Raw genomic sequence first — 56,372 nt, forward strand, 5'->3', positions numbered from 1 at the left:
CATTCGGCCGAACGTCAGATCGCGACGTCGGTACTCGTGATCAGCACCGGCGGCGCAGGCCTGCGTGCGGCGATCGAGCTGGCCGAGCGAGGTGTGGACGTGCTCGTGCTCGGCAAGCGACCGAAGGCGGACGCGCACACCACGCTCGCCGCGGGCGGCATCAACGCCGCACTGTCGACGATGGATGCCGAGGACAGCTGGCAACAGCACGCGGCGGACACGATCACGGAGAGCTATCTGCTGGCCCGCCCGGATATCGTGCAGGTCGTCACCGAGAATGCCGCTCGCGGAATCGAAGATCTGGAGCGGTGGGGAATGCCGTTCGCTCGCGAGTCCGACGGGCAGATCTCGCAGCGGTTCTTCGGTGCGCACACCTACCGGCGCACCGCGTTCGCAGGCGACGGATGACGAACATCGGCGTGCATCCCGATCCCGCCGGATTCCAGGATCTGCCGCACGCGTTCGATCTGAAATCGTCGGCGATCGCGGCCCGTGCCACGTTGGAGGTTGCCCTGGAACGACGCGAAACACGCGGCTGCCACAACCGCTCCGACTCTACGTCACCGATAACGAACTGGTCGTGATCGCTGTGGGTGGGCACTACGACGACTGACTTCGGTCGTCGTCCCGTGTGTTCGAAGTCATTTGGAGCAACACCTCCAATTCCTTTGCGAGGCCGCCTCATCGGCGTCGTTCGGACTGGCCGGTCGACTCTCTTCAGCCCCCGCGCCTCGGTGCCGCGGCGAGTTCCGAGGCTGTCGAGTTCACCCTGCCTTGCGAAGGCCGAAGGCGTTCGGTGGCAACGATGTTCACTCGGCGGGATGCGCGATGGTAGCTGCTCGGGGAGGTGGGCGCGACATGAATCGTGCATCGTGAGTCTTCCGCATTGTGGGCAACCTAATTACGCAACGCGAAATGACTAAAGTCCATTAACTACCGGTAGGTTTGAAATACCGGAGGGTATTCTTTTCGCGTATCCGGGGGAAATGCGTTGTGTGCTGAGAAATTTCCCGTCGATAGCTGTACACAGCTCCCGGGCCGTGTGTAGCGTCGGGACTCGCTAAAACCCTCACAGACAAGCGGTGGCACGGTGATCGGTATCGAGGGCTGCTTGAAACGCATCATGGACATTCCGGGTGCGCGCAGCGTGACAATGGTGGACGGGGCGAGTGGTCTTGCGATCGCGGCGGCCGGGCAGCACGATCTGGTCGATCAGCACGAAGATGCTGCGGCCACAACGGATGTGGTTCGTACAGTGCTCGGCTGCTCGGCGCTGGCGACCGGTTGGGACGGTGACGATCTCACCGAGATCATCGTGTCCGGGTCCCGTGGATTTCACTTGCTGAATCTGGTGGACGGTGACTTCGACGGCCGGCTTTTCGTGCACGTGCTGTGTGAAGTCGACACCGGCAATCTGGCGATGGCTCGATATCAGCTTCGGGCGATTCTCGCGGAATTCGCCGAGGACGGTTATGGGCGTTGACCTCGCCGTCGAACTGCGGCGGCTGGAAAAGGAAGGGAGTACGGGTGTCTTACGCGCCGGTGATGGCGCATTTCATCTCACCGGTGGCGTGATCGCCTCCGCCGATTGCCGCAGAACGACCGGGCTGGACCGGCTGGTGGTGGAGGCGGGCGTGGCGACAGCGGAGGATTGGCGGCGGGCGGGTGCCGGGGATCCCGGGCAGGTGCTGGCGCGGCCGCGACTGGAAACCCTTGCGCTGCTATCGGTTTACGATGCGGCCTACTTCTTGTTCGCGTCGTCCGCCGTCCCCGAATTCCGGCCTGCGCCACCGCACTGGCTCGCGCCGGTCTGCCACATCACGCCGCGCGCGCTGGTGCAGGAATGCGAGCGGCGCGGCGATCCGGAGTCCGGGCCGTGGCCGGCGGACCTGGTGGACCGCGTCCCGGTGGTGCCGGTGCGCCGCGTCCGGCGCCGCCACGTGGTGCTCACCGCGGGTCAGGCCGAGGTGCTCGCGGCGGCGGATACCCAGCGCAGCATCACGGGTATCGCCCGTGACCTCGGCCGCACCACGTACGGATGTCTGGAGGCGGTGCGGGAGTTGACCGCGGCGGGCTTGCTCGAGCCGCCCGGCCCGGCCGTCGTCGAGCCCGGCAGGCACGCCGCCCCGTGGGGCGCGGGATTCGCCCCCCACAGCGGACCGCGAGAGGTCGGGCCTCCCGCGCGCATCGAGTCGCGAAACGGCAAGCACTCCAAGCTGACCGGGCCGCGCGTCACCGAGCCCGCGATGTTCACCGAGCCGGGATCCGCCGACTCGGCCGAGGTGCAGGCCGCGGTGCTCGCCGCGCGCACCGACTCGAGGCTAGCGGAATCCGCTGCGCTCGCGGTGGCCGGACCTGCGGTAATCGCCGATCCCGATGCGCCACGCATGACGCCTGTAGCGCCAGGAGAGCCCACCGTCCCGCCCCTACGCCGTCGGGTGCGTACGGTCCCGCCGCCGTCGGCGGAACAGTGGGAGCCCGTGGACCGCGACGTGCTGGTTCGCCTGCGGGCGGCGTTGGAGGAGCTTGCGTGACCGCGCGAAAGAAATTGTTCGGCGAATGGATGGGAAGGTTGACCAAGGTGGCGATGTCCGGACCCGGACCGACCGCGGCGGTGCTGGCGGAACTGAAGATGCTGCGGGATCGGGTGCCACAGCTGACCGGCGCGCTGGTCGCGTCCGGCGACGGTCTATTGATCGCGCACGACCTGCCCGCACACATCGAACCCGACGGAATGGCAGCGCTGTCGGCTTCGCATCTCGCGCTGTCGTACCGGCTGTCCGCCACCGCCAACGGCGGCGGATTCCACGAGGTCGTGGTGCGCGGCACCGACGGGTACGTGGTGATCTACTCGGCGGGCTGGGCCTCGCTGACCGTACTGGCCGGATCCGAAGTGAACGTCGGCCGGCTCCATCTGGAGTCGCGCCCGGTGGCCCGCGCGATCGCCGACCATCTGGCGGCGATGGCGAACAAGCCCGGCAGGGACCGGGCAACGCACACCCATCGAAAGGAATGAAATGACGAATCTCGATCTGGCTCTGAAGGACATGATGGTGATCGACGGCGCGATCGGCGCCGCCGTCGTCGATTACAACAGCGGTATGGCCCTCGGAATGCTCGGCAGCTCCAAGGCTTTGGACCTCCAAATCGCCGCGGCGGGCAACACCGAGGTGGTGCGCGCCAAGCTTCGCACCATGGAACAACTCAACCTCAAAGAAGACATCGAGGACATCCTCATCACGCTGTCCGGCCAGTACCACATCATCCGGCCGATGACCGGCCGAAAATCCAAAGGCCTGTTCCTCTACCTCGCCTTGGACCGTGGCCGGGCGAACCTCGCGCTGGCCAGGCACCACCTCAAGGGTATCGAAGAGGAATTGGAGGTCTGATCGGCCGCCCAGGGCTCGCGCCGGCCTTGGGCGAGGTCGCGGTGCGGGGTGCAAGTGTCGTTTTCGCAGTTGTCAGCCGAGCATCAGGGGTGGCGGAGGTGTAACTGGCGACCGTACTTGCGCGGGCCCGGCGGGCGGCGAACGATTGACGGTGCGGCGGCGGCGTGTGTGGGCCGTGCGGTTTCACGCGCTCGGTGGACCACTACGCATAGACCCCGCGCCATTCGCGGAGTGATTGCTCCACGCGAGGAGGACCAGATGTTCATCCAGGTGATTCAAGGCAAAGTGTCCGACGCCGACCGGCTCAGTCGGTGCATGGATCGGTGGACAGCAGAACTGGAACCGGGGGCTGTCGGATACCTCGGCACAACGTACGGACTATGCGACGACGGCACATTCATCGCGCTTGCCCGTTTCGAATCCGAGGACGCGGCGCGACGAAACAGCGCGCGCCCGGAGCAGGGCGCCTGGTGGGCCGAGACCGAGCAGTGCTTCGACGGGCCGGTCACCTTCATGGACTGCCCGGAGGTGACGCAGTGGATGAGCGGCGGCTCTGACGAGGCAGGCTTCGTGCAGATCATGGAGGGCCATACAGCCGATGGGCGCCGGATGCGCGAACTGCACACGCAGACGGGTGATCGTCTGCACGAACTGCGCCCAGAGATTCTCGGTGGCACGTTGTCGACCTACGGCGCCGACGGGTACGTCGAGGCGGTGTATTTCAGGTCCGAAGCCGAGGCTCGCGAGCACGAGAAGATCGAGATTCCCGACGATCTTCGGCCGTTGCTCGAGGAGGAGCGCAGGCTCATGGGCGAGGTCACGTACTTCGACCTGCACGAGCCGATGCTGGTGTCGGCGCGGAAGTAGGACAGCTGCGCGACCGGCCATTGCCCAAGGAGCACTGGCTGGCCGCGGCGACCTTACTGATATGCGGACCTCAGCGTTGCTTCCTCGCCACCAGAACGGTGTCGTGAAGCTCGATCTGGTGACTGCCGTGGGTCATCGTGCGAGATCTCGTCTCCGCCACCGTGATTTCCCAGCGGTTGGGTTCCAGCGCTGCCGCCAGATCCTCCGCGGTGGCGTGCACGCCCGTCGCGTGGGCGGCGGAGTGCGCGTCCGACGGATGGTGGCCGACGATGAGAAGCGTGCCGCCGGGGGCGACGGCAGGAGCCAGCCGGCGAAGCAAGGTTTCGGCTCCCATGACGGGGTGGGCGTAATGCGAGCAAACGAGGTCGTAGCCGTTCTCCTCGGGCGTCCACTCCGTCAGATCCGCTGCCAGCCAATCGATTCGGCCGGAGATCTCGGGCCCGCGGAGGTCGGCCAGCTCGCGGGCGTGATCCAGGGCGGCGGTGGCGAAATCGACTGCCGTCACACGCCAGCCGTGTGCGGCGAGCCAAACGGCTTCCGCGCCTTCGCCGCAGCCCGCGTCCAGGGCGCGGCCCGGGGTCAGGTTCGCCGCCTCCACCGTGAGGTGTGGATTGGGTTGCGGGTGCGGGGTCGTCGAGTGGGCGCGATAGCGGGCTTCCCAGAAGGCGTGGTCGAGTTGTTCTGGCACGGTGATCCTAATCAGTTCTGGGAGTGAGCCATCGGGCAAACTCCTGGTGGTAGCCGACCGGCAGGTGAGCACTCTGTGTTCCTTCGTGGTTCAGAGGCCGTGGCGGCCGTCGCCTGCCGCCTCGCACAGGAGTGCTTCGATGTCGAGTGCGAACGGATACGCGGCGACCGCGTTTCGGGTGTCCTCGGCGACCAGATCGGCGTTGATGTGCCCGGCCGCGGTGGCGCCCGCGGCGGCGGCCGTGCCGACTTGGGCGGCCAAGTCGGTGACGTTCCCCGCCGCCCACACGCCGGGAACCTCGGTGCGGCCGGTCGGGTCGGCGGCGATGAACTCGCCCATGGGATGTTCGGAGCGGCGCAGCCCGAGCGTCGCGAGGAAATCCGCCCGCGCCACCATCCGCGACCCGACCGCGACGACCTCGCGGTCGATCACCGTTCCGTCGCTCAGGCGCACGCCGGTGATGCGATCCTCGGCGATCTCCAGTCCCGTTACCTCGCCCTCGACCAGCCTGACGCCGCGGGCCGCCAGCTGCACCGTCTCCTCCCGCGTGGGTGACGTGGTGTGGGCGAAGAAGGTGATGTCGGCGCTGAGCTGCCGGAACAGCAGCGCCTGGTGCACCGACATCGGACCCGTGGCGAGCACGCCGATGGCCCGATCGCGCACCTCCCAGCCGTGGCAGTAGGGGCAGTGCACCACGTCCCGGCCCCAGCGTTCGCGCAGGCCGGGAATGTCGGGCAGTTCGTCGACCAAGCCGGTGGTGACCAGCAGCCTGCGGGCGTGAACGGTCCGGCCGTCGGCCAGAGTCGCGACGAAACCGTCGCCGTCGCGGTCCGCGCCGCGCACTTCGCCGGACGCGAGCTGAACGCCATACGCGCGCACCTCGGCGCGGCCGCGTTCCAGCAATTCGGCGGGCGGCGTGCCGTCCCTGGCCAGCAGGCCGTGCACGCCCTCGGCCGGAGCGTTGCGCGGCGCGCCCGCGTCGACCACCAGCACCGAGCGGCGCGATCGGCCGAGCATCAGCGCGCCGCTCAACCCCGCGGCGCCGCCGCCGATCACCACCACGTCGTAGCTGTCTTTCCGCTGATCGGTCACCATGACCACCTCCTGGCGACGACTATGCGAGTACATCCGCGGAGACGGCAACATTCTTTGCCAATCTGGCAAGCTGGTCGCATGGACGACGATCTCGACCAAGCACTCGACGCGGTCGGTCCCCGACTGCGTGCCCTGCGGCGGCGGCGCGAAACCACGCTGGCCGATCTCTCGGCGACCACCGGGATATCCGTGAGCACCCTCTCCCGGCTGGAGTCCGGTGACCGCCGCCCGACGCTGGAACTCCTGCTGCCCCTCGCCAGGGCGCACGGCGTCACACTGGACGAACTCGTGGACGCACCACCCACCGGTGATCCGCGCGTCCACTTGCGGCCGCTCACCCGGCAAGGCATGACCATGGTTCCGCTGACCCGTCGCGCGGGCGGCATCCAGGCCTACAAGATCGTCCTCCAGCCCGCCGACCCCGGCGCGGAACCCCGCCTCCAGACCCACGAGGGCTACGAATGGCTCTACGTGCTGAACGGGCGCCTCCGCGCCATCATCGGCGAGCACGATCTGGTGCTGGTACCCGGCGAAGCGGCCGAATTCGACACCCACATACCCCACTGGTTCGGCGCCGCCGACCGCGAACCCGTCGAATTCCTCAGCCTCTTCGGCAAACAGGGCGAACGCGCCCACCTCCGCGCCCGCTCGAAATCGAAACGCGAGGGGTAACGCTCGGCCGTCGCTCAGTGCGCGGGCCGGCTCGGTCCATGCGACGAATCCACTTCGCCCGCTGCCACGTTGGAACCGGGCAGGGGTGAGTCGAACTCGGCCGGGACCAGTTCGGTTGCCAAGGCCGAATCGACAGCTGGTCGGGTGCCGTTGGCTGCGGCTCGGACGGATTCGGCCCGTGCGTCGACATCGGCTGCGGCAGCGTCGAAAATCGCGGCGGTATCCCTCGATTCGAGCACCGGGCTGCCGGATGCGACCGCTGACGGTGCGGAATCCGTCGCCAACGGAGCGGGATCTGCGGGCATCGGCCCCGAATCGTCCACCGCGAGACGCGTATTCATCCACGCGCCGACCAGCATCAACCCCGCTCCGATCCCTTGCAGTGGTGAGATGGATTCACCGAGGAGCACCCATGCGCACGTCAATCCGAAGGCCGGGACGAGGAACATGGCGGACGTCGCCGTGGTGGGGCCGACCTGGCCGACCGCGTGGTAATACAGCACGTAGGCGAGCGCGGTCGGCAGCGCGCCGAGATAGGCCTGGTTGAGCCAGAATTCGGGGCCGAGCTCCGACCAGCGGACGTCGGCGAGCGCGGGGACGGCGAGCAGTCCGAGGGCGGTGGCGCCCGCGGCGGTCGCGTAGACGGTGACGGTGGCTGCGGGCAACCGGCTCAGCAGCGGCGCGCCGAGCAGGGTGTAGGCCGACCAGCAGGCCGCGGCGCCGAGGAAGAGGAGGTCACCAAGCAGGCGGGTGTCGCCGGAGTCGGGAATGCCGAGGAAGAAGACCACACCGCCGACCGCGGCGAGCGTCAGCCCGAGCAGTCGCGCACCGGACAACCGCACGCGCCCGAGCAGGACGCTCACCGCGACCGTGCAGACCGGAGCGGCCATCGGCACGATCACGCTGCCGTCCGCGGCGGGCGCGAGGGAGAGCGCGAGGAAGAACAGCGCATTGTAGCCGAACACGCCGACCATGCCGAGACCGGCCACGCGCGGCGCTTCCGCGGCGGGCAGCCGGGGCGCGCGCAACACCACGAGCAAGACGAGGGCGCCGATGAGGAAGCGCAGGAAGCCCGCCACCTCGTGTGGGACATCGCCGACGGCCGCCTTGGACGAGGCGAACGCGCTGCCCCACAGGGCCATGACCAGGATCAACAGCAAACGGATACGCACGGTTCGATACTCCGCGCGGGCCGCCCCGAGGTATTGAACGCTGGTGCGGTGAGAATGGAGCCGTGAGCGAATGGGTCGAATATCGGCGGATGCCGGATCGCCCGGTGGAGGTGATGCGCGCCCATTTCGAGCGGCACGTCTATCACCCGCACGCGCACGAGACCTACTCGTTCGGGCTCACCGATTTCGGTGCGCAGAGTTTCGACTGCCGCGGCGCGGCCAGGGTCAGCTCAGCGGGCATGGTGATGGCGTTCAATCCGGACGAACCGCACGACGGGCACAGCGCGACCGAGGCGGGCTTCACCTACCGGATCGTGCACATCGGCACGGAGCTGATCACCGACCTGCTGTCCGACCGGGCGGGTCGTCCGGCGGGCCTGCCGCTCTTTGCCGAACCCGTGCTGCACGACCCGCTGCTGGCGGGCGCGCTCGGCAGGCTGTACGCGAGTCTCACCTCGCACGCCACCGAATTGGCAAGGGACGAGGCGCTATCCGCCACGGTCGCGGCGCTGGTGCAGCGCGGCGCGCGCACCCCGCGCGAGAGAACGGTGATCGGCGGCGGCAACAGCGCGATCGCGCGCCGCGTGCGCGATGTGCTGGACGAGCGCTATCTGGACACGCTGTCGATGGACGATCTCGTCACCTCGACGGGCGCCAGCCGCTTCGCGCTCTACCGGGCCTTTCGCGCGAATTACGGTCTGGCGCCGAGCGATTACCAGCGCATCCTGCGGCTGCGGGCGGCGCGACGGCTGATCGCGGCGGGCCGTCCGGTCGCCGAGGCGGCGGTGGCCGCGGGCTTCGCCGATCAGGCGCACCTGACCCGCTGGTTCCGTCGCTGCTACGGCATCACGCCTGGCGTGTACTCGCGCGCGGGCTGACCGGTCAGGCCGTGGCGCGCGCCCACCGCCGCTTCGCCCAGCGGCGCACGGTCGGGCTCACCAGCAGCGCGGGCAGCAGCAGGATCGAACCGAGCAGCATGCCGACCAGCAGCAGCCCCGCGAGTAGTTCGCCGATCGCCTGCACCGCGGCGGGCGTGGCGAACAGCACCGCGAACGCCGCGACCGCGATGGCGGGCGGATGGTGCCCCGCCTGGGCGAGGATCGCGGCCGCCGTGCCGAACGCGACGGCGAAGGCGAGGCCGACGACGCCGATCAGGTAGTTGTCCCAGGCGAACCAGCTCGGGCGGACCGTGCGGGGGCGCCGGGAATGCCGAAGTTCTCCCATCGTCGGGAGCTTAACGGCCACGCGGCGCCGTGCCGTGGATTCGGCGAAGTCGGTCCAGAAGTCAGCGTGCCGCGGGCGGTCGCGGCCACGGATTGTGCTCCATGTGTTCGATGGACTCGTTGAAGCGGGCGACCAGCACGCCGAGCTGATCGATGTCGTGCTCGGACCATTCGGCGACCACGGCCCCGATGCCGTCGTGGCTCTGGGCGCGGTCGGCGGCGAGCAGATCCATGCCCTTGGCGCTGGTGCGGATCTTGCGGGCGATGCCGCCGTCGGGGTCGGGAACCCGTTCCACCAAGCCTTGTTTCAGCATTGCGCCGACCTGCCGGTTGATGGTGGAGACGTCGAGTCGGAAGGCGTCGGCGAGTTCGCGCAGGCTGAGCGGGTGGTCGATTTCGAGCCTGGTGAGGATCAGGAAGGCCGAGCGGTCCAGCTGGAAGCCGGGGCGGCGCAGCACCGAGGCGGGGAAGTGCCGGGAGAGCAGCGTGAGCTCGAAGACGAGGCGCGTGAGCGCTGCGTGGTCGGCGGGTTCCCGGTCTGACATGGCACTCACTATGTCGCGCGGATCACTCTTCTACCAAATTGTGCAGCATACACACCATGTGTAGCGTACACATCCATGTCCTTAACTGCCGAGGCGTCCTCGATCGTCACGGGCGCCGAGACCCGGCGTCGCCCGACCTCCGCCCTGCTCATCGCGACGCTCGGCATGGTCGGCGTCGTGGTCTCGCTGATGCAGACGCTGGTCATCCCGATCATTCCCGCGCTGCCGACGCTGCTCAGCACCTCCGCGTCCAACGCGTCCTGGGTGATCACCGCGACCTTGCTGGCGGGCGCGGTGTTCACGCCGATCAGCGGCCGCCTCGGCGACATGTTCGGCAAGCGCCGTGTGCTGTTCGCGAACCTGCTCTCCCTCATCGCCGGTTCGGTGGTCTGCGCGAGCTTCTCCTCGCTGCTGCCGGAGATCATCGGTCGGTCGCTGCAAGGCGCCGCCGTCGGCGCGATTCCGTTGGGCATCAGCATCATGCGCGACGAACTGCCCGCCGAGCGGGTCGGCTCGGCCATGGCGATCATGAGCGCGACGCTCGGCGTCGGGGGCGCGGTGGGCCTGCCGGTGGCCGCGGCGATCGCGCAGAACGCGAACTGGCACGTACTGTTCTGGACCTCGGCGGCACTGGGCGTGCTGTGCGCGGCGCTGGTCTTCGTTTTCGTGCCGGAATCGCCGGTGCGCACCCCGGCTCGTTTCGATTTCGGTGGGGCCGTTGGACTGTCGATCGCCCTGTTGGCGCTGCTCGTGGCGATCACCAAGGGCGCGGACTGGGGTTGGTCCAGCGCCTCGATCCTCACGCTGTTCGCGGTCTCGCTGGTGGTCTTCCTCGGCTGGGGCTTCTTCGAATTGCGGCAGCGCGCACCACTGGTCGACCTGCGGGTCTCGGCGCGGCCGCGAGTGCTGTTCACCAACATGGCATCCATCGCCGTCGGCTTCGCGCTGTACGGGATGTCGCTGACCTTCCCGCAATTGCTGATGGCTCCGGAGGAGACCGGCTACGGCTTCGGGCTGTCCATGGTCAACGCCGGATTGGCCCTCGCGCCAACCGGTTTGGTGATGATGGCGCTCTCGCCCGTCTCGGCGCGGCTGTCGGCCGCGCGCGGGCCGAAGCTGACGCTGATGCTCGGATCGGCCGTGATCGCCGTCGGCTACCTGTGCGCAGTGCTGTTGATGAACAGCGTCTGGCAGATCATGCTCGCCGCCGTGATCGTCGCGGGCGGCGTCGGCCTGGCCTACGCGGCGATGCCCGCGCTGATCATGGGCGCCGTGCCGATCACGGAGACGGCCGCGGCCAACGGGCTCAACTCGCTCATGCGCTCGATCGGGACCTCCACCTCCTCGGCGGTGATGAGCGTGGTGCTCGCGCACATGACGATCTCGCTCGGCGCGCACCTGCTGCCTTCCCGCGACGGCTTCCACACCACGTTCTTCATCGCCATGGCGGCCGCGGTGGCGGGCATCGCGCTGACGGCCTGTATTCCGATGGGCAAGAAGGACTGACCCGTCAGGCCGGCGCGTCCCGGACCGACTCGGTATAGCGGCGGGCGAGTGTCCGCAGGTGCGCGACGAGTTCCGGCGGGCCGTCGACGCGGAAGTCCATCATCAGCATGCTCAGATAGATGGCGATGGTCTCCAGCGCATCCGCGCCGGTATGGAGAAGGCAGCTGTTCTCGTCGACCGGCTCGACCACCCCGACCGCGGGATTGATCCTCGCGAGCACGACCTCGGCCGGGGCGAACACCGTGACCTGGGCGTGCACCCGCCACCCGGTACTCGCGACATCGCGCATGACGAAGGCGACGAGGTCGTCGTCGGGCAGTGCGCGGGCGCCGAAACGGCGGCCGGTCGCGGCCGCCCGGCGCACCCCGGCGACGGGTATCGCGCGCCAGGTGTGGGTGTCGAGCACGTAGGCGACCAGGTACCAGCGGCGTTGCCAATTGATCAGCCGATACGGCTCGGCCTCGAGGGGGCCGTCGAATTCCGATGCGGCGGTGACGATGTCGAGCCGCACCGCCGCGCCGTCCCGGATCGCGCCCGCCAGGACGGTGAGCACCTCGGCGGGGACGGGTGCGTCGGGCTCGCGCGAGCCGGTGGTCGCCGGGCCGATCGCGGTGGCGCTGCGCAGCGCGGTCACCTTGCGCTGCAAGCGTTTCGGCAGGATCTGTTCGAGTTTGGCCAGCGCGCGGCCGACGTGCTCGGTGATGTCGGCGATGCCGGTCGCGCCGTCCTCGGCCAGCCCGACCGCCACGGCCACCGCCACGGCCTCGTCGTCGTCGAGCAGCAGCGGCGGCATGGTGGAGCCGCGTCCCAGCCGGTAGCCGCCGATCGCGCCGCGCTCGGCGTGCACGGGATAGCCCAGGTCGCGCAGCCTGCGAATGTCGTTGCGCAGCGTGCGATCCGTGACGCCGAGCCGGTCGGCCAGCTCCCGGCCGGAGTAGGCGCGGTCCTGGAGCAGCGCAAGCAGACGCAGAACACGGGTTGTGGTCTCGGTCACGATCGCCTCTCGAACTATTAGGAACGAAAGCAGCCTAATAGCCCCATAGGCTCGTAGTCAGTACCGAAGAGCACAACCGAAAGGCCCGCCATGCACACCGATATCGCTCTCACCACTGTCTGGCGCGAGACCCTCGCCGCCGCGCACCGCGCGCTCGCCGACGTCGTCGCCGGTATCCGCGACGACCAGTGGAGCCTGACCACGCCGTGCGCGGAATGGGATGTGACGCAGGTGATTCAGCACGCCGCGGGCGATCAGCTCGCCTTCGCCGAGCGCCTCGGCATCGGGAACGGCCCGGCGGCCAATCCCTTCGCCCCGTCGGGGACGATCGACGGCTCGCCCGTCGCCCTGGTGCGCGACGCGATCGAGCAGACCGCCGCCGCGTGGGCGACCGTCACCGACGAGACCCTCGAGGTGCCGACCCCGTTGCCGCACGGCGCACTCCCGACGCCGGTGGCGGCCGTGCTGTGCGCCTTGGACGCGGCGGTGCACGCGTGGGATCTCGCCATCGCCACCGGCCAGGACTCGCCGCTCGACGAGGAGCTGTCCCGTGCCCTGCTTGCCGCGGCGCGCACGACGAATCCCGCGCCGGGCGGTGGGCCGGTGATGGAGATCGTGGAACCGCTGCGTCAGTGGGGTGCTTACGCCGCGGTGGTCGACGGTGCTCCCGAGGACGACGCGGTCGCCGCACTGCTGCGTTATCTGGGGCGCGATCCGGGAACCGTTCGCGGCGGCCGTTCGTCCTAAGGATGAATGGTCGTACAGAATGATTGGGGGGACGGCGTGTCCGTACCGGAAAGAACCCGGGCGCGACTCGGTCTGCTGCTGGCGCTGGGGTCGGTCGTCGTGGCAGCCGTCGTCGCGGGCGCGCTCTGGTGGCGGACGAGCTCCGATCACCCCGCCGTGATCGGAGAGAGTCCCACCGTCTTCCCCGATATCGATCGGTCCGCCCTCGATCCGGCGCAGGCCAGGCTGGTCGAGGTACTGGAGCACGAGTTCGCAAATCCGGGTGGGGGACCGAAGTACGCCGAGGGGCTGGTCGAGCCATGGTGCGCCGATTTCGTGAGCTGGACGATGCGGGAGGCGGGGCGACCGCTGTCGAACCCGAACTCCGGGTCATGGCGGATTCCCGGCGTCTACACCCTCCAGGAGTACTACGAGGGATCCGACAGGTTCGCGCCCGCGGGCAGCGGGTATCGCCCGCGCACCGGTGACGTGCTGCTCTACGGCCCGGAAAGCCCATTCACCCAGCACACGAACATCGTGCTCACGGCGGCCGACGGCGAGGTGACCACGATCGGCGGCAACGAATTCGGCGAGGTGCGCATCCACCGGTTCCGGGTGGCCGACGCGGAGGACGTCGTCGGCTACGGTCGATTCTGAGAATCATTGCCGCTCAGACTGTCCCATTCGGCGCGTGCGATGCTCGGCGCGTCCGCCACCGAGCCTTAGTATGGAGACGGCAGCGCCCGGCAGCGCTGTCGCATAGGGCCCTGTCCTGCTACCCCCTCATCAGCAGGACAGGGTTCCCCGATCGTTCGGATATCCGGAAACTTTCGTCGCGTACCGTGTCGGTAGTCCGTTGAAAGGTGAGGGTTTCGGAATCTCTGATGCAGACGACCGAAGAAACGACGAACGACCCGTCCTGGATCGACTACGCCGACTTCGGCGAACGCTTCGTCACCCACGCGGTGACCGAGGAACGCATCGTGGCCGCGGTGGCCTCCATGGCCGGGCGGGGCGTGGCCATCGGGCCGTTCAACATCGGCCCTCCCGGACTCGCCGGATTCATCGCCGAGGGCAAGGTCGGCGACCCCACGGTGCTCCGTCACGATCCGCACGTTGTCTTCCAGGTGACGGTGCCGCTCACGCTCGCGGTGAAGGTGCGGCTCGGCGGAAGGAAACTGCGGTTGGAGGCGGTCGTCGAGATCGATCTGACGCTGCACGCCCGCACCGCCGACCCGCTGCTGATCGTCATCGACATCCCGCCCATCACCACCCGCGACGTGAGCTTCGTACTGCGCGCCCAGACCGTGGAATCGGCATGGGAATGGTTGCTCGATCCGATCGCGGGACTGGTGCAGCGGGAGGTCGCCAACCGGGTCAACGCCATGCTGGCCGAACCGCAGGCGAGGAGCGGGCGGGTCTTCGACGTCGAGGCCATGGTCGCGGGCACCCGGTCGCAGCACCGCAAGCAGGCGGAATTCGACTGGATCGATTACGGCGAGTTCGGCCACCGATTCTTCGACCGCGTCGTGACGCGGGATCGGGTCTTCGAGGTGGTCGACAAGATGGCCGGGCGCCCGATCGAGGTGGGGCCGCTGAAAACCGGGCCGAAGGACCGGGCCACTGTCACCGTGCAGGGTGCGATTCGGCAGCCGCGCTTGGCCGAGCGGGTCGCGGCGTCGGATGATCTCGTCGCGTTCGACCTGACGCTGCCCGTCGGCCTGGACATCACCGTGCAGGTCTTCAAGGCGAACAAGTACCGCGCCGACGTCGAGATCCCGCTGGTGCTGACCGCTCGGGCGGCCGATCCGCTGCTGATCGTCGTCGACGTGGCGCCGCCCGCGACCGAGGACATCCGGATGCATTTCAAGGCGCAGGGGGTGCGCGCGGCCACCCTCGGCGCGCTGGCCGGAATCAGGAAACAGGTGGTCGCGCAGGTGGAACGGGTGGTGCGCGAGCAACTAGGCGACACCGCTGGGCGAACCATCGACGTGGCGGCGCGGATCGACGGTCTGGCCTGACGCGTAACCCCTGTGGCGAGTGGGAATGCTGAGTCCGATGGGTCTAGCGGTTCACATGTGAAATATGATGAAATGAGTTCACGTTCGAGGCTCCCGGCGCGCGTGTGAACCTTGGGGAAGGTGCGCCGGGCACGCTGCCAGCCAATTGGGGGTTGCGCGAAGGAGTCCTGCGATGCGTTCTTTCGATCTGTCTCGACGCAAGTTGTTCGCCTACACCGCCGCGGCCGCCGCGCTCGGAGTGGCAAGCTCCGCCGGGCCCGCCTCCGCGACGGGCAACCTCGGCACGTTGATCGACTATTCCGGTGGCGTGCCCGCGGCCGAGGCCATTCTCGCGGCCGGGCACGTCGGCGTCATCCGCTACGTCTCCGATCGGCGGCCCGGCGCGGAATGGATGGTGGGCAAGCCGCTGCTCGCCCGCGAGGTCGAGGAACTCACCGCGGCCGGGCTGAAGATCGTGTCCTGCTACCAATTCGGCAAGGGGCCGACCGCCGACTGGCGCGGCGGACTGGAGGCGGGCAAGAGGCATGCCGAACGCGGGCTGGAACTGCACCTGGTCGCGGGCGGCCCCGAGGGCAGGCCCATCTACGCCTCCATCGACGACAACCCGACTCCGGTCGACTTCGCGACCATGATCGCGCCGTACCTGCTCGGCTGGGAAGCGGTGCTCGGCAAGGGGAACGTCGGCGTCTACGCCAACTCGCCGACCATCGACCTCGCACAGGTGGCGGGCTTGGGCTCCTGGTACTGGCAGCACAATTGGGGCACCCCGAAAGGTTTCGTCCACCCGTCCGCGCACCTGCACCAGTTCGAGATCGACAAGCGCGCCGTCGACGGAATCGGCGTCGACCTCAACGACATTCTGAAGCCCGAGTACGGGCAGTGGTGAGTGCGAGCCGAGGGCGCAGCGCCTAGCTCGCCGAGGCGGACGGCGTCGATCGATAGCCTCCGCGCATGGCTGGTACCTCGTTCGGTGGTTGGGCGGAGTCTCTCGGTAGACCCCGCGCATGGCCGGAGTGGAGGCGAAGCTTCTCCCATTGCGCGCAGGCGGACGGAGTGCGCTGATGCCCCGCACATGGCGGGCGGGAATGCGAAGGTACGCCTTGCTCACGCAGTCGGACGGCATCCATCGATAGCCTCTGCGTATGGGTGGTGTCTGGTTCGGGGGTGCGGACGGCGTCCATCGATAGCTGCCGCGCATGGCCGGAGCCTGGTTCAGGTCGTTGGGCGGAGTCCATGGATCGACCCTGCGTATGGCCGGAGCTCAGGGGAGGTACGCCGAGTTTCGCGTGGTCAGGCGGAGTCCGTCGATGCCCGGCGCAAGGCCAGAGCGAGTGCGCAGGGACGCCGAGTTCGCGCGGGCCGGGCGACGTCCGGCGACAGCCCCGCGCATGGATGGAACGAACGCGCAGATACGCCTAGGTCTGGCAGTGGCAGACGGGGGCGACGCGGAGGTCGGGTTCGTCGTCCGGGACGACGCGCAGGTTCGGACGGGTCTCCGGCGCCTCGTGATTGCCCATCCAGGACAGCAGCGACCAGCGTGACAGGCCGGAGAGGGCCGAGCCGATGCTGGCGAAAGAGCCGGAGGAGAGCGCCGAGCCGAACGATCCGACCGACCCGATCGAGAGCACCGAACCGACACTGCCGATCGAGAGAATCGAATAGGCCGATCCGATGGACAGGATCGAGCCCTCGGAACGGATGGACAGGATTGATCGGCGCGAGCGCCAGCTCCGGATCGAGCGGGGTCGTACCGTTCCTTCGGTAGTCGACATGCTTTCGGTCTACCACAACGGAGACAGGGCCGCGAAATATCGCCGCGATTGCGACGGTGTGTCGGTCCGGTCGCGGTCGGCCGAGTCGCGCCGACGTAGGCGGCTGGGACGCCGGGCGGGCGGCTCCCGCAGGGTGAGCCGGTCGAGTGGAGCGCTAGTTCGTCGGGGTCGACCGGGTGAAGTGCCGGGCAGGCCGCTCCGGCTGGGTGTGTCGGTCCGGTGGAGCTGGTGGGTCGATCGGGTCCAGCGGCTCCGGACATGCCGAAGCCCGGCGGTCGCGAGCGACCCGCCGGGCTTCGAAACATCAAGCGACGGTGAAGAATCCGAGCGTCGGCAGGAAGGAGCAGGTGCGCGGCTCGGCGTCGGGGGCCTTGGTGGTGAGCGAGCCGCCGACCACCGCGACGATCCGGCCGCGGCCGGTGTTCACGATGGCGGACAGGGTCGCGGGGCCGTCCGGGTTGATCTTCGCCTCGTCGGTCAGCGCCTGCACGCCGGACTGACGGGTGTCGAGGTTCAGCCACTGCACGGTCATCGGCGGGTTCTGCTCCGCCGTCGGCGCCTTGGTGCCGAGCGCGGTGAACACGAAACCGGTCTGACCGGCCTCGGGGCCGGGCGGGGGCAGCGTGGCCGGGCCCGCGACGGCGAGCGCCGTGCCGATCGAGTCGGCGGTCGCGCTGATGCAGCCCTTGCCGATGGTCGGGTACAGGAACTGCGCGATGACCGGGCCGTCCTGCGGTAGCTCGGGACCGCCGCCGCCGCTGCCGTCGAGGAACGTGATGATCCGCTCCAGGGTCGACTTGATCTGCGGCGGCAGATTCAGGGTGTTGAGCAGGATGCGCGCCTGGTCGAGGATCGCGGACTGCGGTCCGGCGACATCGGCAGGGCGGGCGATGGCGCCGACGATGGCGGGGGTGAGCGCGGCGATCGCGTCCACCGGAACGCCCTCGGGCACCATTGGAACGCTGTTCGAAACCGCGGTGTGGGCGGGCGCCGGTGCCGCTACTGCGACCGGCGCGGCGAGCGAAGCGCTCGCCGCCATGGCGAGTGCGGTCAATGCGATCCGCGATCCTCGGGTGCGAAGCACTGGTCTAGCCGTCCTTAACCTCGGGTACATCTGGTCAACGGGTAAAAATCCGTTGTTTCGGGGGTCACTCTAAGGACACGACCGCCAAGTTGTACAGCGGTGGTCGTTATCACGTTGTGCCGTGGACGATCAGTGTTACCAGACGGTAGTGCGGCGGGGTGTTGCCGATGTGAAAGGTGATGCAAACGTTATGGGTGTTGCGTAGCGCGCACGGGATAGATCGGCGCTCCGGTTAATCTAGTCGCAGCCTTCGGCATTTGCCGCCGACACACCGGACACCGGCGGGTCGCGGCCCGTGACCGCATCCCCGACCCGAAAGCCCGCGACTTGAACCGAGACAGCGCTCGGTCGGACCAGCGTCCGGCCGCAGCCCACCTGCGACTGGCGGTGTTGCTGCTCGGTCTTTCCGTTCTGGCCCGGCTGCTGTGGATGCTGGTGTCGCGCAATGGGATGAATCTGGTCGACCTGCACGTCTACGTGGACGGTTCGGCGGCGCTGCTCACCGATCGGCTCTACGACTTCACCTACGCGGAGAAGACGCCGGATTTCCCGCTCCCGTTCACCTATCCGCCGTTCGCCGCGCTGGTTTTCTTCCCAATGCATTTCCTGCCGTTCAAGGTGATCGCGGTCGGCTGGCTGCTGGCCACCGTCGCGGCGCTGTACGGCGTGGTCTGGATCGCGCTGGAATTGATCGTCGGCGAACAGCGGTTGCGCGAACCGGGTTGGCGCGCAGCGGCGATCGGCTGGACGACGGTCGGCGTGTGGCTGGAGCCGGTGCGCACGACGATCGACTACGGACAGGTCAACGTCTTCCTGGTGCTCGGCGCCATGCTCGCGGTGCGCAGTTCGCGGTGGTGGTTGTCGGGCGGGCTGGTCGGCGTCATCGCGGGCATCAAGCTGACGCCCGCGATCACCGGGCTCTACTTCGTCGCGCGGCGGCGCTGGGGGACCGCGCTGTGGTCCGCTGTGGTCTTCGGCGCGACCGTCGGCATCAGCTACCTGATCAACAACCACGAGGCGACCCGCTACTTCGGCACGCTGCTCGGCGACGCGGACCGGATCGGCCCGGTCGGCTCGGTGTGGAATCAGTCGCTGCGCGGAACGCTGAGCCGCATCCTCGGCTACGACGTGGAATCCGGACCGGTGTGGATCGCGGCGGTGCTCGCGGTCGCGGCGCTGGCCTTCTTCGCCTGGCGGGCGCTGGAACCGGACGACCGGATGGGCACGCTGCTCATGGTGCAGCTGTTCGGGTTGTTGATCTCGCCGATCTCGTGGTCGCACCACTGGGTCTGGTTGCTGCCGACGGTGCTCTGGCTGGTCTACGGCCCGCTGCGCGGCGCGCCGGGCGCGCGGATCCTGGCCGGGTACTGGCTGGTGACCATGTTGATCGGCGTGCCGTGGGTGCTGTCGTTCTTCCAGCCGACGATCTGGGAGATCTCCCGGCCGGGCGTGCTGTCCTGGCTGGGCGCGGTGGATGTGCTCGGTGTACTCGTCCTGTTCGCGTGGATCATCTGGTGCGGAGCGCGGCGCGAGCGGTCGGCAGACGAGGCGACGAGCAAGATGGTCGCGGACTCCGCGCGAGCAGGGTAGCTCCGCGTCGTCGCTCACCCGCTCGTGGCGAAGCCGGGCGACCGCGTCGGTCCAACGCGGCGACTCGAAGTGATCGGCGGCTACTCGGACTGCGACGCGAGCAGGTCGATCTCGCGGGCCATGCCGAAGTCCAATGCGGTCAGGCCGCCCACGGCATGGGTGGACAGGGCGAAGGTCACATTCCGCCAGCGAATATCGATATCGGGGTGATGGTTCGCGGCCTCGGCCGCGTCGGCGACCCGGCGCACCAGATCGATGCCCGCCGGAAACGAGGCGGCCTTGACGGTGCGGGTGATGTTGTCGCCGGATCGGCTCCAGTTCGGCAGCCCGGCCAGCGCGTCGGCGATCTCGGCTTCGGTTAGCAGTGGGATGCTCATATGCCGGTTGTACCCCGTTTGCCGAACGTGCACCGGAATCTGCGGAACTCAGGCTGCGCGAGCCTGTTTCAGCGCCTTTTTCAGATCCTTGCCGGAGAGGCCCGCGGCCTCGGCCTTCTTCATCCGCATGATGACGACGGGGCATTTGAAGCAGCGCGTCTTCTTTCGACAGCACTTCTTCTTGGGTTTCAGACTCGAAACCTTCTTCGCTTTTACCTTGCCCACGATGGTTAGCATACCCTTACTCGAGCGCCTGATACGTGGGGGTCGCTCGGTAGCCGGTAGTCTGTAGCTGGCCGCGATGCCCGGTGAGTTTTCATTCTCCACCTGTTTGCAGGGGTCGGCCGGTACCAACACCGAACAGCAGGAGGATTCTGGCGTGTCGTCTGCACGCGATTTTCGCAACGTGGCCATCGTGGCTCACGTCGACCACGGTAAGACGACACTGGTCGACGCCATGCTGCGCCAGTCCGGCGCCTTCGCCGAGCGGGCCGAGCCGGTCGACCGTGTGATGGACTCCGGTGACCTGGAGCGCGAGAAGGGCATCACCATTCTCGCCAAGAACACCGCGGTGCACCGGCACCACCAGGACGGTTCGGTCACCGTCATCAACGTCATCGACACCCCCGGCCACGCCGACTTCGGCGGTGAGGTCGAGCGCGGCCTCTCCATGGTCGACGGCGTCGTGCTGCTGGTGGACGCCTCCGAGGGCCCGCTGCCGCAGACCCGCTTCGTGCTGCGCAAGGCGCTGGCCGCGTCGCTGCCGGTGATCCTGGTCGTCAACAAGACCGACCGCCCCGACGCGCGCATCGAGGAGGTCGTCGAGGAGAGCCACGACCTGCTGCTGGACCTGGCCTCCGACCTGGACGACGCCGCGGCTGAGGCCGCCGAGCTGGCCCTCGACCTGCCGGTGCTCTACGCCTCCGGTCGTGAGGGCAAGGCCTCCAAGGAGCGACCCGAGAACGGCAGCGCGCCCGACGCGGAGAACCTCGACGCGCTGTTCGACGTGCTGATGGAGTGCATCCCGGCGCCGAAGGGCGATCCCGCCGCGCCGCTGCAGGCCCACGTCACCAACCTGGACGCCTCGGCCTTCCTCGGCCGCCTCGCGCTGGTGCGCGTGCACAACGGCGAGCTGCGCAAGGGCCAGAACGTCGCGTGGATGCACGCCGACGGCGTCAAGCACGTCAAGATCACCGAGCTGCTCCAGACCATCGGCGTCGAGCGGCAGCCCGGCGAGGTGGCCGTGGCGGGTGACATCGTCGCCATCGCGGGCATCCCGGAGATCATGATCGGCGACACCCTCGCCGACATCGACAACCCGGTCGCACTGCCCCGCATCACCGTCGACGAGCCTGCGATCTCGGTCACCATCGGCACCAACACCTCGCCGCTGGTCGGCCGGGTGCAGGGCCACAAGCTGACCGCCCGCATGGTGAAGTCGCGCCTGGACCAGGAACTGGTCGGCAACGTCTCGCTGCGGGTGCTCGACATCGGCCGCCCGGACGCCTGGGAGGTGCAGGGCCGCGGTGAGCTGGCGCTGGCCATCCTGGTCGAGCAGATGCGCCGCGAAGGCTTCGAGCTGACCGTCGGCAAGCCGCAGGTGGTCACCAAGCAGGTCGACGGCAAGGTGCACGAGCCCTACGAGGAGTTGACCATCGACTGCCCCGAGGAGTACCTCGGCGCGATCACCCAGCTGCTCGCCGCCCGCAAGGGCAAGATGGTGCAGATGAACAACCACGCCGCGGGCTGGGTGCGGATGGAGTTCATCGTCCCCTCGCGCGGCCTGATCGGCTTCCGCACCGACTTCCTCACCGAGACCCGCGGCACCGGCATCGCCAACGCCGTCGCGCACGGCTACGCGCCGTGGGCGGGCGAGATCCGGGCGCGCCACACCGGTTCGCTGGTCTCCGACCGCGCGGGCAGCGTGACGCCGTTCGCGATGATCCAACTCGCCGACCGCGGCCAGTTCTTCGTCGAGCCGGGCGCGGACACCTACGAGGGCCACGTGGTGGGCATCAACCCGCGCGCGGAGGATCTCGACATCAACGTCACCCGCGAGAAGAAGCTGACCAACATGCGCAGCTCCACCGCCGACGTGATCGAGACCCTGGCCAAGCCGCTGCAGCTGGACCTGGAGGGCGCGATGGAGTTCTGCGCCGCCGACGAGTGCGTCGAGGTCACCCCCGAGGTGGTCCGGGTGCGCAAGGTCGTCCTCGGCCAGAACGAGCGGGCCCGTGAGCTGTCCAGGCGGAAGGCGCGGGACCGGGCCGCGCTGTAGTGCGGAACCGGACCGGCGAGCGCGGAGCCTCGGCGCCGCCGTGCGAGAGCGCGGCGGCGCCGCGTAGGCGAACGGCGGCGTGGCGAAGTAGAGTGCCGAGCGTGAGCACGGGGGCAAGACGACGCGCGATGTCGCGCGCATTGATGGTTCTGATGGCGGCCTCCGTGACGGTGCTCGCCGGATGCACCGCGAACCCGCCCCCGCCCATCGAGAGCACCGACAGCCCGAAGACGACGCCGGCCAAGCCGGGCAAGAACACCGTCGTCGTCGGGATCGACGACATCGGCATCGGGTTCAACCCGCACCTGCGGTCCGATCAGTCGCCCGCCACCTCGGCGGTGAGCTCGATGGTGCTGCCGAGCCCGTTCCGTCCGGTGCCGAACCCGACGGTGCGCGGCGCCACCGACTGGGTGCCGGACACCGCGCTGGTGACCGCCGCCGAGGTCACCAGCCAGGAACCGTTCACCATCACCTACACGCTGCGCAACCAGGCCAACTGGTCCGACGGCGCGCCGATCGCCGCCGAGGACTTCCGTTTCCTGTGGCAGCAGATGCTGACTCAGCCCGGTGTCGCGGATTCGGCGGCCTACCGGCTGATCTCGGACGTCAACTCCTCCGGCGGCGGCAAGACGGTCACCGTCGTGCTGACCCAGCCGTACCCGGCCTGGCGCGAGCTGTTCGCGAATCTGCTTCCCTCGCACCTGATCAAGGATCAGCCCGGCGGTTTCGCCAACGGTCTCGCGGAGGGAATCCCGGTGTCCGGCGGCAACTTCGCGATCAAGTCGGTGGATCCCGGCCGCGACGAGATCCTGCTGGAACGCAACGACCGCTACTGGGGCACTCCGGCCGGTCCCGATCAGATTCTGTTGCGCCGCGGCGGAACTCCGGCGCAGCTGGCCGAATCGCTGCGCACCGGTGACGCGCAGATGGCGCTGGTGCACGGCGGTGTCGCGACCCAGGCGCAACTGGCCGCGATCCCCTCGGTGCGCACCGCGATCATGGCGCAGTCGCGCGAGCTCCAGTTCGTGTTGAACGGGCGCACCACCGAACTCGCCGATCATCGGGTCCGGCGCGGGGTGCTCGCGCTGCTCGATCCCGCGCTGCTGGCCACCGTCGGCGCGCAAACGGGCGGATGGGTCGAGCCGGTGCGCGCGCAGATCCTGACGCCCTCGGACCCCGGCTACGCGCCGACCGCGCCGCCGCGCCCCGCCCCGGAAGAAGCGTTCGCGCTGCTGGCCGAGGCTGGTTTCGCCCGCGCGCCCGAACCGCCGCCGGTGGTCTCGCCGACCTCGCCCGCGCCGCAGCCGCGGCCGGTCGCGAAGAACGGCAAGGCGCTCGCCCTTCGTATCGGCGCGGTCACCGGTGACGCGACCGCGCTCGCGGTGGCCAACACCGCCGCCGACCAATTGCGCAGCGCCGGAATCGATGCCAGCGTCCGCAGCGTCGCCGCCGACGCGCTGTACGGCAAGGAGCTGGTCGAGGGCGGCGTGGACGCCATCGTCGGCTGGGAGGTCGCGGGCGCGGATCCGGCCAACGTGCTGGCGTCCCGCTACAGCTGCCTGCCGCCCGAACCCAGCCCGGGCGACGGCGAGACGCAGACCGCGGTGGAGGCGGCCCGGCGCGCGCCGAGCAACCTGTCCGGCGTGTGCGATCCGGCGCTGCAGCCCGCGATCGACGCGGCGCTGCGCGGCATCGACGTCCCCAAGGCGCTCGCCGAGGCCGAGCCCGCGCTGTGGGGGCTTGCCACGGTGCTGCCGATCGTGCAGGACAACGTGGTCGCCGCCGCGGGCCCGCGAGTGGACGGCGTGTCGCTGAGCGGCGCCATCCAGGTGGGCATCTTCGGCGACGCCGCGATGTGGCGCAGGATTCCGTGACCGCCGCCGAAAGGCCGGGCGGCATCGTGCTGGTGCACGCGCACCCGGACGACGAATCCATCACCACCGGCGGCACGATCGCGCACTACCGTCGTCGGGGCGTCCCGGTCACCGTGGTGACCTGCACCCTCGGCGAGGAGGGCGAGGTGATCGGCGAGCAGTGGGCCCAGCTGACCGCGGACGGCGCCGATCAGCTCGGTGGCTACCGCATCGTCGAATTGACAAGGGCGCTGGCCGCTTTGGACGCCGCGCCGCCGCGCTTTCTGGGTGGGGCAGGGCGCTGGCGGGATTCCGGGATGGCGGGCACGCCGTCGGCCGAGCACCCGAGGGCGTTCGTGCGCTCCGGACCCGAGGCGGTGGAGGCGCTCGTCGAGATCCTGCTCGAGCTGCGGCCGCGGGTGGTGATCGGCTACGACCCGCGCGGCGGCTACGGCCACCCCGATCACATCAGGGCACACGAGGTCGCCACGGCCGCCGTGCACGAAGCGGCCGAGCGCGGCTGGGACGTGCCCAAGTTCTACTGGACCGTGACCGACGCCGACATGCTGCGGCTGCACACCGAGGCGCTGGCCCGGCGCACCGTCGAGGGCCTGCCGGGCGCGCTGCCGAAGGGCTGGCGGCTGCCCGCGGCGGGTGAGTTGGCGAGCGTGCCGAGTCAGACCGTCACCACCACCGTCGAGGTGTCCGACGCGCTGGCCGCCAAGCGGGCGGCGCTGCGGGCGCACGCCACCCAGGTGACGGTCGCGCCGTCCGGGCGGGAGTTCGCGCTCTCCAACGACATCGCCCAGCCGGTGCTGCCCGAGGAGCACTACGTGCTGGTCCGCGGCGCGCGGGGCCCGGTAGGGCCGGACGGGCGCGAACACGACTTGTTCGCCGGGATCGGCTGAATCGGACACGGTGCGCGATCCGCGGCCTCGGCCGCGGGGCATAGACTCCTGGACGTGTACAACTGGGATCTCCAGAACGCCATCTCGGCCTTCGTGGACAGCTTGCGGCCCGGCGCGCAGCAGCAACACGAGCTGTACATGTCGGTGCTGTACGCCTTCGTCGACATGCAGAGCCACCTGCTGACCCTCCTCGGCTACCCGCCGGTGCCGTGACGGCGCTCGACAAGCGCGCGGACGCGCCACAGACCGATGATCGAGGGTGGATCGCCGAACCCCTACGGCTGGCGCTGATGGCCGCGCTCGTCCTGAGCGGGTTGTTCACCCTGGCCTTCGAGGTCCTCTATCTGCCCGTCTATCTGGGCGCCTCGCATCTCCCGCCGCCGAAGGAGAACACCCTGGTGGCCGCACCGCTCGCCGCGGCAGCCGGCTCGGGCGCGATCGCCTTCCCGGTGACGGTCCTGCTCGCCGCCGCCCTCAACGTCGTGCTGATCGCGGCCATGCGCACCCTCACCGACAGCGTCCGCGTGGCCCTGCTCCCGGTCATCGTCTGGACCTTCGGTTTCCTGGCCTGCACCGTCGCAGGCCCCGGCGGCGACCTCGTGCTCCTCAGTGACTGGCCGACCCTCCTGCTGCTGCTCTGCGGCCTCGTCCCACCCCTCGTCTACCTCTACCTCCGCCCCGCCCAGCACTGACCTCGCAGAACCCTCCGTACGCCCCGCTGTGGTCGGAACCGCCGCGACGTGTGCGGAGTTGCTGCGAGGACCGCCGTCAGTCGACGCGGATCGGCAGCGTGGCGATGACGGCGTCGGTGCGGGCGCGCAGCGCGGCGGCGAGGACCGGGCCGCGCGGGTTGTGCAGCAGACGGTGGCGCCAGTGGCGGGCTTCGACGTGGGTGACCAGCACGGTGACGTCGCGGCCCCTGGCGGTTTGTTTGCGCACGTAGCCGACCAGGGTGGTGATCAGGTTGCGGTGCGGGCACGGCAGCACGGTGAGCGGGACGCCCGGGTCCCATTCTTTCCAGCGGGCGCTGAGGCGTTTGGTGGCGGCGGGGTCGATCTCGGCGGCGACGGCGACGATTTCGCCGCGCGTGCGCAGCGCGACGGCGAGCGCGCGGGCGGTCGCCTCGCTCACGGCGACCACCGGGATGATGACCAGAGCCCTTGTCGCGGGTGAGATCTCGGGGCGCGGCGGGATCTCACCGAGACGCAGTTCCGCGGCGACCGTGCGGTAGTAGTTCTCGGTCCTGGCGAACAGGATGATCAACAGCGGGATGATCACCAGCAGTAGCCAGGCGCCTTCGGTGAACTTCTCGGCCAGCAACACCACAGCGGCCACGGCGGTCAAGCACGCGCCGAACCCGTTCAGTGCGGCGCGCGGCCCCCACCCGGGGTCGCGCTGCCGTTGCCAGTGCCGGACCAGTCCCCACTGGCTGAGGGTGAAGCCGATGAAGACGCCGATCGCGTACAGCGGAAGCAGGCTGTGCGTCTCGGCGTCGACCAGCATCAGAATCGTGCCCGCGGCCACGGCGAGCGCGGTCACGCCGTACCGGAAAACCGGCCGCTCGGAGCGCAGCGTGAACAGCGAGGGCATCCGGCGGTCCTTCGCCAGCAGCGCGAGCAACACCGGCAGCCCGCCGAAACTCGTGTTGGCCGCCAACCCGAGCGTCACCGCGACGGCCACGTTCACGATGTAGAACGGCCACCCCGTGCCGAACGCGGCCGCGGCGAGCTGGGCCAGAATCGTCACTCCTTCGCGCGGCACCACGTGATGTATGCGGATGAGCAGCGCAAGGCCGAGCAGCATGACGCACAGCAGCATCCCGAGCGCGACCTCGGTGTGCTGGGCGCGGCGGACGGCGGGCGTGCGGAACGACGGCACCGCGTTCGCGATCGCCTCCACACCGGTCAGCGCCGAACAGCCCGCGGCGAAAGCCTTGAGCAGCAACCACACTCCGAGCGCCTCGATCGGGACCAGCGGCCCGGGATCGTCGCCGACCACGGCCACCGGCTCCGGCCGCAGCAAGCCGACGGCGATCACGCCGAGGACGCAGGCGACGAACACCAGCATCGGCGCCATCAGCACCCTGGCGGACTCGGCGACGCCGATCAGATTCACCACGGCGATGAGCGTGAGCGCCGCGAGCGCGACCTCCAGCTCGTGGTCGCGCAATGCGGGAAACGCGCTGGCCAGGCTCGCCGCGCCCGCCGAAAGGCTGACCGCGACCGTCAGCACGTAATCGACCACCAGGCTGGCCGCGGCCAGCAGGCTCGCGCCCCGGCCGAGATCCTTTTTCGCCACCGCGTACGCCCCGCCACCGTCCGGGTGCGCCGCGATCACCTGACGGTAGGAGAGGACGAGCACCAGCAACAGCGCCGCGATCGCCAGCGACACCGGGAGCGTCCACTGGACCGCCGCCGCGCCCGCGCCGACGAGCACGAGCACGATGGCCTCCGGCCCGTAGGCGACGCTGGACAACGCGTCCAGCGAGAGCGCGGCGAGCCCCCCGAACGCGGTGAGCCGGTAGGCATCGCCACGCTGCATCCGGCGCATCCGCCGATCGGCGATCCGGGACTCGTCGCGCGCTACGGTCTCGACCACATCTCCCATTCAACGCCGCCCCCGCACGCCCGCCCTCCAACGACACGTCACCGCTCCGCGCAGGGTCTGCCACAGACCCTCCCTACGCCTTGTGGGGTGTACCGAGGGTCTGCGGGGTATCAGCGGCGTCCGAGGGCGCCGGGAGTGACGGCTTCGATGACGGACCAGGCTTGCGGCAGCGGGATGTCGACGACGTGGTAGCGCTTCTTGCCCGCGGCGGTAGCGGCGACGACGGTGGCGACCCCGGAGCGGCGCTGCCAGAAGGATTGGCGGACGGTCCAGCCGATGACGCCGGGAGCTTCGAGGCAGTCGCGGTCGCGGTCGAGGGAGCCTGCGCGGGTGATGAGCCAGGCGGGGCTGGTCGCGGTGCGGGGGAGGACGGCGTGGCCGAGGCCACGGTAGCGGTCTTCGGCCAGGGCGATCGCGACGACCGCGGTGATGCCGGGCAACAGCCACCACCAAGGCGGAATGGGGCCGTCGAGGGAGAAGGCGAGCACCACGAAGGCGAGGAGGGCGACGGGAGTCAGGGCCCGGGTGTACCGGCGTCGGCGCGCGGCGGGCCCGTGCCTGGTGAGCCGGACGGTCATCTGCGCCACGGGTGCGAATTCGGTTGCGGCACTAGGGCTCGACGCGGAGGGGTGCGTCGGTGGCGGACTCAGCAGTTCCGCGAGCGTGCTTTCGATCGCGGTGCGCGGGGCCTGCGGCAGGATCTTCTGGCGCGGGTTCTCGCCGACCATGATGGCCTCGAGTTCGGCGGCGCCCGAAAGGCGAAGCAGCAGTGGCTCGTTGACGGTAGCGCCGCGGAAACGGGCCAGGTCGAGGGTGATCTGTCTGGTGGTGAACAGGCCGTGGCGCAGGTGCAGGGTGCGGCCGTCGTTCAGGACGCGGAGGCCGAAATACGTGGTCAGGTACCGCGTGCAGGCCGCGAGGCTGACCACGAGCACGATGGCGGCGATCAGGCCGAGCACGACGAGGACGATGGCGACGACCGCGCGATCCCCGATGTCCTGCGCGGCCTCGGATTCGAACAGCCACTGGCCCAGCCCGTACTGGAACGCCACGCCGACCACCGGCGCGATGACGGCGAATCCGGTCAGCGACAGCGGCGCGTATCGCACCCACTGCGGCTGCCAGTGCCCGATCTCGCGCGCCGTCGGTTGTGCTCGAGCCGCTTCGTCGTCGGCGACGCCCGCGGCCGGGATCTCCGGCCCGGCGGCCGGACGGGCCGTGTGCGCGAGCAACTCGGCGCGCAACGCGGGCACCACCCGCGCGTCGAGCGAGTCGAGCTTGAACTTCTCCCCGGTGTCGGCCTGCTGACCGGTGCCGATGACCACCACGGCCAGCCCCAACGCCCGGTGCAACAGGTCGGATTCGATGTCCACGGATCTGATCCGGCTGCGCGGCACCGAAAGCTTTCTGCGCTGGACCAATCCGGTGCGCAGTTCGACGTGGGTCGGTCCGACCCGGTAGGTCGTGGTGAACCAGCGGGTGATCGCGAATCCGACGACCAGCACCAGCGGGATGACGCTCCACGCGGGATTGCCGCTGCTGGTGCCGAGGATGACGGAACCGATCAGCACCGGGATGAACTTGACCACCTCGGTGACGGGGTGCACCAACAGCATTCGCTGGTCAAGGCGCGCCCACGGCGGTCCGATATCGCCGGGTAGCGGCTCGGTCATGTCGCGTCTCCGCGATGCCGGGCGGCGATCTCGGTCAGCCGCGTCACGGTCTCTTCGGCGACCGGCAGGTCGAGCGCCGAGATCTGCACCGCGCCCGCCGACGAGGCGGTGGTGACCGTGACCGTGGCCAGGCCGAGCAGCCGCTCCAGCGGACCGCGTTCGGTGTCGACCGTCTGCACCCGCGAGATCGGCGCGACCCGGCTCTCCTGGGCCAGCCAGCCGACCCTGGTGTACACGGCCTCGTCGGTGACCTCCCAGCGGTGCACCGCGTAGCGCCACCACGGGACGACGGCGATGCTGAACATCGCGCAGAACAGCCCGATCACCAGCGCGATCAACTGCCAGCCGCGCCGTTGTGAGTCCACCGCGGCCCACACGAGCAGCGCGAGCAACGGCAGCGCCCACGACAACACCGCCTGCACGGTCCACAGCAGTTTCGCCTTGGGGCTCGGGCGCCAGGCCGGGTCGGCCATGATCGTGCGCGGCTGCGACATGCTTGTCATGGTTGCACGAACATTCGCCACCCGCCCCGCGCCGGCGGAATAACCGTGGCGCATGGTGAGGTTGTGAACGCTCACGACGGGTCCCGCGCGGCTCGCCGTGCCCGTGAGCTGTTTACGCTCACACACAAGCACTGGAGGGAGACAGTCCAGGATGGGTAGCGCATGATCGAGGGCGTGACCGAGCTAGCGACCCCGAGCGTCCCGCCCGCCCCGCCCAGCCCGTCGGCCATGCGCCGCGCGCTCCGCCGGGCCCGAGACGGTGTGACGCTGAACGTGGACGAGGCCGCGGTGCTGCTGCATGCGCGCGGTGAGGATCTGGTCGAGCTGTGTCGCAGCGCGGCGCGGGTGCGCGACGCCGGTCTGGAATCCGCGGGCAGGCCGAAGACGATCAGCTATTCGCGCAATGTGTTCATTCCGCTGACCCGGTTGTGCAGGGACAAGTGTCACTACTGCACGTTCGTCACGGTGCCGGGCAAGCTGCGTGCCGAGGGCAAGGGCATGTTCCTGGAGCCCGACGAGGTGCTCGACATCGCTCGCCGCGGCGCCGCGCTCGGCTGCAAGGAGGCGCTGTTCACCCTCGGCGACCGGCCCGAGGCGCGTTGGCCGGAGGCCGCGCAGTGGCTCGACGAGCGCGGTTACGACTCCACGCTGGACTACCTGCGCGCCGTCTCGATCATGGTGCTGGAGGAGACCGGCCTGCTGCCGCACCTGAATCCCGGCGTGATGAGCTGGGAGGAGATCGCGCGCCTCAAGCCGGTCGCCCAGTCCATGGGGATGATGCTGGAGACCACCTCGACGCGGCTGTTCACCGAGAAGGGTCAGTGCCACTACGGCAGTCCCGACAAGGACCCCGCGGTGCGGCTGCGCGCCATCACCGACGCCGGGCGGCTCTCGGTGCCGTACACCACCGGCATCCTGGTCGGCATCGGCGAGACGCTCACCGAGCGTGCCGAGTCCATCATGGCGATTCGCAAGCAGCACAAGGCGTTCGGGCACATCCAGGAAGTCATCATCCAGAACTTCCGCGCCAAGGACGACACCGCCATGCGGGACGCGCCCGACGCCGACCTGGCCGAGTTCCGCGCGACCATCGCGGTGACCCGCCTGCTGCTCGGCCCGGACGTGCCGGTGCAGGCCCCGCCGAACCTGGTGTCGCTGGAGGAATGCCTGGCGTTGATCGACGCGGGCATCGATGACTGGGGCGGCGTCTCGCCGGTGACCCCGGATCACGTGAATCCCGAACGGCCGTGGCCGAATCTGGACACGCTGCGCGAGATCACCGAGGCGGCGGGCTACCAGCTCGTCGAAAGGACCTCGGCGCACCCGAAATACGTGCGCGCGGGCAATCCGTGGGTGGATCCGCGTATAGGCGCGCACGTGGCCGCGCTGACCGATCCCGCGACCGGTCTGGCGAATCCGGACGCGATCCCGGCCGGCCTGCCGTGGCAGGAACCGGACGAATCGTGGGATTCCGCGGGCCGGATCGACCTCAACACGTCCATCGACACCGAGGGCCGCAACACCGAGAGCCGCAGCGACTCCGCGCTGGGCCAGGACGTGGTCGGCGCGTTCGGCGATTGGGACACCATCCGCGAACAGGCGCGCGACCTGGCCAGCTCGGCCCCCGAGCGGCTCGACGCCGACGTGCTGGCCGCGCTGCGCGCCGCCGAACGCGATCCCGCCGCGCTGTCCGACGCCGAGTACCTGGCGCTGGCCACCGCCGAGGGCACCGATCTCGAGGCCGTCGCGGCGTTGGCCGACCAGTTGCGCCGCGACACCGTCGGCGACGACGTCACCTACGTGGTGAACCGGAACATCAACTTCACCAACATCTGCTACACCGGCTGCCGCTTCTGCGCGTTCGCCCAGCGCAAGGGCGACGCCGACGCGTTCACGCTGAGCACCGACGAGGTCGCGGACCGGGCGTGGGAGGCGCATGTCGACGGCGCCACCGAGGTCTGCATGCAGGGCGGCATCGACCCGGATCTGCCGGTCACCGGCTACGCCGACCTGGTGCGCGCGGTGAAGCAGCGGGTGCCGTCCATGCACGTGCACGCCTTCAGCCCGATGGAGATCGTCAACGGCGCCTCGCGCGGCGGGCAGAGCATTCGCGACTGGCTGGTGGCGCTGAAGGAGGCCGGGCTCGACACCATTCCGGGCACCGCCGCGGAGATCCTGGACGACGAGGTGCGCTGGGTGCTCACCAAGGGCAAGCTGCCCACGTCGGCGTGGATCGAGGTGATCACCACCGCGCATCGGATCGGCCTGCGTTCCAGCTCGACGATGATGTACGGGCACGTGGACAGTCCGAAGCACTGGGTCGGACACCTGCGCGTGATTCGCGGAATCCAGGACGAGACAGGCGGTTTCACCGAATTCGTGCTGCTGCCCTTCGTGCACCAGAGCGCCCCGCTGTATCTGGCGGGCGCGGCCAGGCCCGGCCCGACGATCCGCGACAACCGCGCGGCGCACGCGCTGGCCAGGATCATGCTGCACGGTCGCATCGACAACATCCAGACCAGCTGGGTCAAGCTCGGCACGGCGGGCACCAGGATGATGCTCAACGGCGGCGCGAACGACCTCGGCGGCACGCTGATGGAAGAGACCATCTCCCGCATGGCCGGCTCGCAGCACGGCTCGGCGAAGACGGTCGCCGAGCTCGTCGAGATCGCCGACGGCATCGGTCGTCCCGCCAGGGAACGCACGACCACGTACGGCCGGGTGGACCGCAAGCCGGAGCCGTTGTCGCTGTCGGTGCACTAGTCCCGTGGCGCGCGGGCGCGACGTTCGCGCCCGCGCGCGGCGACGGCCGGTGATCGCGCGCGGGCTGTCGGCCGACTTCGCCCCGCTCCGTCCACTACGATCGTGCTTTGGGCCTCGACGTGGACGAGAGCCTCGGCATACCCGCCGCGAGCGGGGGCGGAGCCGGCGAAGTTAGGGCAGGCTGACCAGTAGTAACGTGGGGTGGTCGGGATAGGGTTTCGCGTGGGCGGACCATCCCCGCAGGTGAGGACAGACTAGGAGAGCGGCAGTGCCGTACATCATCGCTGAACCGTGCGTTGACGTGAAGGACAAGGCATGCATCGAGGAATGCCCCGTGGACTGCATCTACGAGGGTGGTCGCATGCTGTACATCCATCCCGACGAGTGCGTGGACTGTGGTGCATGTGAGCCGGTGTGCCCGGTGGAGGCGATCTTCTACGAAGACGACACGCCGGACCAGTGGGGCGGATACGTGAACGCCAACGTCGATTTCTTCGACGAGCTGGGTTCGCCGGGCGGCGCGACCAAGGTCGGCAAGGTCGACTACGACCCGCCGTTCATCAAAGAACTTCCCCCGATGGGCGAGTGAGACCCGAGTGAGTTCGCGCGGCCGGGTCAGCGCTCTGCTACCCGATTTTCCCTGGGACACCATCGCGGCGGTCAAGGCGAGAGCCGCGGCGCATCCCGACGGGATCGTCGATCTGTCGGTCGGCACTCCGGTGGACCCCGTCGCCCCGATCATCAGGGCGGCGCTCAACGCGGTCGCGGAGGTTCCCGGCTACCCGACCACGCACGGCACCCCCGAACTGCGCGCGGCCGCGGTCGACGCGTTGAAGCGCCGGTACGGGATCACGGGTCTGGACCCGGCGGCGGTGCTGCCCGTGATCGGCACCAAGGAGCTGATCGCGGGCCTGCCGAGGCTGCTGGGTCTCGGTTCCGGTGATCTGGTGGTCATTCCCGAGATCGCCTATCCGACCTACGAGGTCGGCGCGCTGCTCGCGGGCACGCAGGTGCTGCGGGCCGACGGGCTCACCCGGCTCGGCCCCCAGTCGCCCGCGCTGATCTACCTCAATTCGCCGTCCAACCCGACCGGCCGCGTGCTCGGCGTCGAGCACCTGCGCAAGGTCGTCGCGTTCGCGCGGGAGCGCGGCGCGATCGTCGCGTCCGACGAGTGCTACCTGGGTCTCTCCTGGGACAGCCGCCCCTTCTCGATCCTGGATCCCGAAGTGTGCGACGGTGACCACACCGGTCTGCTCGCGGTGCATTCGCTCTCGAAGACGTCGAACCTGGCCAGCTACCGCGCCGGTTTCGTGGCGGGCGATCCGGAACTGGTCGCCGAGCTGCTCGAGGTGCGCAAACACTCGGGCATGATGGTGCCCTACCCAATCCAGGCCGCGATGACGGCCGCGCTCGGCGACGACGCGCACGAGGCCAAGCAGCGTGAACGCTACCGCGCCCGGCGCGAGCAGCTGCGAAATGCGCTGCAGGGCGCTGGTTTCCGTATCGATCACTCGGAGGCCGGGCTGTACCTGTGGTCCACTCGCGGCGAGAACTGCCGGACCACGCTGGACTGGCTCGCCGACCGTGGCATCCTCGCCGCGCCCGGCGACTTCTACGGGCCGACCTCGGGCGAGCACGTGCGGATCGCGATGACCGCGTCCGACGAACGCATCGCCGCCGCGGTGGAGCGCTTGCGCGCGAACTGATTTCGCGGATTTCGGCGAGATTGCGCGTCGGCCATGACGGAAGCGCCGCCGTCGTCCGGCGCGACGGGCCGGTCACGAGCTGCGCCGACAGGTGACCGGTTCGCCCGGGCGGACCGCGCTTCGTACACTCGTGACGCTCGATCGGCTCGGTGAAAGGTTGCTGCGATGCAGGGGGTGGGGCTCGCCGTCGGCGAGGTGTTCGCCGGATATCGGATCGAGCGGGTGCTCGGCCGCGGTGGAATGGGCACGGTCTATCTGGCCGGTCATCCGCGGCTGCCGCGCCTGATCGCGCTCAAGCTGCTCGATCGCGACCTCTACGCCGACGAGGAGGCGCGGCGGCGATTCGAACGCGAGGCCGATGTGGTTGCGCGGCTTGATCATCCGAACATCGTGTCGGTGCTGGATCGCGGCGCCGACGAGGGTGTGCTGTGGATTTCCATGCAGTACGTCGACGGCGGCGACGCGGCCGCGTTCCGCGGCGGACCGCTGGACCCGGTGCGCGCCGCCGGGATCGTCGCCCAGACCGCGGCCGCGCTGGACTACGCGCACGACCGCGGCGTGCTGCACCGCGACGTGAAACCGGCCAACATCCTGCTGAGCGCCGCGCACGGCGGCGGCGACCGGGTGCTGCTCAGCGACTTCGGCATCGCGCGCATGCGTGAGGACACCCACCAGCTGACCAGGACCGGCGAACTGCACGCCACCCTGGCTTACGCGGCGCCGGAACAGCTTTCGGGCGGGCCGGTCGACCATCGCGCGGACCAGTACGCGCTCGGCTGCACCCTGTTCGCCCTGTTGACCGGACAACCGCCGTTCACCGGGACGAATCCGGGCGCGATCGTCGCCGCGCACCTCACCCAGCCCGCGCCGCGTGCCGGTGCGTTCGTCCCGGGGCTGCCGTCCGCGGTGGACGAGGCGATCGTCCGCGCGATGGACAAGGACCCGGCCCGGCGCTTCGCCAGTTGCGGCGCCTTCGCCGATGCGGTGACGCGGGCCCTGGCCGGTCGCGCGATCCCGCCGAGTTCCGCGGATCAGGCGGGAGCGTCTGACGATCCGGGCAACTCGGCGCCGCTCACTCCACCGCGGATTCCGCTCTGGACGGACACGGTGGTCGATTCCGGGCCCAGGGCGGCCGGTGCGACCGATCCCCGTTCGGCGGCCGCACACGGCTGGGGAGGCGGTCCTGCCGCGTTCGCCGCGCCGCCCGCGCGGGTCGCAGGACGGCGGGTCTCCTCGGGGTGGCGGACGTTCTCCGTGCTGCTTCTGGTGTTCGCGCTGGTGCTCGGCGTGGGCGGGGTGGCCGCAGTCGGCGTCTACTGGAAGTTCATCCGCCCGAACCGGCCGCAGCCGCTGCCGTGGGGCGCGCAGCATTCCATCGCGATCGCCTTTCCCCAGCTCATCCCGGCGAGCCCGGACGGAACGGGCTGGCGGGGCGCGCGCTGTCACGGCGCCGCGACGGTGGTGACCGCGCCCGGTGACCCGCTGCCGCTGCGCCAGATCGTCTGCACCGACCCGGACGGCGTCACCGCGTGGTACACCGAGTACGAAGGGTTCCGCGAGGTGCAGGCTTACCTCGGCGCGCACGCCACGGTGACCGGCGAACGCGAATTCAGCAGGCCGGGTGGGCTCCAGGTGTTCCGGCCGACCGATCCGGCCGCGCCGTTCACGCTGGCGACGCACGGCTGGGTGAGCCCGTCCACCTCGTCGATCCTGGTCGAGGTCGCCTGGCCGGGGCACACGTTCGACGAGGTCCGCGACCGATGGTGGGCCGAGGCTCCGTTCTGATCCGTGGCCGACACGCGGCGGCGCGAGGGCTCCGTCCAGGCGTGGTTTTGGGGCTAGCCTGAGTTATGGACGCTGTCACGGTTGTCCCTACGCCGAGCAACGAGCCGGTGCATACGTATGCGCCGGGGAGTCGCGAGCGCGAGCTGCTGCTGGCCGAGCTGGCCCAGATCTCCGCCGAATCCGTCGACGTGCCGCTGGTGATCGGCGGCAAGCATCGGCCCGGGATCGGCGAGCGGCACGAGATCGTCGCACCGCACCGCCGTCGGCACGTGCTGGGGACCTACACCGATACCACTCATTCCGAAGCGCACGGCGCCATCGAGGCGGCCATCGCGGCCGCGCCGGGATGGCGCACCATGCCTTTCGACGACCGCGCCGCGGTCTTCCTGCGCGCGGCCGACCTGCTGGCCGGACCGTGGCGGGAGAAGGTGGCCGCCGCGACGATGCTCGGCCAGTCCAAGTCGGTGGCGCAGGCCGAGATCGACGCGCCCTGCGAGTTGGTCGATTTCTGGCGGTTCAACGTGGCGTTCGCGCGCGACATCCAGGCTCAGCAGCCGCAGTCGAGCCCCGGCGTGTGGAACCGGATGGACTACCGGCCGCTGGAGGGGTTCGTCTACGCGATCACGCCGTTCAACTTCACCGCCATCGCGGGCAACCTGCCGACCGCGCCCGCGCTGATGGGCAACACGGTGGTGTGGAAGCCGTCGCCGACGCAGACGCTCGCGGCGTTCCACACGATGCGGCTGCTCGAGGCGGCGGGCCTGCCGCCCGGCGTGATCAACATGGTCACCGGCGACGGTATCCAACTCTCGGAGGTGGCGCTCGCCGACCCGCGCCTGGCAGGCATCCACTTCACCGGCTCCACCCGCACCTTCCAGTCGCTGTGGCAGCAGGTCGGCGCGAATATCGGCCGCTACCATGGCTATCCGCGGCTGGTCGGGGAGACGGGCGGCAAGGATTTCATCGTCGCCCACACGTCGGCCGATCCGGATGCCTTGCGCACCGCGCTGATCCGTGGCGCTTACGAGTACCAGGGTCAGAAGTGCTCGGCCGCTTCGCGGGCCTACATCGCGCGGTCGGTCTGGCGCGCCATCGGCGACGATTTCCTCGCCGCGACCGCCGAGCTCAGCTACGGCGACGTGGCCGATCTGTCGAATTTCGGTGGGGCGCTGATCGATCGGCGCGCCTACGACAAGAACGTGGCGGCCATCGAACGAGCGAGGGACGCGGGCGTCACCATTCCGGTCGGCGGCGCCTACGACGACAGCGAAGGCTGGTTCGTACGCCCGACGGTACTGCTCTCCGACGATCCGCGCGACGAGTCCTTCACCACCGAGTACTTCGGCCCGATCCTCTCGGTGCACGTCTACGACGACGCCGAACCCGGTTCGTACGCCGCGATTCTGGCCGAAGTGGAAGCGGCCGCGCCGTACGCGCTGACCGGCGCGATCTTCGCCGACGATCGCAAGGCCGCCGAACAGGCCTCCGCCGCTCTGCGTTTCGCGGCGGGCAACTTCTACATCAACGACAAACCCACCGGCGCCGTCGTCGGTCAGCAGCCGTTCGGCGGTGCGCGCGCCTCGGGTACCGACGACAAGGCGGGCTCGCCGTTGAATCTGCTGCGCTGGACGGCGCCGCGCACCATCAAGGAGACATTCGTGCCGCCGGTACAGCACCGGTACCCGCACATGGACTCGTGAGACCGGCGGCGCCGCCGCGCCGGCCGGAAGAAGGAGGCGTGATGCGTGACATTCTCGAGGACCGATGAACCCGCTGCGTTTGGTGATTCTCGCGGCCGCCGCCTCGCCGCGGATGAAGCGTGCGCTCACCGGGACGCCGGTCGCCGCGGAGATCGTGCGCCGGTTCGTGCCGGGCGAGTCGCGGGCGGAACTGGCGCCGGTGGTGGACGAGCTGCTCGACAGCGGCAGGTTGGTCAGCGCCGACTTTCTCGGCGAGAACACCACCGACCGGGCCCGCGCCGACGCCACGGTGGCGGAATACCTTTCGCTGATCAACGAGCTCGCCGCCGCCGACCGGTCACCGCGGCCGGGCGGGGCGGCGGCGCGGGTGGAGGTCTCGGTCAAGCTGTCCGCCCTCGGTCAGGCCCTGCCGGGAGACGGTCCGGCCATCGCCACGGACAACCTGCGCACCGTGTGCACCAAGGCCGCCGAGGCGGGCGTGTGGGTGACGGTGGACGCGGAGGACCACACCACCACCGACGCGACCCTGGCCGCCGTGCGCGAGTTGCGCCCGGAATTCCCTTGGCTGGGTGCGGTTCTCCAGTCGTACCTGCACCGCACCCGTGACGACTGCGCCGAGTTCGCCGGTTCCGGTTCTCGAATCCGCCTGTGCAAGGGCGCCTATCGCGAGCCCGCAGCGGTGGCCTACCAGCGGGCGGTCGAGGTGACCGATTCCTACTTGCGCTGTCTGGAAATCCTGATGCGCGGCCATGGGTACCCGATGGTGGCCACCCACGACCCGGCGCTCGTGCTGGCCGCCGAGCGGATGGCCACCGAATCTGGACGCGGCGCAGGGGAATTCGAGCACCAGATGCTGTACGGCGTGCGCGACGCCGAGCAGCTGCGGCTGGCGCAGGCGGGTCACCCGATGCGGGTCTACGTTCCCTACGGCGACGATTGGTACGGCTACCTCACCCGCAGGCTGGCCGAGCGACCCGCGAACCTGGCGTTCTTCCTGCGCGCGCTGGCCGGCGATCGCGATCAGACCAGCGGCTTGCCGAGCCTGCGCCGCCTGCGCAGATCCCACAGGTAGAAGTTCATCGGAAAGAGCCGCAGCCGCTGGGGAAGCCTGCGCTGCACCGCGCCGACCGCGCGCAGCAGCAGGCGCAGCGCGCGGTCCTGGCGGGGCGTCCAGCGCATGCCCATCTCGTCCCGCAGGTGCGGCGGCAGCAGGCCGGTGACGATGAAGCGCTGCACCGGCGCGAACAGGCGCAGCGGCGGCGCGACCATCCGCAGGTCGATGAGGCCGTCGAAGTAGGCGCGGGTGCGGGCGTCGATGGTCTTACGGGCCAGGTTGGTGTCCCAGTACTCGGCGAAGGCGGCGCGGTCGGCGGGCCACAGTTCACCGCGCATTTGCAGCGTCGTGCCGAGCCGGGCGGCGTACTGGTAGAACGCGTCCGCACTGGCCTCGTCGAGCGGGCCGTGCAGGCGCTCCTCCAGATCGACGATGCCCCAGTACAGGCAGGCGGCCACCCAGAGCTGGAGGTTCGGGTCGAAGGCGTTGTACTTCACGGGGCTTTCGGCGCCCGACCGAATGGTGCGATGCGAGGTGTTCACCGCATCGCGATAGGCGGCCCGCTCCTCCTCGGTGCCCATCAGAGCGACCGCGAGATAGGTGAGCGTGGTGCGCAGCCGCTTCCACGGGTGCACGGTGACCTTGCCGGATTCGACCGTGCTCTCCAGCACGCCGTAGGCGACCGGCATCAGGCTCAGCTGCATGATCACGTTCGCGGTGCCGCCGAGAATGGCGGCGACACCGCTCCAGAACTCCTCGATGTCGAAGTCCTCGGCGGTGCCGTAGCGGCTGCCGGGCACCGGCTCGGGCGTCGTTGCACGAAGGGGCGCGGTCATCGTCGTCCTCGTCTTTCCGTTCACCGGAGGTGAAGCGATGAGAAGGTTCTGTAGTCACCTTGTCATCTGAGGGCGGGTGCTGTCAAAGGTCACCGGCCGTCCCGGGTGAAGGTATGCGATGCTGACGGTGTCATCGTTTCGCCGACGAGAGGGTGGGAGACATGGCGAGCCTGACCAAATTGCTGCCGCTCGTGCGCAACTCCGGTCCGGAGGACCGCAACCAGGCGCGCGTGCTGGACGCCGCGCTGGTGGCGTTCCTGGATTTCGGCATCAAGCGCACCAGCATGGTCGAGGTGGCCCGGCGCTGCGGCCTGTCACTGGCCACCCTGTACCGGCGCTTCGCCAGCAAATCGGATCTGATCGAGGCGGTCGCGCTGCGCCAGACGCGCGATTTCATCGATGAGGTGGACGGCGTGCTGCAACGCCAAGTCGATCGGGACGCGGGCGCCGAAGAGCAGATCGTCGCGCTGTTCGTCGCGTTCGTGAACGGCCTGCGCGGCAACCAGCTGGTGCACCGGTTGCTGGCCACCGAACCCGAATTGGTGCTGCCGTTCCTCACGGTGAAGGGCGCGCCGATCATCGAGCTCGGGCGCGATTACGTGGCCGAGTTCATCACCCGGCTTCAGGGCGAGGGCAAACTGCCCGCGTACGACCCGGCGCCGCTGGCCGAAATGATCGCGCGCACCGCGCTGTCGCTGGCGCTGACCCCGCAGACGGTGATCCCGTTCGGCGACGACGCCGCCCTGCGCGAGTTCGCCCGCGACCATGTGGTGGTCTCGTTCCGGGTGCGCTGACCGCCGGCCGCCCGGGCGGGCGGGCGCTCAGCGGGGGTTCAACCAGGCGGACACCCCGAGCACGTCGATCACCACAGTGGGCAGCGCGCCGAGCACGTCGCCGGTCTGGTCGTCGGCCGTGCCCCAGGTGAATGCCGCCACGGTGAACCCGGTTCCGTAGGAGGCCGAGCCCACCTCGGGTGCACCGAGATCCGACCATCCCCATTTGGTGCCGAGAACCCCGGGCAGGCGGGCGGTTCCCCAGTCCTGCACGGTGCCGTCGGCGGCCGTGTTACTCGCCGCGGCCATCCATTGGAAGATCGGCGAACTCGGATCCTGAAGTTGCTTGGCGTGCAGGAAGTCGGCGACGTCGGCGCTGCTGGTGATCGCGGTGCTCCAGTCGCCCGTTCCGGACCGAGTGGCGGCGAGCCCGTACTCGGTGGCGATGGCGTCGATGGCCTGCGGGTATTTGCCTTCCATGGCGCTGGCCGCGCCGTCGTCGGAGAAGCGGATCATGCGCTCGCCCAGTTCCCGGTCGGTCGCCGAGCCGTCGCCGTGGCGCAGGGCGTAATCGACGAGGAAGAGCTTGGACAGGGAGAGGGCGCCGCGCGACTCGTACTGGTTCGCGGTTCCCCACGATGCGCCGACGCTCGACCGCATGGCGATCGAGGTGCGCGACGGCGTCTCCTCCGCGCTGGGCTCGGCGTTTGCGGGTGGTGCGCACAATGCGGTGAATCCCAGGGCGTAGAGCGCTCCTGCGGTCAGCGACGCGACGATCTTTCGACGGATCACGATGGCCTCCCGGGGTTTCTACCTCCGATTTTTGGCTGTCATCCAGAAGAAAAAGCGTACGCGGGCGCTAGGTGTCGGCGTGGCGGATTGCGGATGCTGTGAGTTAACTGATATAGGGCGAGCTAGGCGAGCGGGAGTCCGAGGCTGCGGCGAAGGCGCAGATCCCAGAGGAAGGCGTTCACCGGGAAAGCCTTGACGGCCTTGGGCATCCGGTTCTCCACCGCGCCGACGGCGGTGAGCAGCGCGGCCAGGCGGCGGTCGTCGCGTTCGGTCCAGGTCATGCCCATCTGATCGCGCAGTCGCTCGGGCAGCAGTCCGGCGGTCATCCAGCGGTGGAAGCCGCTGAAGGCGAGCTGGACGGGACGCGGGAACATGCGCAGGTTCACCAGGTCCCAGAAATAGTCGCGGACCGGCGGATCGATGACGGTCAGCGCCAGGTTCTCGCGCCAGTACCGGTCGAACGCGGCCCGGTCGGCGGGCCACTGGCCGGGCCGCATCTGCAGCGTGGTGCCGAGCCGTTCGGCGTTGCGGTAGAACGCGTCCGCGGTGGCCTCGTCCATCGGGCCGTGCATGCGCTCGTGCAGATCGCGCCCGCCCCAGTACAGGCAGGCCGCCACCCACAGTTGGAGTTTCGGGTCGAAGGCGTTGTACTTCACCGGGCTGGCCGGGCCGGATCGGACGGCGCGGTGCGAGCGATCGATCGCGGCGCGGTAGGCCGCGCGTTCGTCGTCGGTGCCGAGCAGGGCCACGGCCAGATAGGTCAGCGTGGTGCGGGTCCGCTTCACCGGGTGCAGCATGATCTTGCCGCTGTCGACCGTGCTCTCCAGCACGCCGTAGCCGACCGGGCGGGCGCTGAGCTGCATGATGACGTTCGCGGCGGCGCCGAAGAAGGCGGCGGATCCGTCGAGGTGGCCGCGGATGTCGAAAGCGTCGTCGGATGCCTTGGGCGCGGATGCGCGAAGGGGACTGGTCATCGTCGACCCCGGTTCTCCTCGATGAGAAAGATACGGTACGACCTTCTCACTGTGTCGTCGGTGTGTCAACGGTCACACCGCGTCGTCGCCGAGCTGTGACGCGCGGGAACGCGCTGTCGGCGGCCGTCGCGCACGCAGTAGGTTGGGCGAATGTCGTTCGGTCCACACCTGCTGCTTCGTTCCCTGAATCCGGCCGCGGTCGCTGCGGGCGCGGACATTCCGGACGCGGTCACCATCGACGGCGTGACGCTCTCGCGCAGCGACCTGCTCGGCGCGGCGACCTCGGTGGCCGAGCGCATCGCACGCGCCGATCGGGTGGCGGTGCTGGCCAGGCCGACGGCGCGAACCGTCCTCGCCGTGGTCGGCTGCCTCATCGCGGGCGTCACGGTGGTGCCGGTGCCCCCGGATTCCGGTGCCGCCGAACTCGCGCACATCCTGGCCGATTCCGGTGCGCAGGCGTGGCTCGGTGACGCGCCGGAGGGCACCGAACTGCCGGTGGTCCCGGTCCGGCTGCACGCCAGGTCGTGGCACAGCTATCCCGAACCCGACTCGGCCACACCGGCTTTCGTGCTCTACACCTCCGGAACCACGGGTCCGCCGAAGGGTGTCGTGCTCACTCGCGGCGCGATCGCCGCCGGGCTGGACGCGCCCGCCGAGGCGTGGGACTGGACCGCGAACGACGTTCTGGTGCACGGGCTTCCGCTGTTCCACGTGCACGGGCTGATCCTCGGCGTGCTCGGCCCGCTGCGGGTGGGCAGCAGGCTGATCCACACCGGGAAGCCGACACCGCAGGCGTACGCCGAGGCGAACGGCACGCTGTACTTCGGCGTGCCGACCGTCTGGTCGCGCGTCGTCGACGACCCCGACGCGGCACGGAGACTGGCGGGTGCGCGGCTGCTGGTGTCCGGGAGCGCGCCGCTGCCGGTGCCGGTGTTCGAGCGGCTGCGCGAGCTCACCGGCCACGCCCCGATCGAGCGATACGGCATGAGCGAAACCATGATCACGCTGTCCACGCGCGCGGACGGCGAACGGCGCCCCGGCTGGGTCGGCACGCCGGTGCGTGGCGTGGAGACCAGGCTGCGGGACGAGACCGGAGCGCCGGTGCCGAACGACGGTGAGAGCATCGGCGGCTTGCAGGTGCGCGGGCCGATGCTGTTCGACGGCTACCTGAACCGGCCAGACGCCACCGCGCAGAGCTGGACCGAGGACGGGTGGTTCAAGACGGGTGACGTCGCGGCCATCGACGCCGAGGGCTTCCACCGCATCGTCGGCCGGGAATCGGTCGACCTGATCAAGTCCGGCGGCTACCGGATCGGTGCGGGGGAGATCGAAACGGCGCTGCTCGGGCATCCCGAGGTCGCCGAGGCGGCGGTCGTGGGCCTGCCCGACGACGACCTCGGACAGCGCGTGGTCGCCTTCGTCGTGCTGCGCGGCGAGGCGGGCGTCGCGATCGAGAAGGAGCTGATCGACCATGTCGCCGAACAGCTCTCGGTGCACAAGCGGCCGCGGGAGGTCCGCGTGGTCGCGGCGCTGCCACGCAACGCGATGGGCAAGGTGCAGAAGAAGCAGCTCGGCTGACGCCTCGGGCCCGCCGGGGGTTGACCTCGAGCTGACTCGAGGTTCTACCGTCGCAGCATGACCGCAACGTTGACCAAGGACCAGATCGACTACCTGCGCACCCAGCGCCTCGGCCGCCTCGCCACGGTGCGCCAGGACGGGTCGCCGCAGAACAATCCGGTCGGCTTCCGCTACAACGCCGAACTCGGCACCATCGACATCGCGGGCTGGAACATGGGCGCCTCTCACAAGTTCCGCAACCTGGCCACGAACGATCGCGTGGCGTTCGTCGTCGACGACATCGCCTCGGTGCAGCCGTGGCGGGTGCGCTGCCTGGAAATCCGCGGCACCGCCGAGGCGCTGACGGATGTCGACCCCTACATCGCGGGCGTCTCGAGGGAGATGATCCGCATCCACCCGGAACGGATCATCGCCTTCGGCATCGTGCCCGAGGCCGCGGCAACCGCCTGAGCGTTAGCTACCTCAGTCGTTCGCGTGCAGGTCCGCGTTGAGTTCGATGCCGGTGCCCTTGCGCGGGACGACCTCGACGGCGCCGGTCTGGGAATTGCGGCGGAACAGCAGGTTGTTCTGACCGCTCAGCTGGGCGGCCTTCACGACGGTGCCGTCCGGGGTGGCGACCTTGGTGCCCGCGGTGAGGTACAGACCGGCCTCGAGCACGCAGTCGTCGCCGAGCGGGATGCCGAGGCCCGCGTTGGCGCCGAGCAGGGAGCGCTGGCCGATCGAGATGATGGTGGTGCCGCCGCCCGAGAGGGTGCCCATGGTGGAGGCGCCGCCGCCGATGTCGGAACCGTCGCCGACCACGACGCCGGCGGAGATCCGGCCCTCGACCATGGAGGCGCCTAGGGTGCCGGCGTTGAAGTTGACGAAGCCCTCGTGCATCACGGTGGTGCCGGAGGCCAGGTGTGCGCCGAGGCGGACCCGGTCGGCGTCGCCGATGCGCACGCCGGAGGGCACCACGTAGTCGACCATGCGCGGGAACTTGTCGATGCTGTACACGGTGACCGGACCGCGGGCGCGCAGCTTGGCGCGGGTGGCCTCGAAGCCCTCGACGGCGGCCGGGCCGTGGTTGGTCCACACGACATTGCTGAGCAGGCCGAACTGGCCGTCCAGGCTCACCTCGTGCGGCTTCACCAGCCGGTGCGAGAGCAGGTGCAGGCGCAGGTAGACGTCGTGCGCGTCGACCGGGGCGGCGGACAGGTCGGCGATGACGGTGCGCACCGCGACCACGTCGACACCGCGCGCCTCGTCGAAGCCGAGCAGCGCGGCGTATTCGGCGGGCGCCTTGTCCAGGCGTTTGGTGCCGGTGTCGCCGAACTCGCCGAGCTCCGGGTTCGGGTACCAGGTGTCCAGGACGGTTCCGTCCGCGGTCACGTTGGCGATACCGACTGCTGCTGCTCCCTGAATGCTCACGTCATTAGAGGTTACCGACCGATCGCCGCCAGCGGTGCGCCACCTCCGGCCTGCTCGTCCCACAGACCACGCACCGAGCTTCTGTAGTTCGCCGAAAGCAGGGCGCGAGGCTGTCGTGCTCTGCTGTCGGGCGCGAGGCTGTCGTGCTCCGCTTTCGGCCCGACGCTGCCGCGCCCAGCTCTCGGGCTCGACGCTGTCGCTCCACGGACCGGCGCGGTGTCCGCGGTCGATGCGCCCCGCTCGTAGGCTGAGGGGCGTGACCATCGACCTGTCTGCCGATCCCATCGCTCTCACCGCCGCGCTCGTCGACATTCCGAGCGTGTCACTCGACGAGAAGGCGATCGCCGACGTCGTCGAGCGTGCGCTGCGGGAGCAGACCAGCGGCTTCGAGGTGGTGCGGCGCGGGAATGTGGTGCTGGCCCGCACGAACCGGGGGCTGCCGACGCGGGTGGTCCTGGCCGGACACCTGGACACGGTGCCGATCGCGGACAACGTGCCGAGCCGGTTCGACGAGGACGAGGACGGGCAGGAGGTGCTCCACGGGTGCGGCACCGTCGACATGAAGTCGGGTGACGCGGTCTTCCTGCATCTCGCCGCGACGGTCGCCGATCCGGTCCACGACCTGACGCTGATCTTCTACGACGGCGAGGAGATCGCCGAAGAGCACAACGGCCTCGGTCACATCGAGCGCGACCTGCCCGAGTGGCTCGACGGCGACCTGGCGATCCTCGGCGAACCCTCGGGCGGCTGGATCGAGGCCGGTTGCCAGGGCACCCTGCGGGCCCGGCTCGCCACCAAGGGTGTGCGCGCGCATTCGGCGCGAGCGTGGATGGGCGACAACGCGATTCATCGGCTGGCCCCGGTGCTGCAACGGTTGGCCGACTACCGGCCGCGGCAGGTCGACATCGATGGGTGCGTCTACCGCGAGGGCCTCTCGGCGACCCGCCTCTCCGCGGGGGTGGCGGGCAATGTCATCCCCGACGCCGCGGAGCTGGAAGTGAATTTCCGCTTCGCCCCCGACCGCACCATCGACCAGGCCATCGCCCACGTGCGCGAGGTCTTCGACGGACTCGACCTCACGATCGACGTGGTCGACTCGGCGCCGGGAGCCCTGCCCGGTCTCACCGCGCCTGCCGCCGCCGACCTGATCGCCTCGGTGAACGGCCACGGCGGGGGCGGGGTGCGCGCCAAGTACGGCTGGACCGACGTGTCCCGCTTCGCCGCCCGCGGCATCCCCGCCGTCAACTTCGGCCCCGGCGACCCCAACCTCGCCCACAAGCGCGACGAGCACGTGCCGACCGCCCAGATCACCGCGGTCGCCGCCATGCTGCGCGACTATCTGACCGGCAAAGCCTGACCTCCGGCCGCGCAGCCGGCTCGTCGGAACCACCGGCGATCGACCACCCTCACCCGGCGAACTGCTCATCGAGGAACTCCGCCCAGGTGCGCTTGCCGCGCTCCGCGGTGTCCAGGTTCAAGTTCGCCCCCGCGCGGTAGGCGCGGCCGACCTTGCCGGGGACGCGGACCGGCAGCAACGGACGGCGCTTGCCCGCGGCCCGCAGGTAGTGGCGGATCATGTCGCCCAGCGTGAGCACCTCCGGTCCGGCCAGGTCGGGGACGCGTCCGGCGGGCGCCGCGGTGGTCAGGTCGACCAGCCGAGCGGCCACCTCGCGCGAATCCACCGGCTGCCACCGCAGGCCGCCCGGCGCGGGGGCCACGGGCAGCTTGCCCATGGCGCGCACGGTTTTCAGCGCCAGGTCGTGGAACTGCGCCGCGCGCAGGATGGTGTGCGGCAGACCCGAATCGATGATGGCCCTTTCCGAGTCGGCCTTGGCGCGGAAGTAGCCGAGCGGCAGCTCTTCCGCGGCGATGACGCCGATGTAGACGATGTGCCGCGCCTCCGCGGCCGCGCGGACCAGATTGCGGGTTGCTACGTCGTCGCCCTTGGGTCCGCCCGCCAGGTGCAGGATGGTGTCCGCACCCGCGACGGCCGCTTCGATGCCCTCGCCGCGCAGCAGATCGCCGGTGACGTATTCGATGCCGTCGACGGCCGGGCGGGGCGAGCGGCTGAGCACCCGTAGATCGTGGCCCGCGGCCCGCAGCAGCGGGACTACGTGGTTGCCGAGGGTGCCGGTGCCGCCGGTGACGAGAACGGTCATGATGGTCTCCGATCGTCGGAATCGCTGCGCCGGTGTCGTTCCCGGCGTCTCGATCGGATGACGACGCCCGCGCCGGGAGTGTGACATCCCGGCCCGACACCGCGAGTGTGCCGCGAGTTCACCGCCTTGCGCCGCCCGCGCCGCCTACGGCCCGGTAGCGTGGAACGCATGTCCACCGACGCCGCCGACCACGAGATCGCAAGCAAGCCGAAGTCGACAGCCAAATTCCGCGGACCGATAATGTTCCGCCGCGATCGCAAACCAGGCGCCGGTACCGCCGACCGGAACCTCTTGGACCACCGCGGGGACAGCGACTGGGTGCACACCGACCCGTGGCGGGTGCTGCGCATTCAGGCCGAGTTCGTCGAGGGTTTCGGCGCGCTGGCCGAGGTGCCGCGCGCGGTCACGGTCTTCGGTTCCGCGCGGACGCCCGTCGACCACCCCGAATACCAGGCGGGCCTGGCCATCGGCGGCGCGCTGGCCAGGGCCGGATTCGCGGTGATCACCGGCGGCGGCCCCGGCGCGATGGAGGCCGCCAACCGGGGCGCGTGCGAGGCGGGCGGCTACTCGATCGGCCTCGGCATCGAGCTGCCGTTCGAGCAGAGCCTCAACGATTGGGTCGATCTCGGCATCAACTTCCGCTACTTCTTCGTCCGCAAGACGATGTTCGTGAAGTACTCCGAGGCATTCCTCTGCCTGCCTGGCGGTTTCGGCACCCTGGACGAGCTGTTCGAGGCGCTCACCCTGGTGCAGACGCACAAGATCACCCGTTTCCCGATCATCCTGTTCGGCACCAGATACTGGGCGGGACTGGTGGATTGGCTGCGCGGTTCGTTGCAGGGCTTCGGCAAGATCTCGCCGGGTGACCTCGACCTGATCCACGTCACCGACGACGTGGAGGAGGTCGTCGAGATCATCATGCGGGCGGCCGCCGAGCGCGCCGACATCGACACCCTGGGCACGGAGGACCAGTGGTGACGGTGGATCCGGCCGACGTCACCGCCCCGTACGCCGTCTGCGTCTACTGCTCGGCGAGCACCGCCGACACCGACGCGCTGGGGCTGGCCGCCCGCGTCGGCACCGAGATCGCCCGGCGCGGTTGGCAATTGGTATCCGGCGGCGGCCACGTCTCGATGATGGGCGCGGTGGCCACGGCGGCTCGGGCCGGTGGCGCCAACACCATCGGCGTGATCCCGAAACACCTGGTGCACAAGGAAGTCGCCGACGTCGACGCCGACGAGCTGGTGGTCACCGACACCATGCGCCAGCGCAAACAGGTCATGGAGGATCGCGCCGACGCCTTCCTCACGCTGCCCGGCGGCATCGGCACGCTCGAGGAGTTCTTCGAGACGTGGACCGGCGGCTACCTCGGCCAGCACGACAAACCGGTGGTCGTGCTCGACCCGAACGGCTTCTACGACGGGCTGTTCCGTTGGGTCGACGAACTCTACGAGCGGAAGTTCGTCTCCCGATTCGCCATGGAGCGGATTACCGTGGTCAACGATCTGCACGCCGCGTTCGCCGCGCTGAAACCCGAACAGACACTCGGCGCGCCCCAAGGCTAGGAGAACCGCGTTGAGTACCGACACCCGCGCGACGGTGCGCCTCGTCGACCTGGCCAAAGCGCTGCCGGGAATGGCACTCGACGCGCCCGGCATAGTGCGCAACGCGCGTGGCTTGCTGGTGCGGCCCGGCGACAAGGCGTCGGTCGGCCTGTTCTTCCAGCGCAACGCGCACCGTCATCCGGACCGCGTGTTCCTGCGTTTCGAGGGCAGGGCCTACCGCTACGGCGAGGCCAACGCCGAGGTGAACCGCTACGCGAACGTTCTCGCCGAGCGCGGGGTGCGGCGCGGCGACGTGGTCGGCGTGCTGATGACCAACCGGCCCGAGACGCTGTTCACGGTGCTGGCCACCGTCAAGCTCGGCGCCACCGTCGGACTGCTCAACCACAACCAGCGCGACCAAGTGCTCGCGCACAGCTTCGGGCTGCTCGGCAGCGTGCTGAACGTGGTCGGCGAGGAATGCCGGGAGGCGCTGGATTCGCTCGCCGAACCGTTGCCGAACGTGTTGTACGGCAACGATCTCGCGCGGGCCGCCCGCACCGCCGACGCCGCCGATCCCGCCGTGTGCGCGCAGGTGACCGCCCGCGAACGCGCGTTCCTGATCTTCACCTCGGGCACCACCGGCCTGCCCAAGGCCAGCGTGATGACCCACCTGCGCTGGACCAAGAGCATGGCCGGGCTCGGCGGGCTCGGAATTCGCCTGCGCGGCAACGACACCCTGTACTGCTGCCTGCCGCTCTATCACAACAACGCGCTCACCGTCGCGCTGTCGTCGGTGCTGGCGGGCGGGTCCGCCTACGCGCTCGGCCGCAAGTTCTCCGCCTCGGGATTCTGGGACGAGATCATCCGGGAACAGGCCACCGCGTTCATCTACATCGGCGAGCTGTGCCGGTACCTGCTGAATCAGCCCGCGCGCCCGGCCGATCGGCAGCATCGGGTGCGGTTGGTCGTCGGCAACGGGCTGCGTCCCGAGCTGTGGAAGGAGTTCACCCGGCGGTTCGGGATCGGCCGGGTGGTGGAGTTCTACGGGGCGAGCGAGGCGCCGATCGCGTTCGTCAACGTGTTCGGGGTGGACCGCACCGCGGGGTTCGGGCCGCTGCCCTACGCGATCGTCGAGTTCGACGACGCCACCGGCAAGGCGAAGCGCGGCCCCGACGGCAGGCTGCGCCGGGTCGGCTCCGGCGGGGTCGGTCTGCTGCTGGCCAAGGTGGACAAGCGACAGCCGTTCGACGGTTACACCGACAGGGACGCCTCGGAGTCCAAGCTGATCCGCGACGCTTTCAAACCGTGCGACGTGTGGTTCGACACCGGTGATCTGGTGCGTGATCAGGGTTGGTGGCACATCGCGTTCGTGGACCGACTCGGCGACACCTTCCGCTGGAAGGGCGAGAACGTGGCCACCACAGAGGTCGAGGGCGCGCTCGGCGAGCACGAGACCGTGGCGCAGGCGGTGGTGTTCGGCGTCGACATCCCCGGCGCCGACGGCAAGGCGGGCATGGCGGCGATCACGCTGCACCCGGGCGCGGAATTCGACGGCGCCGAGCTGGCCGAAGTGGCCTACCGCCTGTTGCCGGGATACGCGGTGCCGCTGTTCGTGCGGGTGGTCGCCGAGCTGGAGCAGACCTCCACGTTCAAGAGCCGCAAGGTCGAACTGCGCAAGCAGGGATACGCGCCGGACGCCGGGAGCGCGCTCTACGTTCTCGCGGGCCGCACCGAGGGGTACGTCCCCGCGTACGACGACTATGCCGCCGACGTCGCGGCGGGCCGCGCGCCGAGGAGCTGAGCCGCTACAGTCGAGGGCATGTTCAGCCCGATCACCGTGCCGTCTCCCACGCTGTGCGGCAAGCCGGTGGCGACCGATCGGGCGCTCGTGATGGCGATCGTGAATCGCACCCCCGACTCCTTCTACGACCGGGGCGCGACGTTCACCGACGCCGCGGCCATGGACGCGGTGTCGCGCGCGGTCGATCAGGGCGCCGATCTCGTCGACATCGGGGGAGTGAAGGCTGGGCCGGGCACGACGGTCGACGCCGCCGAGGAGACGCAGCGAGTGGTGCCGTTCGTCGCGGCGATCCGCGCGGCGTATCCCGAGCTGCTGATCAGCGTCGACACCTGGCGATCGGAAGTCGCGCGGGCCGCGGTGGCCGAAGGCGCCGACCTGATCAACGACACCTGGGCGGGCGCGGACCCGGACCTGGTCGCGGTGGCCGCGGAACTGGGCGTCGGCATCGTGTGCAGCCACACCGGGGGCGCGGTGCCGCGCACCCGGCCGCATCGGGTCAGGTACACCGACGTGGTGAGCGAGGTCACCGACACCGTGGTCAGGGCCGCCGAGGACGCGCTCGCCGCGGGCGTGCGCAAGGATTCGATCCTGATCGATCCCACCCACGATTTCGGCAAGAACACCTATCACGGGCTCGAACTGTTGCGGGGAATCGACGTTCTTGTAAATACCGGATGGCCGGTCTTGATGGCGCTGAGCAACAAGGATTTCATCGGGGAGACTCTTGGTGTCGGGCTCTCCGAACGGTTGGAGGGCACGTTGGCGGCAACAGCGTGGTCCGCCGCCGCGGGCGCCCGAGTCTTCCGCGTCCACGAGGTCGCCGAAACGCGGCGCGTCGTGGACATGATCGCCGCGATCCAGGGCATCCGGCCCCCCGCACGAACCCTGCGAGGTCTGGTATGAAAATCCAACACCGCGAGTCCGCCTGGGCAAGCACGAATACCTGGGACAACCCCGAATGGACGGTCGACGATCTCGTCGCCGCCAAGGACGGGCGCACCGTGTCGGTGGTGCTGCCCGCGCTGAACGAGGAACGCACCGTCGCCGAGGTGGTGGCCAGCATCCGGCCGCTGCTCGGAACCCTCGTCGACGAACTGGTTGTACTCGATTCCGGATCCACCGACGCTACCGCCGAACGAGCCCGCGCGGCGGGCGCCGAGGTCATCACCCGCGAGCAGGCGGTGCCTGAGCTGGAGCCGATACCGGGTAAGGGCGAGGTGCTGTGGCGCTCGCTCGCGGTCACCGGCGGTGACCTGATCGCGTTCGTCGACTCCGATCTCATCGACCCCGACCCGGCCTTCGTGCCGAAGCTGCTCGGCCCACTGCTGCTGAACGACGACATGCACCTGGTCAAGGCCTACTACCGCCGCCCGCTGCGGCAGGGCGGCACCGTGGACGCGCACGGCGGCGGGCGCGTCACGGAGCTGGTCGCGCGTCCGCTGCTCGCCGCGCTGCGCCCGGAACTGTGCGCGGTGCTGCAACCGCTCAGCGGCGAATACGCCGGCACCCGCGAACTGCTCACCTCGGTGCCCTTCGCGCCCGGCTACGGCGTGGAGATCGGCCTGCTCCTCGACACCTACGACCGCGTCGGCCTGTCCGCCATCGGCCAGGTCAATCTGGGCGTGCGCACCCACCGCAACCGCCCGCTCGGCGACCTCGGCGTGATGAGCCGCCAGATCCTCGGTACCGTTCTCGGCCGCAGCGGAGTCGCCGACTCCGGCGCCGCCCTCACCCAGTTCCCCCTCATCGGTGACGCTTTCACGGCACACAGCACGGAAGTCTCGCTCACCGACCGCCCGCCGATGAACACGTTGCGCCCGTCCCAGGCAGCGGCCTGACTCCGCAGACCTGCCACACGCTTCGCAGGGACCACACCCACTGCGAAGCGTGCATTGCCTGTGCGAGGTGCTTGGATCCGGTCGTGCCACACACGGTTTGGACGCTTCACAGCGCCGGTGCCTGTGTGTGGGGTGTGAGCGCTGTGTGGCGTGCGGTTACTTCGTTGCCCCGCGCCGCTAGGACTTCTCGCGCCCCTTCGGCTCACCGCTTGCCACTTCGGCGCTCGCCAACTCTCCATCCTCGCGCGACTCCGCATCCGCGTCGCCGGGCTGCCCGCTTCCCTCATCGGCGAGCCGTGCCTGGATCGCGGCGACGGTCAGCTGCCCCGACGAATTCGGCTTGCGCAGCACCCCGACCAGAACGCCGACGGTGATGGCGACGAAGACGATCCCGCCTACGACCACGATGGTGTTCATCGCGTCCTCCCCGAATGAGTGCTCGTCCCACCGTGATTCGTCGCGCGCATCACGAGCTGCCGGAATGCGCGGCTGTCGGACATGGAAGACATGGAGAACTCACCTACTCGAGAAATAGTTATCTACTAGCTATCTAAACATCGAGTGGGTATCTGTTACCCGCAGGGTCACGTGACATGTGACACACTGCGGAAATAGTCCGGGCATTTCGTACGAACCCGGCAGTGGTGAGAAGTGATGTGTCTCTCAGCTATCGATCCGCATCAGCGCCGCAGGCGAGTGCCGATGGGACGTGGGTCGGCGTCGTGCCGGTAGACGGGCGTGAGTAGATCGACGTCCACCGGCTCGCCGTTGGCGCGGTCGTAGCGGACCGCGATGAGTACCGAGAACAGGTGGTTGGCTGCCCGCTCGTGCAGCGTGGCCAAGCGGGTGGCGAGCAGGCGTACCGCGCCGAGCGACCCGGGTGGGTGCAGGCCGTCGATGATCAGGCAGGTGCCGCGGCCGTCGGGGCGGGGGAGGCGGGCCAGGTAGGCGATGTCGTGCGGTTCCGGGCCGCCCGGCCGGTACACGCGGCGCGCGGCCCTGTCCTCGATGCCGCGGCGCGCGTCGCCCGCTCTGGCCACCGCGCGCCGCAGCCGGGGATCGGCGGCGATGAGCTGGCGCACGCTGGGGGACAATTCGGGACCGCCGACCACGATCAGCCCGTCCCGGTTCAGGTCCACCGGTCTTCCTGGCAGGAATCTTTCGATCCCCGCGGCGAACCCGAGTTCGCGCAGCAGCTCGACGAGCCGGTGTGCGGCACCGGGATCCGGCGCGCCGAGCACGCGACCGGCGCGCACCTCGGGGACGAGCACCGTGAGCGTCCCGTGGCCGAAGAACAGTCCCTCCGGCGCCGGGCCCTGGGTGCTCACCTGATGGATGCGGGCGCGGGAAAGACCCGCCGCCGCACCGATTCTGGCGAAGGTCCAGCCCTCGGCATGAAGTTCCCGGATGACCGCCCTGCGGATCCTGGTGAGTTCGTTGATCGTCTGCTGCGCCGCCGCCACCCCGTCGGTGGCCGCCTTGAGTCTCTCGACCTTGTCCTCGATTGCGAAGACTCGCGCCACGTCATCGGCCGACATGTGCGAAGTTTAGACAGCTCGACAGCCTTACGGGTCTAGTCTGCTTGACATTGTGGACTTCCAGACAGCCCAGTCTGTTTCGGCTCGACGGCGTTTCTCGCCGACTCGCCGGGCGGAAGACGACGATTCGCCTGATCGCCGCCGAACGAAGTTCGTCCTCGAATCACCCATGGCCGGAGCGACGAGTTAGGTGTGGATGGTGGGTGCCGCCAATGGTTTTCGTCCCCGGCGCGGGCGCCCCGCCCGATCAGGTGGCGTCGAAATCGATCGGCGGACGTTCGTTGCGCTCCAACGGCTTTTCCAGCTTCGGCATCGGATAGTCCGGCATGCCGCTGCTCGTCCCGTACAGATCGTCCTTGGTGGGCACGACCTTCTCCAGGCTGCGCAGCATCGAATCGTCGCCGTTCAGAAGGTGCTTGGTGACCATCGAGCGCGGCGTCATTCCGCGCAGCTCGTTCAGCTCGGCCAGGGGCTTGCGGATGTCCTCGAAATCAGGACCCAGCTCTTCCTTCAGCTGGGCGGTGGCTCCGCTCGCGTAGTCGCGCAGCTGACGCAGGCTGTTCGTGGTCCAGCGCACGGCGCCGGGCAGACGCTCCGGACCGAGGATGACGAGGGCGGCGACGAGCAGGATCATCATCTCGCTCCAGCCGATGTTGCTGAACACGAATCCAGGCTACCCGTGCTTCCGACCAGCGGGTCAGTCGGATTCCAACGTCACAGGCACGTCCACCTGCCTGCCGTCCCGAATCAACTGCACGTTCACCGTCTCGCCGATCGCGCGGGACTGCACCGCGACGGTCAGCTCCTCCGGCCCGGTGACCTCCCGATCGCCGACCCGGACGATCACGTCGCCCTCGACGATCCCCGCCTTGGCCGCGGGACCGTTCGGCGCCACGTCGGCCACCGCCGCGCCGCTCATCACCTCGTTGGCGACGGTCTTGGTGCGGGCCGAGATGCCGATCATCGGGTGGTTCATCTTGCCGGTGTGGATCAGGCTCTGCGCGACCTCGGTCACGGTGTCGACCGGGATGGCGAAGCCGAGGCCGACCGAGCCGCCCGTCTCGCTGCGGATCGCGGTGTTGATGCCGATGACCCGCCCGTCCATGTCGACCAGCGCGCCACCGGAGTTACCCGGGTTGATCGAGGCATCGGTCTGCACGGCGTCGATCACCGCGTTGGTGTCGCTGCCCTCGCCGGAGAGCTTCACCGGGCGGTGCAGCGCGCTGACGATGCCGGAGGTGACGGTCTTGCTCAGGCCGAGCGGCGAACCGATGGCCAGCACGTCGTCGCCCACCTGCACATCGCCGGACTTGCCGAGCCTGGCCACCGTGAGATTCTTCACGTCGACCTTGAGCACCGCGAGGTCGGTCTTGGGATCGCGGCCGACGATGTTCGCGGGCACCCGGCTGCCGTCGGAGAAGGTGACCTGGATGGCGGCCCGGTTGCTCTTGTCCTGAGCGGCCATCGAGATGACGTGGTTGTTGGTCACCACGTAGCCCGCGCCGTCGATGACAACGCCCGAGCCGGTGGCGCCGTTGTCGCCCACGGTGACCCGGATGGAGACCACCGAGGGCAGCACCGCGTTGGCGACCTCGGCGATCAGACCGTGCGGACGCTCGATGCTGTCGGTCTGCTCCAGGGTCACCTTGCGCGAGGTGAGGTTGGTGGTCTGCTCGGCGGTGAGCCTGCCGATCAGGCCGCCGAGGACGCCGATACCGAGCGCGATCACGGCGAGCAGGGCCAGCGCCTTGGGCGCGATCCTGGATCCGAAGAGCACCTCGCGCACGCTCAGCTTGTGCGACTGGGGCAGCGGCGCGGGCTGCGGTGTCGGCACCGCGGGGGCGCCGAGGCGGGCGCCGGCGGTCGGATCGCGCCACGGGTCCGCCGGACCCGCGGCCACGGGGGCGGCTTCGGCCGCGTCGGGGTCGCGCTGGAGCAGCTCGTCGGAGCCTTCGGGCCTGCCGAACGCTTCGGCGAGCACCGCGTCGGGCGGCCGGTTGTGCAGCTCAGGGCCGAGCACGGGCGCGCCTGCGCCTGTGCTCGGCGGGGTGTCGTCGGCGAACGAACCGGAAATGCCCGACGGACGGCGGAAGGCGCGCGCGGTGTGGGTGTCGACGTGGGGTCTGACGACCGGTCGCGGCCCGAGCACGGGCGCGTCCGACGGCCTCAGGTTCCCCCTGTTGGCCGCCGAATCGGAGGTGTCACTGGCGGTGGGCCGCGAGTCCGACACAGATCCGGTGTTCGTCGATTCGGTGGTCACGCGCCAAACTCTACTTGCGCCACCACGTGGTCCACCGGGTCGCGGTGAACGAATCCGGCAGAAAACCGAAAACTGCCTCGCTGCGGGCGTTCCCGGACGGCTGACCCGGGTTGTTCGACGCGCCGCCGGGCAACTCGGCGAGCGGAATACGGGTCAGGCTGTCGTGCAAGCCGGTGGGGATGGAGATGGGGCCGGACTGGCGCAGCGCGATCCGCGCCTGCTGCTGCGCGTCCACCTCGGCCGCGCACTCCGGACAGACCGAAAGATGCTGGGCGGCGCGCAGATACGCGTTCATGCGCAGCTCGCCGTCGACGAAGG

Annotated in this window: 58 protein-coding genes (1 of these 58 running past the window's edge); 35 read left to right on the top strand and 23 right to left on the bottom strand. The window is 69.5% G+C overall.

The genetic code is table 11. The features are described 5' to 3' along the window. The 7 genes from AC3ERS_RS14160 to AC3ERS_RS14190 form a co-directional block, all read left to right on the top strand. The coding region (locus tag AC3ERS_RS14160; protein WP_431967458.1) for an FAD-binding protein at positions 1–408 on the top strand (408 nt) is incomplete at its 5' end. Next, positions 405–584, top strand: a complete 180-nt coding sequence (locus AC3ERS_RS14165) for a hypothetical protein (RefSeq protein WP_431967460.1) — start codon at positions 405–407, stop codon at positions 582–584. The genes AC3ERS_RS14160 and AC3ERS_RS14165, both read left to right, overlap by 4 nt. A 506-nt stretch (positions 585–1,090) precedes the next feature. After that, positions 1,091–1,483 (top strand): hypothetical protein, encoded by a 393-nt coding sequence (locus tag AC3ERS_RS14170; protein WP_431967462.1) that lies wholly within the window; start codon positions 1,091–1,093, stop codon positions 1,481–1,483. Beyond that, positions 1,473–2,534, top strand: a complete 1,062-nt coding sequence (locus AC3ERS_RS14175; RefSeq protein WP_431967464.1) for a hypothetical protein — start codon at positions 1,473–1,475, stop codon at positions 2,532–2,534. The genes AC3ERS_RS14170 and AC3ERS_RS14175 overlap by 11 nt, the downstream gene beginning before the upstream one ends. Next, positions 2,531–3,016 (top strand): roadblock/LC7 domain-containing protein, encoded by a 486-nt coding sequence (locus tag AC3ERS_RS14180; protein WP_431967466.1) that lies wholly within the window; start codon positions 2,531–2,533, stop codon positions 3,014–3,016. The genes AC3ERS_RS14175 and AC3ERS_RS14180 overlap by 4 nt, the downstream gene beginning before the upstream one ends. 1 nt (position 3,017) lies before the next feature. After that, positions 3,018–3,389: a hypothetical protein gene (locus AC3ERS_RS14185; RefSeq protein ID WP_431967468.1), complete on the top strand. Its 372-nt coding sequence runs from the start codon at positions 3,018–3,020 to the stop codon at positions 3,387–3,389. Positions 3,390–3,647: 258 nt separating this feature from the next. Next, the gene (locus AC3ERS_RS14190; RefSeq protein WP_431967470.1) at positions 3,648–4,256 is read left to right on the top strand and encodes a hypothetical protein; all 609 of its coding nucleotides are present in this window, start codon (positions 3,648–3,650) and stop codon (positions 4,254–4,256) included. A gap of 70 nt (positions 4,257–4,326) precedes the next feature. Here the strand turns inward: AC3ERS_RS14190 and AC3ERS_RS14195 are convergent, their stop codons facing one another. Then, complete coding sequence (locus AC3ERS_RS14195) at positions 4,327–4,983, bottom strand: class I SAM-dependent methyltransferase (protein WP_431967472.1); 657 nt, start codon at positions 4,981–4,983, stop codon at positions 4,327–4,329. 51 nt (positions 4,984–5,034) lie between these two features. After that, a complete protein-coding gene (locus AC3ERS_RS14200; RefSeq protein WP_431967474.1) occupies positions 5,035–6,039 on the bottom strand; it encodes an NAD(P)/FAD-dependent oxidoreductase in 1,005 nt (334 codons plus the stop codon). 78 nt (positions 6,040–6,117) lie between these two features. On the opposite strand from AC3ERS_RS14200, the gene AC3ERS_RS14205 reads away from it, so the two are divergent. Continuing rightward, on the top strand, positions 6,118–6,711 hold the full coding sequence (locus AC3ERS_RS14205) for a helix-turn-helix domain-containing protein (protein WP_431967476.1): 594 nt from the start codon (positions 6,118–6,120) through the stop codon (positions 6,709–6,711). A 14-nt stretch (positions 6,712–6,725) separates the two neighbouring features. On the opposite strand, the gene AC3ERS_RS14210 is transcribed toward AC3ERS_RS14205, so the two are convergent. Next, positions 6,726–7,883, bottom strand: a complete 1,158-nt coding sequence (locus tag AC3ERS_RS14210) for a DMT family transporter (RefSeq protein WP_431967478.1) — start codon at positions 7,881–7,883, stop codon at positions 6,726–6,728. A gap of 62 nt (positions 7,884–7,945) precedes the next feature. On the opposite strand from AC3ERS_RS14210, the gene AC3ERS_RS14215 reads away from it, so the two are divergent. Then, the gene (locus tag AC3ERS_RS14215) at positions 7,946–8,761 is read left to right on the top strand and encodes an AraC family ligand binding domain-containing protein (RefSeq protein WP_431967480.1); all 816 of its coding nucleotides are present in this window, start codon (positions 7,946–7,948) and stop codon (positions 8,759–8,761) included. A gap of 4 nt (positions 8,762–8,765) precedes the next feature. On the opposite strand, the gene AC3ERS_RS14220 is transcribed toward AC3ERS_RS14215, so the two are convergent. Both AC3ERS_RS14220 and AC3ERS_RS14225 read right to left on the bottom strand, forming a co-directional pair. Beyond that, positions 8,766–9,107, bottom strand: coding sequence for a hypothetical protein (locus AC3ERS_RS14220; RefSeq protein WP_431967482.1), 342 nt, complete (start codon positions 9,105–9,107; stop codon positions 8,766–8,768). 61 nt (positions 9,108–9,168) lie between these two features. Beyond that, positions 9,169–9,651 (bottom strand): MarR family winged helix-turn-helix transcriptional regulator, encoded by a 483-nt coding sequence (locus AC3ERS_RS14225; protein WP_431967484.1) that lies wholly within the window; start codon positions 9,649–9,651, stop codon positions 9,169–9,171. 75 nt (positions 9,652–9,726) lie between these two features. On the opposite strand from AC3ERS_RS14225, the gene AC3ERS_RS14230 reads away from it, so the two are divergent. Beyond that, complete coding sequence (locus AC3ERS_RS14230; protein ID WP_431967486.1) at positions 9,727–11,157, top strand: MFS transporter; 1,431 nt, start codon at positions 9,727–9,729, stop codon at positions 11,155–11,157. 4 nt (positions 11,158–11,161) lie between these two features. Here the strand turns inward: AC3ERS_RS14230 and AC3ERS_RS14235 are convergent, their stop codons facing one another. Beyond that, the gene (locus tag AC3ERS_RS14235) at positions 11,162–12,151 is read right to left on the bottom strand and encodes a helix-turn-helix transcriptional regulator (RefSeq protein ID WP_431967488.1); all 990 of its coding nucleotides are present in this window, start codon (positions 12,149–12,151) and stop codon (positions 11,162–11,164) included. 90 nt (positions 12,152–12,241) lie between these two features. Here AC3ERS_RS14235 and AC3ERS_RS14240 point away from each other — a divergent pair, with 90 nt between their 5' ends. The 4 genes from AC3ERS_RS14240 (at position 12,242) to AC3ERS_RS14255 (ending at position 15,784) form a co-directional block, all read left to right on the top strand. Then, entirely contained in the window at positions 12,242–12,898 is a 657-nt protein-coding gene (locus AC3ERS_RS14240) for a TIGR03086 family metal-binding protein (protein ID WP_431967490.1), read from the top strand. Positions 12,899–12,904: 6 nt separating this feature from the next. After that, positions 12,905–13,534, top strand: a complete 630-nt coding sequence (locus AC3ERS_RS14245; protein WP_431967492.1) for a CHAP domain-containing protein — start codon at positions 12,905–12,907, stop codon at positions 13,532–13,534. Between the two features lie 227 nt (positions 13,535–13,761). Next, positions 13,762–14,898, top strand: a complete 1,137-nt coding sequence (locus AC3ERS_RS14250; RefSeq protein WP_431967494.1) for a hypothetical protein — start codon at positions 13,762–13,764, stop codon at positions 14,896–14,898. A 172-nt stretch (positions 14,899–15,070) separates the two neighbouring features. Then, positions 15,071–15,784 carry a DUF1906 domain-containing protein gene (locus tag AC3ERS_RS14255; protein ID WP_431967495.1) on the top strand — a complete coding sequence of 238 codons (714 nt, stop codon included), beginning with the start codon at positions 15,071–15,073 and terminating at the stop codon, positions 15,782–15,784. A 529-nt stretch (positions 15,785–16,313) separates the two neighbouring features. Here the strand turns inward: AC3ERS_RS14255 and AC3ERS_RS14260 are convergent. Beyond that, positions 16,314–16,670, bottom strand: coding sequence for a hypothetical protein (locus tag AC3ERS_RS14260; protein ID WP_431967496.1), 357 nt, complete (start codon positions 16,668–16,670; stop codon positions 16,314–16,316). A 304-nt stretch (positions 16,671–16,974) separates the two neighbouring features. Further along, a complete protein-coding gene (locus AC3ERS_RS14265) occupies positions 16,975–17,709 on the bottom strand; it encodes an Rv1157c family protein (protein WP_431967963.1) in 735 nt (244 codons plus the stop codon). Positions 17,710–18,009: 300 nt separating this feature from the next. Between AC3ERS_RS14265 and AC3ERS_RS14270 the strand changes: the two genes are divergently transcribed. Next, positions 18,010–19,344 (top strand): mannosyltransferase, encoded by a 1,335-nt coding sequence (locus AC3ERS_RS14270; RefSeq protein WP_431967965.1) that lies wholly within the window; start codon positions 18,010–18,012, stop codon positions 19,342–19,344. An 80-nt stretch (positions 19,345–19,424) separates the two neighbouring features. Here the strand turns inward: AC3ERS_RS14270 and AC3ERS_RS14275 are convergent, their stop codons facing one another. After that, positions 19,425–19,721: a 4a-hydroxytetrahydrobiopterin dehydratase gene (locus tag AC3ERS_RS14275; protein WP_431967498.1), complete on the bottom strand. Its 297-nt coding sequence runs from the start codon at positions 19,719–19,721 to the stop codon at positions 19,425–19,427. 48 nt (positions 19,722–19,769) lie between these two features. After that, positions 19,770–19,946, bottom strand: coding sequence for a hypothetical protein (locus AC3ERS_RS14280; RefSeq protein WP_166655726.1), 177 nt, complete (start codon positions 19,944–19,946; stop codon positions 19,770–19,772). 154 nt (positions 19,947–20,100) lie between these two features. Here AC3ERS_RS14280 and typA point away from each other — a divergent pair, with 154 nt between their 5' ends. The 5 genes from typA (at position 20,101) to AC3ERS_RS14305 (ending at position 25,452) form a co-directional block, all read left to right on the top strand. Further along, the gene (gene typA / locus AC3ERS_RS14285; protein WP_431967500.1) at positions 20,101–21,999 is read left to right on the top strand and encodes a translational GTPase TypA; all 1,899 of its coding nucleotides are present in this window, start codon (positions 20,101–20,103) and stop codon (positions 21,997–21,999) included. Between the two features lie 128 nt (positions 22,000–22,127). Beyond that, on the top strand, positions 22,128–23,873 hold the full coding sequence (locus tag AC3ERS_RS14290; protein ID WP_431967967.1) for an ABC transporter family substrate-binding protein: 1,746 nt from the start codon (positions 22,128–22,130) through the stop codon (positions 23,871–23,873). Next, complete coding sequence (gene mshB / locus AC3ERS_RS14295; RefSeq protein WP_431967502.1) at positions 23,870–24,760, top strand: N-acetyl-1-D-myo-inositol-2-amino-2-deoxy-alpha-D-glucopyranoside deacetylase; 891 nt, start codon at positions 23,870–23,872, stop codon at positions 24,758–24,760. Before AC3ERS_RS14290 ends, mshB begins: the two co-directional genes overlap by 4 nt. Positions 24,761–24,814: 54 nt before the next feature. Beyond that, on the top strand, positions 24,815–24,973 hold the full coding sequence (locus AC3ERS_RS14300; RefSeq protein ID WP_431967504.1) for a hypothetical protein: 159 nt from the start codon (positions 24,815–24,817) through the stop codon (positions 24,971–24,973). Beyond that, positions 24,970–25,452, top strand: coding sequence for a hypothetical protein (locus AC3ERS_RS14305; RefSeq protein WP_431967506.1), 483 nt, complete (start codon positions 24,970–24,972; stop codon positions 25,450–25,452). The genes AC3ERS_RS14300 and AC3ERS_RS14305 overlap by 4 nt, the downstream gene beginning before the upstream one ends. A 76-nt stretch (positions 25,453–25,528) precedes the next feature. Here AC3ERS_RS14305 and AC3ERS_RS14310 read toward each other — a convergent pair whose 3' ends face one another. From AC3ERS_RS14310 to AC3ERS_RS14320, 3 genes are all read right to left on the bottom strand, one after another. After that, entirely contained in the window at positions 25,529–27,310 is a 1,782-nt protein-coding gene (locus AC3ERS_RS14310) for an APC family permease (RefSeq protein ID WP_431967969.1), read from the bottom strand. A gap of 167 nt (positions 27,311–27,477) precedes the next feature. Then, positions 27,478–29,040 (bottom strand): PH domain-containing protein, encoded by a 1,563-nt coding sequence (locus AC3ERS_RS14315; protein ID WP_431967508.1) that lies wholly within the window; start codon positions 29,038–29,040, stop codon positions 27,478–27,480. Beyond that, the gene (locus AC3ERS_RS14320) at positions 29,037–29,534 is read right to left on the bottom strand and encodes a PH domain-containing protein (protein ID WP_431967510.1); all 498 of its coding nucleotides are present in this window, start codon (positions 29,532–29,534) and stop codon (positions 29,037–29,039) included. Before AC3ERS_RS14320 ends, AC3ERS_RS14315 begins: the two co-directional genes overlap by 4 nt. 171 nt (positions 29,535–29,705) lie before the next feature. Between AC3ERS_RS14320 and AC3ERS_RS14325 the strand changes: the two genes are divergently transcribed. The 6 genes from AC3ERS_RS14325 to AC3ERS_RS14350 all read left to right on the top strand — a co-directional run bounded on the left by AC3ERS_RS14325 (position 29,706) and on the right by AC3ERS_RS14350 (position 38,569). Then, entirely contained in the window at positions 29,706–32,306 is a 2,601-nt protein-coding gene (locus tag AC3ERS_RS14325) for a bifunctional FO biosynthesis protein CofGH (protein WP_431967512.1), read from the top strand. A gap of 268 nt (positions 32,307–32,574) precedes the next feature. After that, positions 32,575–32,895 carry a ferredoxin gene (gene fdxA / locus AC3ERS_RS14330; RefSeq protein WP_196148215.1) on the top strand — a complete coding sequence of 107 codons (321 nt, stop codon included), beginning with the start codon at positions 32,575–32,577 and terminating at the stop codon, positions 32,893–32,895. A 7-nt stretch (positions 32,896–32,902) separates the two neighbouring features. Next, positions 32,903–34,012 carry a succinyldiaminopimelate transaminase gene (dapC, locus tag AC3ERS_RS14335; protein ID WP_431967515.1) on the top strand — a complete coding sequence of 370 codons (1,110 nt, stop codon included), beginning with the start codon at positions 32,903–32,905 and terminating at the stop codon, positions 34,010–34,012. A 165-nt stretch (positions 34,013–34,177) separates the two neighbouring features. Next, positions 34,178–35,797, top strand: a complete 1,620-nt coding sequence (locus AC3ERS_RS14340; RefSeq protein WP_431967517.1) for a serine/threonine-protein kinase — start codon at positions 34,178–34,180, stop codon at positions 35,795–35,797. Positions 35,798–35,862: 65 nt separating this feature from the next. Continuing rightward, positions 35,863–37,497 (top strand): L-glutamate gamma-semialdehyde dehydrogenase, encoded by a 1,635-nt coding sequence (gene pruA, locus AC3ERS_RS14345; RefSeq protein ID WP_431967519.1) that lies wholly within the window; start codon positions 35,863–35,865, stop codon positions 37,495–37,497. Positions 37,498–37,561: 64 nt separating this feature from the next. Next, positions 37,562–38,569, top strand: a complete 1,008-nt coding sequence (locus AC3ERS_RS14350; protein ID WP_431967521.1) for a proline dehydrogenase family protein — start codon at positions 37,562–37,564, stop codon at positions 38,567–38,569. On the opposite strand, the gene AC3ERS_RS14355 is transcribed toward AC3ERS_RS14350, so the two are convergent. After that, a complete protein-coding gene (locus AC3ERS_RS14355) occupies positions 38,518–39,387 on the bottom strand; it encodes an oxygenase MpaB family protein (RefSeq protein WP_431967522.1) in 870 nt (289 codons plus the stop codon). The two genes, AC3ERS_RS14350 and AC3ERS_RS14355, sit on opposite strands and share 52 nt — an antisense overlap. A 161-nt stretch (positions 39,388–39,548) precedes the next feature. Between AC3ERS_RS14355 and AC3ERS_RS14360 the strand changes: the two genes are divergently transcribed. Next, entirely contained in the window at positions 39,549–40,181 is a 633-nt protein-coding gene (locus AC3ERS_RS14360) for a TetR/AcrR family transcriptional regulator (RefSeq protein ID WP_431967524.1), read from the top strand. 27 nt (positions 40,182–40,208) lie between these two features. Here AC3ERS_RS14360 and AC3ERS_RS14365 read toward each other — a convergent pair whose 3' ends face one another. Together AC3ERS_RS14365 and AC3ERS_RS14370 are read right to left on the bottom strand one after the other, a co-directional pair. Continuing rightward, a complete protein-coding gene (locus tag AC3ERS_RS14365) occupies positions 40,209–40,952 on the bottom strand; it encodes a hypothetical protein (RefSeq protein ID WP_431967526.1) in 744 nt (247 codons plus the stop codon). A gap of 122 nt (positions 40,953–41,074) precedes the next feature. Continuing rightward, positions 41,075–41,926, bottom strand: coding sequence for an oxygenase MpaB family protein (locus AC3ERS_RS14370; protein ID WP_431967528.1), 852 nt, complete (start codon positions 41,924–41,926; stop codon positions 41,075–41,077). A 150-nt stretch (positions 41,927–42,076) separates the two neighbouring features. Between AC3ERS_RS14370 and AC3ERS_RS14375 the strand changes: the two genes are divergently transcribed. Further along, positions 42,077–43,504, top strand: coding sequence for an acyl-CoA synthetase (locus AC3ERS_RS14375; RefSeq protein ID WP_431967530.1), 1,428 nt, complete (start codon positions 42,077–42,079; stop codon positions 43,502–43,504). A gap of 57 nt (positions 43,505–43,561) precedes the next feature. Continuing rightward, on the top strand, positions 43,562–43,954 hold the full coding sequence (locus tag AC3ERS_RS14380) for a PPOX class F420-dependent oxidoreductase (protein ID WP_431967532.1): 393 nt from the start codon (positions 43,562–43,564) through the stop codon (positions 43,952–43,954). A gap of 12 nt (positions 43,955–43,966) precedes the next feature. On the opposite strand, the gene dapD is transcribed toward AC3ERS_RS14380, so the two are convergent. Beyond that, on the bottom strand, positions 43,967–44,914 hold the full coding sequence (dapD, locus tag AC3ERS_RS14385; RefSeq protein WP_431967534.1) for a 2,3,4,5-tetrahydropyridine-2,6-dicarboxylate N-succinyltransferase: 948 nt from the start codon (positions 44,912–44,914) through the stop codon (positions 43,967–43,969). A 256-nt stretch (positions 44,915–45,170) separates the two neighbouring features. Between dapD and dapE the strand changes: the two genes are divergently transcribed. After that, complete coding sequence (gene dapE / locus AC3ERS_RS14390) at positions 45,171–46,271, top strand: succinyl-diaminopimelate desuccinylase (protein ID WP_431967536.1); 1,101 nt, start codon at positions 45,171–45,173, stop codon at positions 46,269–46,271. Positions 46,272–46,320: 49 nt separating this feature from the next. Here dapE and AC3ERS_RS14395 read toward each other — a convergent pair whose 3' ends face one another. Beyond that, positions 46,321–47,073, bottom strand: a complete 753-nt coding sequence (locus AC3ERS_RS14395; protein WP_431967538.1) for an SDR family oxidoreductase — start codon at positions 47,071–47,073, stop codon at positions 46,321–46,323. 168 nt (positions 47,074–47,241) lie between these two features. On the opposite strand from AC3ERS_RS14395, the gene AC3ERS_RS14400 reads away from it, so the two are divergent. Genes AC3ERS_RS14400 through AC3ERS_RS14420 form a run of 5 tightly spaced genes read left to right on the top strand, consistent with a single transcriptional unit; the run spans position 47,242 to position 52,256 of the window. Continuing rightward, positions 47,242–48,051 (top strand): LOG family protein, encoded by an 810-nt coding sequence (locus tag AC3ERS_RS14400; protein ID WP_431967540.1) that lies wholly within the window; start codon positions 47,242–47,244, stop codon positions 48,049–48,051. Continuing rightward, on the top strand, positions 48,048–48,638 hold the full coding sequence (locus tag AC3ERS_RS14405) for an LOG family protein (protein ID WP_431967542.1): 591 nt from the start codon (positions 48,048–48,050) through the stop codon (positions 48,636–48,638). The genes AC3ERS_RS14400 and AC3ERS_RS14405 overlap by 4 nt, the downstream gene beginning before the upstream one ends. A 10-nt stretch (positions 48,639–48,648) precedes the next feature. Continuing rightward, entirely contained in the window at positions 48,649–50,418 is a 1,770-nt protein-coding gene (locus AC3ERS_RS14410; protein WP_431967544.1) for a long-chain-acyl-CoA synthetase, read from the top strand. Positions 50,419–50,436: 18 nt separating this feature from the next. Further along, positions 50,437–51,321: a dihydropteroate synthase gene (folP, locus tag AC3ERS_RS14415; protein WP_431967546.1), complete on the top strand. Its 885-nt coding sequence runs from the start codon at positions 50,437–50,439 to the stop codon at positions 51,319–51,321. Then, on the top strand, positions 51,318–52,256 hold the full coding sequence (locus AC3ERS_RS14420) for a glucosyl-3-phosphoglycerate synthase (protein ID WP_431967548.1): 939 nt from the start codon (positions 51,318–51,320) through the stop codon (positions 52,254–52,256). The genes folP and AC3ERS_RS14420 overlap by 4 nt, the downstream gene beginning before the upstream one ends. A 177-nt stretch (positions 52,257–52,433) precedes the next feature. On the opposite strand, the gene AC3ERS_RS14425 is transcribed toward AC3ERS_RS14420, so the two are convergent. The 5 genes from AC3ERS_RS14425 to AC3ERS_RS14445 all read right to left on the bottom strand — a co-directional run. Further along, positions 52,434–52,673: a hypothetical protein gene (locus AC3ERS_RS14425; RefSeq protein WP_431967550.1), complete on the bottom strand. Its 240-nt coding sequence runs from the start codon at positions 52,671–52,673 to the stop codon at positions 52,434–52,436. A gap of 263 nt (positions 52,674–52,936) precedes the next feature. Continuing rightward, positions 52,937–53,794: a hypothetical protein gene (locus tag AC3ERS_RS14430; RefSeq protein WP_431967552.1), complete on the bottom strand. Its 858-nt coding sequence runs from the start codon at positions 53,792–53,794 to the stop codon at positions 52,937–52,939. 247 nt (positions 53,795–54,041) lie between these two features. Next, on the bottom strand, positions 54,042–54,458 hold the full coding sequence (tatB, locus tag AC3ERS_RS14435) for a Sec-independent protein translocase protein TatB (RefSeq protein ID WP_431967554.1): 417 nt from the start codon (positions 54,456–54,458) through the stop codon (positions 54,042–54,044). 33 nt (positions 54,459–54,491) lie between these two features. After that, positions 54,492–56,054: a S1C family serine protease gene (locus AC3ERS_RS14440; protein WP_431967555.1), complete on the bottom strand. Its 1,563-nt coding sequence runs from the start codon at positions 56,052–56,054 to the stop codon at positions 54,492–54,494. 10 nt (positions 56,055–56,064) lie between these two features. Continuing rightward, positions 56,065–56,372, bottom strand: partial view of a hypothetical protein gene (locus AC3ERS_RS14445; RefSeq protein WP_431967557.1) — the 3' portion only. Its footprint extends 115 nt past the window's final position; only the last 308 of its 423 coding nucleotides appear in the window; the start codon falls outside the window, past its right edge — the gene reads right to left on this strand; the stop codon is at positions 56,065–56,067.

Source organism: Nocardia sp. bgisy134, from assembly GCF_057708325.1.

Coding starts and splice junctions, on each gene's coding strand:
- AC3ERS_RS14425 (WP_431967550.1), bottom strand. CDS start 52,673: ATGAACACCATCGTGGTCGTAGGCGGGATCGTCTTCGTCGCCATCACC.
- AC3ERS_RS14400 (WP_431967540.1), top strand. CDS start 47,242: ATGTCCACCGACGCCGCCGACCACGAGATCGCAAGCAAGCCGAAGTCG.
- AC3ERS_RS14205 (WP_431967476.1), top strand. CDS start 6,118: ATGGACGACGATCTCGACCAAGCACTCGACGCGGTCGGTCCCCGACTG.
- pruA (WP_431967519.1), top strand. CDS start 35,863: ATGGACGCTGTCACGGTTGTCCCTACGCCGAGCAACGAGCCGGTGCAT.
- AC3ERS_RS14310 (WP_431967969.1), bottom strand. CDS start 27,310: ATGCGCCGGATGCAGCGTGGCGATGCCTACCGGCTCACCGCGTTCGGG.
- AC3ERS_RS14260 (WP_431967496.1), bottom strand. CDS start 16,670: ATGTCGACTACCGAAGGAACGGTACGACCCCGCTCGATCCGGAGCTGG.
- AC3ERS_RS14315 (WP_431967508.1), bottom strand. CDS start 29,040: ATGACCGAGCCGCTACCCGGCGATATCGGACCGCCGTGGGCGCGCCTT.
- AC3ERS_RS14350 (WP_431967521.1), top strand. CDS start 37,562: ATGAACCCGCTGCGTTTGGTGATTCTCGCGGCCGCCGCCTCGCCGCGG.
- AC3ERS_RS14175 (WP_431967464.1), top strand. CDS start 1,473: ATGGGCGTTGACCTCGCCGTCGAACTGCGGCGGCTGGAAAAGGAAGGG.
- AC3ERS_RS14340 (WP_431967517.1), top strand. CDS start 34,178: ATGCAGGGGGTGGGGCTCGCCGTCGGCGAGGTGTTCGCCGGATATCGG.
- AC3ERS_RS14395 (WP_431967538.1), bottom strand. CDS start 47,073: ATGACCGTTCTCGTCACCGGCGGCACCGGCACCCTCGGCAACCACGTA.
- AC3ERS_RS14275 (WP_431967498.1), bottom strand. CDS start 19,721: ATGAGCATCCCACTGCTAACCGAAGCCGAGATCGCCGACGCGCTGGCC.
- AC3ERS_RS14190 (WP_431967470.1), top strand. CDS start 3,648: ATGTTCATCCAGGTGATTCAAGGCAAAGTGTCCGACGCCGACCGGCTC.
- AC3ERS_RS14245 (WP_431967492.1), top strand. CDS start 12,905: ATGGTCGTACAGAATGATTGGGGGGACGGCGTGTCCGTACCGGAAAGA.
- AC3ERS_RS14220 (WP_431967482.1), bottom strand. CDS start 9,107: ATGGGAGAACTTCGGCATTCCCGGCGCCCCCGCACGGTCCGCCCGAGC.
- AC3ERS_RS14185 (WP_431967468.1), top strand. CDS start 3,018: ATGACGAATCTCGATCTGGCTCTGAAGGACATGATGGTGATCGACGGC.
- AC3ERS_RS14325 (WP_431967512.1), top strand. CDS start 29,706: ATGATCGAGGGCGTGACCGAGCTAGCGACCCCGAGCGTCCCGCCCGCC.
- AC3ERS_RS14250 (WP_431967494.1), top strand. CDS start 13,762: ATGCAGACGACCGAAGAAACGACGAACGACCCGTCCTGGATCGACTAC.
- AC3ERS_RS14355 (WP_431967522.1), bottom strand. CDS start 39,387: ATGACCGCGCCCCTTCGTGCAACGACGCCCGAGCCGGTGCCCGGCAGC.
- AC3ERS_RS14240 (WP_431967490.1), top strand. CDS start 12,242: ATGCACACCGATATCGCTCTCACCACTGTCTGGCGCGAGACCCTCGCC.
- AC3ERS_RS14370 (WP_431967528.1), bottom strand. CDS start 41,926: ATGACCAGTCCCCTTCGCGCATCCGCGCCCAAGGCATCCGACGACGCT.
- AC3ERS_RS14380 (WP_431967532.1), top strand. CDS start 43,562: ATGACCGCAACGTTGACCAAGGACCAGATCGACTACCTGCGCACCCAG.
- AC3ERS_RS14290 (WP_431967967.1), top strand. CDS start 22,128: ATGTCGCGCGCATTGATGGTTCTGATGGCGGCCTCCGTGACGGTGCTC.
- AC3ERS_RS14165 (WP_431967460.1), top strand. CDS start 405: ATGACGAACATCGGCGTGCATCCCGATCCCGCCGGATTCCAGGATCTG.
- AC3ERS_RS14230 (WP_431967486.1), top strand. CDS start 9,727: ATGTCCTTAACTGCCGAGGCGTCCTCGATCGTCACGGGCGCCGAGACC.
- folP (WP_431967546.1), top strand. CDS start 50,437: ATGTTCAGCCCGATCACCGTGCCGTCTCCCACGCTGTGCGGCAAGCCG.
- AC3ERS_RS14255 (WP_431967495.1), top strand. CDS start 15,071: ATGCGTTCTTTCGATCTGTCTCGACGCAAGTTGTTCGCCTACACCGCC.
- AC3ERS_RS14200 (WP_431967474.1), bottom strand. CDS start 6,039: ATGGTGACCGATCAGCGGAAAGACAGCTACGACGTGGTGGTGATCGGC.
- AC3ERS_RS14320 (WP_431967510.1), bottom strand. CDS start 29,534: ATGTCGCAGCCGCGCACGATCATGGCCGACCCGGCCTGGCGCCCGAGC.
- AC3ERS_RS14225 (WP_431967484.1), bottom strand. CDS start 9,651: ATGTCAGACCGGGAACCCGCCGACCACGCAGCGCTCACGCGCCTCGTC.
- AC3ERS_RS14360 (WP_431967524.1), top strand. CDS start 39,549: ATGGCGAGCCTGACCAAATTGCTGCCGCTCGTGCGCAACTCCGGTCCG.
- AC3ERS_RS14375 (WP_431967530.1), top strand. CDS start 42,077: ATGTCGTTCGGTCCACACCTGCTGCTTCGTTCCCTGAATCCGGCCGCG.
- AC3ERS_RS14430 (WP_431967552.1), bottom strand. CDS start 53,794: ATGTCGGCCGATGACGTGGCGCGAGTCTTCGCAATCGAGGACAAGGTC.
- AC3ERS_RS14420 (WP_431967548.1), top strand. CDS start 51,318: ATGAAAATCCAACACCGCGAGTCCGCCTGGGCAAGCACGAATACCTGG.
- AC3ERS_RS14265 (WP_431967963.1), bottom strand. CDS start 17,709: ATGGCGGCGAGCGCTTCGCTCGCCGCGCCGGTCGCAGTAGCGGCACCG.